The organism is Burkholderia diffusa, from assembly GCF_902499115.1.
GTDB lineage: Bacteria > Pseudomonadota > Gammaproteobacteria > Burkholderiales > Burkholderiaceae > Burkholderia > Burkholderia diffusa.
In genome coordinates this window covers 1-46,769 of record NZ_CABVPN010000040.1, presented here as the reverse complement: position 1 = coordinate 46,769, position 46,769 = coordinate 1, and the positions used below count along the sequence as shown (strand labels likewise).

At 66.5% G+C, this 46,769-nt stretch carries 39 protein-coding genes and 3 tRNA genes; 23 read left to right on the top strand and 19 right to left on the bottom strand.

Going from position 1 to position 46,769, the window contains the following annotated elements; translation table 11 throughout:
• Positions 1-153 precede the first annotated feature (153 nt).
• The 7 genes from BTE28158_RS30245 to tig all read right to left on the bottom strand — a co-directional run bounded on the left by BTE28158_RS30245 (position 154) and on the right by tig (position 8,809).
• The gene (locus BTE28158_RS30245) at positions 154-2,088 is read right to left on the bottom strand and encodes a SurA N-terminal domain-containing protein (RefSeq protein ID WP_151051789.1); all 1,935 of its coding nucleotides are present in this window, start codon (positions 2,086-2,088) and stop codon (positions 154-156) included.
• 137 nt (positions 2,089-2,225) lie between these two features.
• Positions 2,226-2,302, bottom strand: a tRNA-Asp gene (locus BTE28158_RS30240).
• A 23-nt stretch (positions 2,303-2,325) separates the two neighbouring features.
• Positions 2,326-2,401: transfer RNA gene (locus tag BTE28158_RS30235), tRNA-Val, on the bottom strand.
• A gap of 210 nt (positions 2,402-2,611) precedes the next feature.
• Positions 2,612-5,035, bottom strand: coding sequence for an endopeptidase La (gene lon / locus BTE28158_RS30230; protein ID WP_059604136.1), 2,424 nt, complete (start codon positions 5,033-5,035; stop codon positions 2,612-2,614).
• A gap of 197 nt (positions 5,036-5,232) precedes the next feature.
• Entirely contained in the window at positions 5,233-6,504 is a 1,272-nt protein-coding gene (gene clpX / locus BTE28158_RS30225; protein WP_006754177.1) for an ATP-dependent Clp protease ATP-binding subunit ClpX, read from the bottom strand.
• A gap of 164 nt (positions 6,505-6,668) precedes the next feature.
• Positions 6,669-7,322, bottom strand: coding sequence for an ATP-dependent Clp endopeptidase proteolytic subunit ClpP (clpP, locus tag BTE28158_RS30220; RefSeq protein ID WP_006496351.1), 654 nt, complete (start codon positions 7,320-7,322; stop codon positions 6,669-6,671).
• Positions 7,323-7,462: 140 nt separating this feature from the next.
• Positions 7,463-8,809, bottom strand: coding sequence for a trigger factor (gene tig, locus BTE28158_RS30215; protein ID WP_124622543.1), 1,347 nt, complete (start codon positions 8,807-8,809; stop codon positions 7,463-7,465).
• A gap of 387 nt (positions 8,810-9,196) precedes the next feature.
• Between tig and BTE28158_RS30210 the strand changes: the two genes are divergently transcribed.
• Both BTE28158_RS30210 and BTE28158_RS30205 read left to right on the top strand, forming a co-directional pair.
• Positions 9,197-10,342, top strand: a complete 1,146-nt coding sequence (locus tag BTE28158_RS30210) for a glycerate kinase (RefSeq protein WP_174920253.1) — start codon at positions 9,197-9,199, stop codon at positions 10,340-10,342.
• A gap of 62 nt (positions 10,343-10,404) precedes the next feature.
• Positions 10,405-10,854 carry a MarR family winged helix-turn-helix transcriptional regulator gene (locus BTE28158_RS30205; protein WP_124622539.1) on the top strand — a complete coding sequence of 150 codons (450 nt, stop codon included), beginning with the start codon at positions 10,405-10,407 and terminating at the stop codon, positions 10,852-10,854.
• A gap of 256 nt (positions 10,855-11,110) precedes the next feature.
• Here BTE28158_RS30205 and BTE28158_RS30200 read toward each other — a convergent pair whose 3' ends face one another.
• Together BTE28158_RS30200 and BTE28158_RS30195 are read right to left on the bottom strand one after the other, a co-directional pair.
• Positions 11,111-12,109 carry a 2-dehydropantoate 2-reductase gene (locus tag BTE28158_RS30200; protein ID WP_151048946.1) on the bottom strand — a complete coding sequence of 333 codons (999 nt, stop codon included), beginning with the start codon at positions 12,107-12,109 and terminating at the stop codon, positions 11,111-11,113.
• 101 nt (positions 12,110-12,210) lie between these two features.
• A complete protein-coding gene (locus tag BTE28158_RS30195) occupies positions 12,211-13,356 on the bottom strand; it encodes a helix-turn-helix transcriptional regulator (protein ID WP_151048945.1) in 1,146 nt (381 codons plus the stop codon).
• 305 nt (positions 13,357-13,661) lie between these two features.
• Here BTE28158_RS30195 and BTE28158_RS30190 point away from each other — a divergent pair, with 305 nt between their 5' ends.
• The 4 genes from BTE28158_RS30190 (at position 13,662) to BTE28158_RS30175 (ending at position 17,396) form a co-directional block, all read left to right on the top strand.
• Entirely contained in the window at positions 13,662-14,702 is a 1,041-nt protein-coding gene (locus BTE28158_RS30190; protein ID WP_239007455.1) for a porin, read from the top strand.
• Positions 14,703-14,724: 22 nt separating this feature from the next.
• Complete coding sequence (locus tag BTE28158_RS30185; RefSeq protein WP_151048943.1) at positions 14,725-15,942, top strand: MFS transporter; 1,218 nt, start codon at positions 14,725-14,727, stop codon at positions 15,940-15,942.
• Positions 15,943-15,958: 16 nt separating this feature from the next.
• Entirely contained in the window at positions 15,959-17,068 is a 1,110-nt protein-coding gene (locus tag BTE28158_RS30180; protein WP_151048942.1) for a class II histone deacetylase, read from the top strand.
• A 97-nt stretch (positions 17,069-17,165) separates the two neighbouring features.
• The gene (locus BTE28158_RS30175) at positions 17,166-17,396 is read left to right on the top strand and encodes a hypothetical protein (protein WP_124622527.1); all 231 of its coding nucleotides are present in this window, start codon (positions 17,166-17,168) and stop codon (positions 17,394-17,396) included.
• Between the two features lie 114 nt (positions 17,397-17,510).
• Here BTE28158_RS30175 and BTE28158_RS30170 read toward each other — a convergent pair whose 3' ends face one another.
• Both BTE28158_RS30170 and BTE28158_RS30165 read right to left on the bottom strand, forming a co-directional pair.
• Complete coding sequence (locus tag BTE28158_RS30170) at positions 17,511-17,897, bottom strand: hypothetical protein (protein ID WP_239007452.1); 387 nt, start codon at positions 17,895-17,897, stop codon at positions 17,511-17,513.
• Positions 17,898-17,986: 89 nt separating this feature from the next.
• Positions 17,987-18,073, bottom strand: a tRNA-Leu gene (locus tag BTE28158_RS30165).
• A gap of 245 nt (positions 18,074-18,318) precedes the next feature.
• Between BTE28158_RS30165 and hpnD the strand changes: the two genes are divergently transcribed.
• Positions 18,319-19,152, top strand: coding sequence for a presqualene diphosphate synthase HpnD (gene hpnD / locus BTE28158_RS30160; protein WP_151048941.1), 834 nt, complete (start codon positions 18,319-18,321; stop codon positions 19,150-19,152).
• A gap of 24 nt (positions 19,153-19,176) precedes the next feature.
• Here the strand turns inward: hpnD and BTE28158_RS30155 are convergent, their stop codons facing one another.
• From BTE28158_RS30155 to BTE28158_RS30145, 3 genes are all read right to left on the bottom strand, one after another.
• Positions 19,177-20,400: a DUF1501 domain-containing protein gene (locus tag BTE28158_RS30155; protein ID WP_124622521.1), complete on the bottom strand. Its 1,224-nt coding sequence runs from the start codon at positions 20,398-20,400 to the stop codon at positions 19,177-19,179.
• Positions 20,401-20,467: 67 nt separating this feature from the next.
• Positions 20,468-21,952: a DUF1800 domain-containing protein gene (locus BTE28158_RS30150; protein WP_151048940.1), complete on the bottom strand. Its 1,485-nt coding sequence runs from the start codon at positions 21,950-21,952 to the stop codon at positions 20,468-20,470.
• Between the two features lie 120 nt (positions 21,953-22,072).
• A complete protein-coding gene (locus tag BTE28158_RS30145) occupies positions 22,073-22,351 on the bottom strand; it encodes a hypothetical protein (RefSeq protein ID WP_059599972.1) in 279 nt (92 codons plus the stop codon).
• A 258-nt stretch (positions 22,352-22,609) separates the two neighbouring features.
• On the opposite strand from BTE28158_RS30145, the gene ompR reads away from it, so the two are divergent.
• The 4 genes from ompR to BTE28158_RS30125 all read left to right on the top strand — a co-directional run bounded on the left by ompR (position 22,610) and on the right by BTE28158_RS30125 (position 26,088).
• Positions 22,610-23,344, top strand: a complete 735-nt coding sequence (gene ompR / locus BTE28158_RS30140) for an osmolarity response regulator transcription factor OmpR (protein WP_004192636.1) — start codon at positions 22,610-22,612, stop codon at positions 23,342-23,344.
• Positions 23,345-23,384: 40 nt separating this feature from the next.
• Positions 23,385-24,746, top strand: coding sequence for an ATP-binding protein (locus BTE28158_RS30135; protein ID WP_124622512.1), 1,362 nt, complete (start codon positions 23,385-23,387; stop codon positions 24,744-24,746).
• Between the two features lie 189 nt (positions 24,747-24,935).
• Positions 24,936-25,484: a peroxiredoxin gene (locus tag BTE28158_RS30130; protein WP_059599970.1), complete on the top strand. Its 549-nt coding sequence runs from the start codon at positions 24,936-24,938 to the stop codon at positions 25,482-25,484.
• Between the two features lie 76 nt (positions 25,485-25,560).
• Positions 25,561-26,088: a carboxymuconolactone decarboxylase family protein gene (locus BTE28158_RS30125; protein WP_044843722.1), complete on the top strand. Its 528-nt coding sequence runs from the start codon at positions 25,561-25,563 to the stop codon at positions 26,086-26,088.
• 143 nt (positions 26,089-26,231) lie between these two features.
• Here BTE28158_RS30125 and ispF read toward each other — a convergent pair whose 3' ends face one another.
• Together ispF and ispD are read right to left on the bottom strand one after the other, a co-directional pair.
• Entirely contained in the window at positions 26,232-26,717 is a 486-nt protein-coding gene (ispF, locus tag BTE28158_RS30120) for a 2-C-methyl-D-erythritol 2,4-cyclodiphosphate synthase (protein ID WP_057925367.1), read from the bottom strand.
• A gap of 28 nt (positions 26,718-26,745) precedes the next feature.
• Positions 26,746-27,456 carry a 2-C-methyl-D-erythritol 4-phosphate cytidylyltransferase gene (gene ispD, locus BTE28158_RS30115; RefSeq protein ID WP_059599969.1) on the bottom strand — a complete coding sequence of 237 codons (711 nt, stop codon included), beginning with the start codon at positions 27,454-27,456 and terminating at the stop codon, positions 26,746-26,748.
• 108 nt (positions 27,457-27,564) lie between these two features.
• Here ispD and mfd point away from each other — a divergent pair, with 108 nt between their 5' ends.
• From mfd to BTE28158_RS30095, 4 genes are all read left to right on the top strand, one after another.
• The gene (mfd, locus tag BTE28158_RS30110) at positions 27,565-31,035 is read left to right on the top strand and encodes a transcription-repair coupling factor (RefSeq protein WP_124902354.1); all 3,471 of its coding nucleotides are present in this window, start codon (positions 27,565-27,567) and stop codon (positions 31,033-31,035) included.
• A gap of 96 nt (positions 31,036-31,131) precedes the next feature.
• Positions 31,132-32,352: an acetylornithine deacetylase gene (gene argE, locus BTE28158_RS30105; RefSeq protein ID WP_151048939.1), complete on the top strand. Its 1,221-nt coding sequence runs from the start codon at positions 31,132-31,134 to the stop codon at positions 32,350-32,352.
• Between the two features lie 59 nt (positions 32,353-32,411).
• Positions 32,412-33,431 (top strand): threonine/serine dehydratase family protein, encoded by a 1,020-nt coding sequence (locus BTE28158_RS30100; RefSeq protein WP_151048938.1) that lies wholly within the window; start codon positions 32,412-32,414, stop codon positions 33,429-33,431.
• Between the two features lie 133 nt (positions 33,432-33,564).
• On the top strand, positions 33,565-34,035 hold the full coding sequence (locus tag BTE28158_RS30095; protein ID WP_059599965.1) for a DUF3574 domain-containing protein: 471 nt from the start codon (positions 33,565-33,567) through the stop codon (positions 34,033-34,035).
• An 87-nt stretch (positions 34,036-34,122) separates the two neighbouring features.
• Here BTE28158_RS30095 and BTE28158_RS30090 read toward each other — a convergent pair whose 3' ends face one another.
• Complete coding sequence (locus BTE28158_RS30090; RefSeq protein ID WP_151048937.1) at positions 34,123-36,642, bottom strand: penicillin-binding protein 1A; 2,520 nt, start codon at positions 36,640-36,642, stop codon at positions 34,123-34,125.
• Positions 36,643-37,079: 437 nt separating this feature from the next.
• Between BTE28158_RS30090 and BTE28158_RS30085 the strand changes: the two genes are divergently transcribed.
• The 4 genes from BTE28158_RS30085 (at position 37,080) to BTE28158_RS30070 (ending at position 40,473) form a co-directional block, all read left to right on the top strand.
• Positions 37,080-37,760, top strand: a complete 681-nt coding sequence (locus BTE28158_RS30085) for a PspA/IM30 family protein (RefSeq protein ID WP_044843730.1) — start codon at positions 37,080-37,082, stop codon at positions 37,758-37,760.
• A 78-nt stretch (positions 37,761-37,838) separates the two neighbouring features.
• The gene (locus BTE28158_RS30080; RefSeq protein WP_151048936.1) at positions 37,839-39,014 is read left to right on the top strand and encodes a tetratricopeptide repeat protein; all 1,176 of its coding nucleotides are present in this window, start codon (positions 37,839-37,841) and stop codon (positions 39,012-39,014) included.
• Between the two features lie 249 nt (positions 39,015-39,263).
• Positions 39,264-39,695 carry a large conductance mechanosensitive channel protein MscL gene (gene mscL / locus BTE28158_RS30075; protein ID WP_034207569.1) on the top strand — a complete coding sequence of 144 codons (432 nt, stop codon included), beginning with the start codon at positions 39,264-39,266 and terminating at the stop codon, positions 39,693-39,695.
• A gap of 331 nt (positions 39,696-40,026) precedes the next feature.
• Entirely contained in the window at positions 40,027-40,473 is a 447-nt protein-coding gene (locus tag BTE28158_RS30070) for a hypothetical protein (protein ID WP_027784713.1), read from the top strand.
• 77 nt (positions 40,474-40,550) lie between these two features.
• Here the strand turns inward: BTE28158_RS30070 and BTE28158_RS30065 are convergent, their stop codons facing one another.
• The gene (locus BTE28158_RS30065) at positions 40,551-41,444 is read right to left on the bottom strand and encodes an NAD(P)-dependent oxidoreductase (protein ID WP_151048935.1); all 894 of its coding nucleotides are present in this window, start codon (positions 41,442-41,444) and stop codon (positions 40,551-40,553) included.
• 134 nt (positions 41,445-41,578) lie between these two features.
• Here BTE28158_RS30065 and BTE28158_RS30060 point away from each other — a divergent pair, with 134 nt between their 5' ends.
• A complete protein-coding gene (locus tag BTE28158_RS30060) occupies positions 41,579-41,788 on the top strand; it encodes a dodecin (protein ID WP_006755984.1) in 210 nt (69 codons plus the stop codon).
• Between the two features lie 221 nt (positions 41,789-42,009).
• Positions 42,010-42,939, top strand: a complete 930-nt coding sequence (locus tag BTE28158_RS30055; protein WP_059599960.1) for a LysR substrate-binding domain-containing protein — start codon at positions 42,010-42,012, stop codon at positions 42,937-42,939.
• A gap of 118 nt (positions 42,940-43,057) precedes the next feature.
• Here the strand turns inward: BTE28158_RS30055 and BTE28158_RS30050 are convergent, their stop codons facing one another.
• Complete coding sequence (locus BTE28158_RS30050; protein ID WP_151048934.1) at positions 43,058-44,470, bottom strand: 8-oxoguanine deaminase; 1,413 nt, start codon at positions 44,468-44,470, stop codon at positions 43,058-43,060.
• Positions 44,471-44,981: 511 nt separating this feature from the next.
• Here BTE28158_RS30050 and uraH point away from each other — a divergent pair.
• Positions 44,982-45,335 (top strand): hydroxyisourate hydrolase, encoded by a 354-nt coding sequence (gene uraH, locus BTE28158_RS30045; RefSeq protein ID WP_011657188.1) that lies wholly within the window; start codon positions 44,982-44,984, stop codon positions 45,333-45,335.
• Positions 45,336-45,402: 67 nt separating this feature from the next.
• Complete coding sequence (locus tag BTE28158_RS30040) at positions 45,403-46,596, top strand: urate hydroxylase PuuD (protein WP_059599958.1); 1,194 nt, start codon at positions 45,403-45,405, stop codon at positions 46,594-46,596.
• The last annotated feature ends 173 nt before the right edge of the window (positions 46,597-46,769 follow it).

The following is a 46,769-nucleotide window of genomic DNA, read 5'->3' as shown; positions in this document are numbered from 1 at the left end:
CGATCGGGCCGTCAAGTCCCGTCCTACTCGTTACGCTGTCCGGTTCCTCAGAAAGAACCTTAACTGAACGGCATTACCGTTTCGAACGGGGCTTTTTGTTGCTGCACGCGACACCGTGAACGGCGCTTCGCTTGGTTGTCGCTTGATCGCGGCTTAGTTGCCGCCGTCCTGCGCCTGACTCTGCGTGGTGCCGTACAGCTTCACCTTCGACCGGTCGCGCAGTGCGGCGAGATACGCCTCGCCTTCGCTTTGCGCTTCGACCTGCGCCATCTGCTGCTGCGCGGCCGCGAGTTGCTGCGGATCGACGGCCGTGCCCGGGATCACCGCATTCACGCGATAGATCGCGTAGCCGTCCGCGCCAAGATCGACACCGACGTATGCCGGCAGCGTCTTCGCATCGATCTTGTAGACTGCGCTCAGCGCCGCCGGCGTCAGGCCCTGCGACTGCGAGCGCGACACCTTCTGCGCGGCCGTGAAGCCATCGGCCGACTTCGACTTCTGCAGTTCGGCCAGCTTCGCCGCGCCGTCCTTCTTCGCAAGTTCCGCGGCCTGCTCGGCGATGACCTTCTGACGCACCGCATCCTTGATCGCGTCGAGCGCCGGCACGGCAGCCGGCTTGTAGTCGGTCACGCGCGCCGAGATCAGCGTGTTGTTGCCCACATCGATCGCCTGCGTGTTGTTCTGGTTCTTCACCGAGTCGTTCGCGAACACGGCGGCGAGGAACTTCGGGTTGTTCAGCGGGCTCGTCGCCGGCAGTTGCGGATTCGGCGTCGGCGTGACGGTGGCCGTCTGGATCGTCAGCTTGTACTTGTCGGCGGCCGGCTGCAGCGTCTTTGCCTTTTCATAGACGGTCGACGTGAAGCCTTCCGCGTTGTCCGAAAACGCCTTCGCCGCGTATTGCTGCTTCAGGTCGACCGCGATCTGGTCCTTCACGTCCGCGAACGGCTTGACCACCGACGGCTTCACTTCCGTCGCCTTCAGGATGTGAAAACCGAGGTCCGATTGCACGACACCGCTCACGTCGCCCTGCTTGAGCGCGAACGCGGCATCGTCGAACGCCTTGCCGCCCGCCGTCGAGCCACGCGTGATGAAGCCCAGATCGCCACCCTTCGCCGCCGACGGCGCGTCCTGCGAGCTCTTCTGCGCGATCTGCGCGAACTGGTCCGGATGCGCCTTCACGTCGGCCAGCAGCTGCTCGGCCTTCGCCTTCGCGGCCGCCTTGTCGGCCGCGCTTGCGTCGCTCGCCGCGGCGATGAAGATGTGGCTCACGCGCACCTGCGCTTCCGAGCGGAAGTGCGTCGGGTTGTCGTCATAGAACTTCTTGATGTCGGCATCGGTCGGCTGCGCGCTCGCGGCGGCCGCTGCCGGCGAATAGACGAGATACTGGATCGTCGCGGTTTCCGGCGTCGCGAAGCCTTGCTTGTGCGCGTCGTAGTACGCCGTGAGCTGCGCGTCGGTCGGCTGCACCTTCGCCGCGTAGTCGCTCGTCTTCAGCACGAGCGCCTGCACTTCGCGCTGCTGCGCCGCCAGTTCCGACAGCCGTTGCGCCGGCCCCTTCGGCGTGAATGCGCTCGCCACGATGCTCGCCGGAATCTGCTGCAGCGCAAGGCTGTAACGCACGCGTTCCTGATACTGCTCGGGCGTCATCCCCTGGAACGACAACAGTTGCGCGTAGCGCTGGACGTCGATCGTACCGTCGGGTTTCTTCAGCGACGCGATCATCGGGTCGCTCATCAATGCGTCGCGCACGGCGTTGTCGGATGCGGTCAGGTGCAGGCGCTGAGTCTCGTCGGCCAGCACGCGTTGCTGGATCAGGCCATCGAGCACTTGCTTGCGATGTTCGGGCGTGTCGAACGCCTTGATGTCGAACTGCCCGCCGAGCGCCTGGCGCGCCTGGTCGATCTGCTGGCGGAACGCGCCGTCGAATTCGACCCGCGTGATCTTGTGCCCGTTGACCGCCGCGACGTTCGCGCTGTCGTCGAAGAAGCCGCGGAAACCTTGGATCCCGACGAAACCCAGCCCCGGCAACACGATCAGGAGCAGGAGCGCCATCATCAGGCGCTGGTGATTACGGAAGAAATCGAGCATGCGTGACGGGAAAATTGGACAAAACGTCCGATATTACAACATACGGGGTGGCACGGGAAAAAAGCAGGTGCGCAACGAACGGGCGCAACCGACACGCAAAATGAAAAAGCCCGCACGAGGCGGGCTTTTTCATTTTCTGGCGGAGCGGACGGGACTCGAACCCGCGACCCCCGGCGTGACAGGCCGGTATTCTAACCGACTGAACTACCGCTCCTTGGTCTGGCTGAATCAGGAAACTGGTGGGTGCTGAGGGGTTCGAACCCCCGACCTACGCCTTGTAAGGGCGCCGCTCTACCAGCTGAGCTAAGCACCCGTTTCCGATTCGTTCTGGCTGCGATCTGCGTTTCGGCATCAACAACCAGCGAGCCCGCAAGTTTAATTCATCCCCGATCATTTTGCCAAGCCCGTGCGCAAAAAATTTTAACGCCCCCCTGCTCAACACACACGATGCCGACGCACATAAAAAAACCCGCGGACACGCCGCGGGTTTCGTGAACAACCGTCAGGGACGGCGCTCAGGTTTTCAGTGCTTGACGACTTCCGTCGAGCCGGCATCCGTCGCCGCCTCGCCGACCGGTGCCGCAGCCTTCGCCTCTTCTTCCGGCGGCAGCGGGGTCGGCGTACGCTCGAGCGCGAGTTCGAGCACCTTGTCGATCCAGCGGACCGGCACGATCTCGATCGCGTTCTTCACGTTGTCCGGAATGTCCGCGAGATCCTTCACGTTCTCTTCCGGGATCAGCACGAGCTTGATGCCGCCGCGATGCGCAGCCAGCAGCTTTTCCTTCAGCCCGCCGATCGGCAGCACTTCGCCACGCAGCGTGATCTCGCCCGTCATCGCGACATCGGCACGCACGGGGATCCCCGTCAGCACCGACACCAGCGCGGTCGTCATCGCACCGCCGGCGGACGGACCGTCCTTCGGCGTCGCACCTTCCGGCACGTGGATGTGGATGTCCTGCTTCTCGAACGCTTCGTCCTTGATGCCCAGACGGCGCGAACGCGAGCGCACGACCGAACGTGCAGCCTCGACCGACTCCTTCATCACGTCGCCGAGCGAACCCGTGCGGATCACGTTGCCCTTGCCCGGCATCACCGCGGCTTCGATCGTCAGCAGGTCGCCGCCAACTTCCGTCCACGCGAGGCCCGTCACCTGACCGACCTGGTTTTCCTTCGCCGCGAGGCCGAAGTCGTACTTGCGCACGCCGAGGAACGTATCGAGGTTCTCGCCATCGACCTTGATCGCGCCCGATGCCTTCTTCAGCAACAGCATCTTCACGACCTTGCGGCAGATCTTCGACACTTCCCGCTCGAGCGAACGCACACCGGCTTCGCGCGTGTAGTAGCGGATGATGTCGCGGATCGCCTGCTCGGCGACTTCGATCTCGCCTTCCTTCAGGCCGTTGTTCTTCTTCTGCTTCGGCAGCAGGTAACGCTGCGCGATGCTGACCTTCTCGTCTTCCGTGTAACCCGACAGACGAATCACTTCCATCCGGTCGAGCAGCGGCGGCGGGATGTTCAGCGAGTTCGACGTCGCGACGAACATCACGTCCGAAAGATCGAAGTCGACTTCGATGTAGTGATCGGCGAACGTGTGGTTCTGTTCCGGATCGAGCACTTCGAGCAGCGCCGACGACGGATCACCGCGGAAATCCATGCCCATCTTGTCGACTTCGTCGAGCAGGAAGAGCGGATTGCGCACGCCGACTTTCGCCAGGCTCTGCAGGATCTTGCCCGGCATCGAGCCGATGTACGTGCGGCGGTGGCCGCGAATCTCGGCCTCGTCACGCACGCCGCCGAGCGCCATCCGGACGAACTTGCGGTTCGTCGCGCGAGCGATCGACTGGCCGAGCGAGGTCTTGCCGACGCCCGGAGGCCCGACGAGGCACAGGATCGGCGCCTTCACCTTGTCGACGCGCTGCTGCACCGCGAGATACTCGAGGATGCGTTCCTTCACCTTCTCGAGGCCGAAGTGATCCTCGTCGAGCACCTGCTCGGCGTTCGACAGGTCGTTGTTGACCTTGCTCTTCTTGCGCCACGGCAGGCCGATCAGCGTGTCGATGTAGTTGCGCACGACGGTCGCTTCCGCCGACATCGGCGACATCAGCTTCAGCTTCTTGAGCTCCGCATCGGCCTTCTTCTTCGCTTCCTTCGGCATGCGCGCGGCGTTGATGCGCTTCTCGAGTTCCTCGAGGTCCGCACCCTCTTCGCCTTCGCCCAGTTCCTTCTGGATCGCCTTGACCTGTTCGTTCAGGTAGTACTCGCGCTGGCTCTTTTCCATCTGGCGCTTCACGCGCCCGCGGATGCGCTTTTCGACCTGCAGGATGTCGATCTCGGCTTCGAGCTGCGCGAGCAGGTGCTCGAGGCGCTCGATGACCGGGAACATCTCGAGGATGTGCTGCTTCTGGTCGAGCTTCAGCGGCAGACGCTCGGCGATCATGTCCGCGAGGCGACCTGCTTCATCGATGCCCGACAGCGACGTGAGAATTTCCGGCGGGATCTTCTTGTTCAGCTTCACGTACTGGTCGAACTGCGACACGATCGCGCGGCGCAGCGCTTCCGTTTCCGCGCTGTCGGCGTGATCGGGCTCGAGCGGCATGACTTCACAGGAGAACTGCGTCTCCTGCTCTTCGATCGACAACGCCTTCGCACGCTGCAGGCCCTCGACGAGCACCTTCACGGTGCCGTCCGGCAGCTTCAGCATCTGCAGGATGTTGGCGATACAACCGACCTCGTACATGTCCTTTTCGGTCGGTTCGTCCTTGGCCGCGGTCTTCTGGGCGACGAGCATGATGTGCTTGCCGCCTTCCATCGCTGCTTCGAGGGCCTTGATCGATTTCGGCCGGCCCACGAAGAGCGGAATCACCATGTGCGGGAAAACGACGACATCCCGCAGCGGCAGCAGCGGGAGCGTAATGCGTTCCGGCGGGAGAAGTTGGGTGCCTGACATTTCATTTCCCCATGAGTGGAATCAATTGTTCGGTAATTGAGGCCGCCACAACAAATTGCAAGCCTTCAAGTGCGGGAAATATTCGGTAAGAAAGTAACCACCGCGTGTCGAGTCAGAGTTACCCACAAGATAAACGAAAAAAAGCCGCCCACGGTCTCATGAACGGCCTTTTTCGCAGAACATCGTCGGCAAGCCGGTCAGTTCGAACCCGCCACCTTCGGCGTGTCCTCATAGATCAGCAGGGGCTTGCCGTCGCCATCGATGACGTTCTCGTCGATGATGACCTTGCTGACCCCTTTCATCGCCGGCAGTTCATACATCACGTCGAGCAATGCCTGTTCGATGATCGAACGCAAACCGCGCGCGCCCGTCTTGCGGCGGATCGCCTTGCGTGCGACTGCCTGCAGCGCGCCCGGCCGGATTTCCAGCTCGACGCGCTCCATCGCGAACAGCTTGTGATACTGCTTGACGAGCGCATTCTTCGGCTCGACGAGGATCTTCATCAGCGCGGCTTCGTCGAGCTTACCGAGCGTCGCGACCACCGGCAGACGGCCGATCAGTTCGGGGATCAGACCGAATTTGATCAGGTCTTCCGGTTCCGTTTCGCGCAGCACTTCGCCCGCGTCGCGTTCCTGCTTGCTCTTGACCGTCGCGCCGAAGCCGATGCCCGTCTTTTCGGTGCGATCGGTGATCACCTTCTCGAGCCCGTCGAACGCGCCGCCGCAGATGAACAAGATGTTGGTCGTGTCGACCTGGATGAAATCCTGGTTCGGGTGCTTGCGGCCGCCCTGCGGCGGCACCGACGCCATCGTGCCCTCGACGAGCTTCAGCAGTGCCTGTTGGACGCCCTCGCCCGACACGTCGCGCGTGATCGACGGGTTGTCCGACTTGCGGCTGATCTTGTCGATTTCGTCGATGTAGACGATCCCGCGCTGGGCCTTGTCGACCTCGTAGTTGCAGTTCTGCAACAGCTTCTGGATGATGTTCTCGACGTCCTCGCCGACGTAGCCGGCTTCGGTCAGCGTCGTCGCATCGGCGATCACGAACGGCACGTTCAGCAACCGCGCGAGCGTCTGCGCGAGCAGCGTCTTGCCGGAGCCCGTCGGGCCGATCAGCAGGATGTTGCTCTTCGACAGCTCGACATCGTCCTTCTTGTCGAGGTGCTTCAGGCGCTTGTAGTGGTTGTAGACGGCCACCGCGAGGATCTTCTTCGCGCGCTCCTGGCCGATCACGTACTGATCGAGGATGTCGCGAATTTCCTGCGGGCTCGGCAGATCCGACCGGGACAGGCTGGCCTCGACGCCGGCGGCAGCCGCCTCGTCGCGAATGATCTCGTTGCAGAGGTCGATGCATTCATCGCAGATGAATACCGACGGGCCCGCGATGAGTTTCTTCACCTCATGCTGGCTCTTGCCGCAAAACGAACAATACAACAGCTTCTCGCTGTTCGAACCTTTTTTGTCCGCCATGAATGTAGAGCCTCCGGACAGGTAAATGACATGATACGCCGAATGCTCCGGACGCCGCGCCTAGGGCGCGACCGGAGCCGGCTGGATGCGCTTGCCGCAGATGCTCAGGGCACTCGGGACATTGCGGGGGCACCGACCGAATCGGGGCGGCACCCTACTTAAGCTCACGGGCGCTTCAGCAGCACCTGATCGATCAGCCCGTACGCCTTGGCATCTTCGCTCGACATGAAGTTATCACGGTCGGTGTCGCGGGCGATGCGCTCGACGTCCTGGCCCGTATGCTGCGCGAGCAGGTTATTCAGCCGCTCCTTCAGGTAGAGGATTTCGCGTGCCTGGATCTCGATGTCGGACGCCTGGCCGCGCGCGCCGCCGAGCGGCTGGTGAATCATCACGCGCGAGTTCGGCAGCGCGAAACGCTTGCCCTTCGCGCCCGACGCGAGCAGGAACGCGCCCATGCTGGCCGCGAGGCCCATGCAGAGGGTCGACACGTCCGGCTTGATGAACTGCATCGTGTCGTAGATCGCCATGCCGGCCGATACCGAGCCGCCCGGGCTGTTGATGTAGAGGCTGATGTCCTTGTCGGGATTCTCGCTCTCGAGGAACAGCAATTGCGCGACCACGAGGTTGGCGGTCTGGTCGTTCACTTCGCCGACCATGAACACCAGGCGCTCCTTCAGGAGACGCGAATAGATATCGTACGAACGCTCGCCGCGGCCGCTCGTTTCGACGACGATCGGCACCAGCCCCAGCGCTTGCGCCTCGAAACCCTGCGGCGCGTTCGACGCAAGCATGTCCAGCAATTCAGCGCGAGTGATCATTCAATAAGCCTTGTTCGAATGGAAAATTGAACGGAGGGAAGCCGCCCGCTCAATCGCCATATTAATGGCAACCGTGCGCTTGACGTAGAAACGGCGTGCGGGCCGTCGCTCCGACAGCCGGCACGCCGCTAGAGCGACACTTACGCTTGCGCCGATGCGCTCGCGAGTGCCTCGAAGCTCACTTCCTTGTCCGTCACCTTTGCCTTGCCCAGCACGAAGTCGACGACGTTGCTTTCAACGACGAACGCTTCCATCTCGGCGAGGCGCTGCTGGTTCGAATAATACCAGCGGACCACTTCCTTCGGGTCTTCGTAGCTCTTCGCGAACTCGTCGACTTCCGCGCGGATCTGCTCCGGCTTCGCTTCGAGGCCGTTCGACTTCACGAGCTCGGCCAGCACGAGGCCCAGCTTCACGCGACGCTCTGCCTGCTCGGCGAACATCTCGGCCGGGATCGGTGCGTCCTTCGCGTTCGGCACGCCGCGCTGCGCCAGATCCTGGCGAGCCATTTCGACGAGGCGTTGCTGGTCCTGCTCGATCAGCGCCTTCGGCACGTCGAGTTCGGAAATCTTCAGCAGCGCGTCCATCACCTGGTTCTTGACGATGGCTTGCGTGCGACGCTTCGCTTCGCGCTCGAGGTTTTCCTTGATTTCGGCGCGCATCTTCGTCAGGTCGCCGTCTTCGATGCCGAGCGACTTCGCGAATTCGCCGTCGATTTCCGGCATGTGCGGCCACTCGATCTTCTTCATCGTGACCGTGAATTGCGCCGTCTTGCCCGCCACGTCCTTGCCGTGGTAGTCGTCCGGGAACTTCAGATCGAACGTACGCTGTTCGCCGACCTTCAGGCCCAGCGCCGCCGTTTCGAATTCCGGCAGCATGCGGCCTTCGCCGAGCACGAACGGGAAGTCTTCGGCCGTGCCGCCCTGGAACGCGACGTCGTCGATCTTGCCGACGAAGTCGACCGTCACGCGGTCGCCGTTCTTCGCTGCGGTGTCCGCACCGCCGTCACCGTGCTCGCCGGCTTCGCCGCGAGCGTGGAAGTGCACGCGCTGCTTGCGCAGGATATCCAGCGTGCGGTCGATTTCGGCGTCGCCGATCGACGTCGTCGAGCGTTCGACTTCAGCCGTCGCCAGATCGCCGATCTTCACTTCCGGGTAAACCTCGAACGTCGCGTCGAACGCGTATGCATCCTCAGCCTGCTCCTGCTTCGGCTCGAAGCTCGGCTGGCCGGCCACGCGCAGGTTTTCCGCACGGCTGATCGTGAAGAATTCCTGGCCGATCTTGTCGCTCAGCACTTCCGCCTCGACCTGGCCCGAGTACTGCTGTGCGACCATCTTGAGCGGCACCTTGCCCGGGCGGAAACCCGGCATGCGAACGTTCTTCGCGAGTTTCTGGATACGGGCGTCGATTTCCTTCTGCACGGTGTCCTTCGGCAGGGAAATCGTCACGCGGCGTTCAAGCTTGCCGAGGTTCTCAACAACGTTAGCCATGGCTTCAATCGTCCTAAAATTATTCGAGCGAATCGGGTTTTCCTTGCCGTGCCTGCCTGCGGCGTGAGGTGCATCGCATGCACACGCCGCGCCGGAGCGCCACGCCATCCCTGCACGCGCCGGATGGCTAGCGCAAGCGGCTCGGAGCACGGCTTTGGCCGGAAGAATCGACTATTCTAGCAAACAATTTTCCTCGTACCGCCAGAACGGCACGACAACGATGCAGACCGGTCGCGCCGTCCGCTTCCGTCGACGGCAATGCGCGCGGATCGCCGCTATGCCGAACGGCGTATCCACCGCCGGGCCGCCATCCTGTAAGCTCCGATTGAGCATGCGCCGCGGTCGCGGCCGCCATTCTTCACATCAAACATGCCTTCCGGAGACACCATGCCGCAACACCCGTCCGCGCCTGTCGTCGTCATCGCGCCCGATTCGTTCAAAGGCTCGCTTTCCGCCGAGCAGGTCGCGGACGCGATCGCCACCGGCATCCGCCGTGCCCGTCCCGACGCGATCGTGCGCTGCTGCCCGATGGCCGACGGCGGCGAAGGCACGCTCGACGCGATGCTGGCGGGCGGCGGCACGCGGCGCGCGCTGCGGGTGGACGGCGCGTCGCTCGCGGCACGCGACGCGGCCGTCGGCGTGATCGACGCGCACACCGCGATCGTCGAGACGGCCGAGGTCGTCGGGATCACCGACGCGGTCGGCATGAGCGTGCCCGTTGACGCGCGCAGCACGCGCGGCATGGGCGAAGCGATCCGCATGCTGCTCGACGAGGGCGTGCGCCGCTTCTTCGTCGCGCTCGGCGGCAGCAGCACCAACGACGCGGGCGCGGGATTGCTCGCGGGCCTCGGCCTGCAATGCTTCGATGCGGCGGGCCAGCCGGTCGAACCGGTCCCGGCGCGGCTCGCCGATATCGCGCGGATCGACGCGTCGGGGCTCGACCCACGCCTGAAGGAAGCAGAGTTCATCGGCATGTCCGACGTCGACAACCCGCTGACGGGCGCGCACGGCGCGACCGCGGTGTTCGGTCCGCAAAAGGGCGTGACGTCCGAGCAGGTTGCGACCCTCGACACCGCGCTCGGCCATTTCGCCGACCTGCTCGAGACCGCGCTCGACCGGCGCGCCCGCGACCTGCCAGGCGCCGGCGCGGCGGGCGGCCTCGGATTCGCGCTGCACATGCTGGGCGCACGGTTCGAAGCCGGCGCGGAAGTGGTCGCACGGCAAATTGGGCTCGATGCCGCGCTCGCCGGCGCCGACTGGCTGATTACCGGCGAAGGCCGCTCCGACGTGCAGACGCTGCACGGCAAGGCACCGTTCATCGCCTGCCGTCATGCGCGGGCCGCGGGCGTGCCCGCGTCGCTCCTGTCGGGCGCGGTCGACCCGGCCGCGCTGCCGCGCCTGTCCGAGCACTTTTCCGGCTGCTTCTCGCCCGCGCCCGGCCCGATCACGCTCGACGTCGCGATCCGCGACGCGGCGAACCTGCTCGCGAACGAAGCCGAACAGTTGACACGGCTGAAGTACGGCGCACACTGACCGTTGACCCGAGCGCGCGATACAGGAACAATCGGGCCCGCCCTTTTTCTTCAGGATTCGACATGAAAGGCCGCCAAGCCGGGCTCGATCAGTTTCTGACCTATCGCCTCCATGCGCTCACGAAGCGATCCGACCGCGGGATCGCCGAGGTCTACCGGCACAAGCTGGACATCTCGCTTCCCGAGGCGCGGGTGATCGCCGCCGTCGGCGCCTTTGGTCCGTTTTCGATCATGGATCTCGCCCGCCATACCAATCTCGACAAAAGCCAGGCGAGCCGCGCGGCGGAAGCGCTGCTGCGCCAGGGGCTGCTCCAGCGCAGCGCGAGCAAGGAAGACGGCCGGATCGTGCTGATCGCGCTGACCGCCGACGGCCGTGCGCTGCATCGCAAGATCATGCCGATCGTGCGCAAGTGGAATGACGGCTTGCTCGCGTGCCTGTCCGATAGCGAGCGCCAGACGTTCGAGCGACTGCTCGACAAGGTCGTCGCGAACGCGGTCGAACGCGACGACTGAGTCGCAATACGGGGGCAATCGGTACCGCACTCGCGTGGCGAAGGTGCGACATGCACCGGGATCGCCTAAGCGGCCCCGCACGCGCCTCAAGCGGACCCCAGCGCCCGCCGCGTTATTTCAGATGAATCCTGCGGGCCTTCCAGTCGCGCAGGCGCACGGGCGGCGTGCCCGGCTTCCCCTGCCGCGGCTACCGGACGCCTACCCGGCGCCTCGCAGCCTTCTCCGCGTACCGGGCAGGCGCCGCGATCCCCCTCCGCTATAGCCCACTGTTCGCCGCACGCTGACGCAGCAATCCCAGCACCGCGTCGCAATACGGCGTTGGCACGTCGAGCTTGCGTCCCAGTTCCGGAAACACGCCGAGGATCGGTCCGATCTCCAGTGCTCGCCCGGCCTCGAAATCCTGCAGCATCGACGTCTTGAACGCGCCGAGCTTGCGCGTGACGGCAATCCGCTCCGGCCCGCTCATTCTCGTATCGAGACCAAGCTTCGCGCCGATCGCGGCCGCCTCCTCCATCATCCGCAACGCGAGTTCCTGCGTGAACGGATCGTCGAGCAGTTGCGAGGCGGTCGAACCCGTCAGCGCGCTCAACGGGTTCATGTTCATGTTGCCCCACAGTTTTGCCCAGATCTCGGTGCGGATCGCCGGGGTCGACTCGACGTCGAAACCGCCCGCGGCGAGCGCCGCCGCGAATCGCGCGGTCGCCGCATCGAGCCGCGGATCGGGCGAGCCGACGATCAGACGGTTGCCACGGCCGCGGCGCACGATACCCGGCGCGTCGGTGCTGGACGACAGATGCACGACGCAGCCGATCGCCTGCGAGGGCGGCAGCGCTGCCGAGACCGCCCCGGCCGGGTCGACCGCATCGAGCGGCACGCCGTCGAGCGGGCCCGCTAACCCGTGCGTGAACCACCACGGCAACCCGTTCATCGCGGCGACAATCACCGTGCCGGGCCCGACCAGCGGCGCAACGCGCGCGGCCAGCGCCGGCAACGCCTGCGCTTTCAGCGCGATCACCACGTAGTCCTGCACGCCGAGCGCGGACGCGTCGTCGCTCGCGCACACCGGGACCGACGACTCGGTCCCCGCCTCGTCGATCACGCGCACGCCGTGCGTGTTCAGTGCATCGAGCGTCGCGCCGCGCGCGAATGCGCTCACCGTCATGCCGGCCCGCGACAGTGCTGCCGCGAGCAACCCGCCGATCGCGCCGACCCCGACCACCGCAGCGCGCACCGACCCTGAATTCGTGTCGTTCATGATGAAAATCCGTCTACCCGGAGCGGACGAGCATAGCGCCCAATGGTTGCGGATACAACTATTTACGCAAGCATCCGCGCGGCCCTGTTCGCATGAGCGGTTCAGCGCGGTGCGATGACCGCCTCCACAGGCTCATCGTCGGTCGTGCCGCCCGTCGCGCCGAGCACGCCGGCGATCTGGCTCTTGTCGTGCATGCCGAGCTTGCGGTACGCGCAGCGCAGATAGTGACGCACCGTCGTCGGCGAAATCGCCATCTGCTGCGCGACCTCCTTGTGCGAACGGCCGGCGCCGTAATAGCGAATCGCCGCGAGCTCGCGCGGGCTCAGCCTGTCGAGCAGCGAGCGCGGCCGCGCCTCGATCTGGAACAGTCCCGCGATGGGCACGCACTGGATGCGCAGCGCGTCGCCGATGTACGGCTGGCCCGATTGGCGGCGCACATGCGCGACCAGCGGCTCCGGCACGCGCGGGCCCGTCCACGCCGGCCATTCAGTCCGCAGCACGTCGTCGAAGCCGTGATCAGCGTGATGCAGCACGCCGAAGTTGTCGCACAGCGCGCGCGCCGCCGGCGCCACCGCATCGGCACGCTCGCGCGTGAGCTGCGCCGCGCGATTGATCGTCAGCGCGGCCGCCAGATGCGGAATCACTTCCTCGAAGCGACTCGCTTCGTCGTCGCTGAACGGACGATTCAGGCCCTGGCGATAGATCGACATGAACGTCGTCAGCCCGAAGCGGCGATCGAGCGTACACACGCACATCAGTTGCGCCAGCCCGTACTTCACGCACCAGTCGCGAAACCGCGCGTCGAACCCGGGCTCGACGACCGACAGACGCACCGCGCGACCGTGCGCGCCGAGCAGCGTGCGTTGCGCGAGCGGATCGCAATCGCGCACGCGTTTCCAGTCGCTGAAGAACGCGTGCGGAAGACGGTACAGGAAACTGTTGTGCATCACGGGGCCGGTCGGCGTGTGCGTCGCGACGCCGGTCCACGCGGCGTCGAACGGGATGAGCCCCTGCAGCAGCGAAAAGAAGCGGCACTCGAATTCGCCGATGCTCGACTGCGCGGCGACCGCATACAGGTCGAGCAGCATCAGGCCGAGTTCGCGTCGCGCCGCGTCGCCGCGCGTCACGCCGTCGAAATCGGCGCGGCGGGACGGCAGCGGCGGCCATGCGGATTCGTCGAGCACGATCGCGGCCGGCACGTCGCGCAGCGCATCGCGATCCTGTCCGATATCCGTGGTGATCCTCACCTTCCGCTCCCCTGCCCGATCGGGCCGCTGATGCACGCAACGCAGACCGGCCGATTATAGCGACCGGCATTTTTGACGGGCTCCGTCGCCGGAACATGCCGCAACCCCATCCATTTGAACGGTGCGCCGCCCGTTGCTGCTGCGCAGCACGCCGCGTCGCGGTGTCGCGGCACGTCCACCCCGTGCACCGCGGGTTTTCCACACCGTTCATCTGCACGACTGTTCAGCGGTTTTCCCGCTGCCGACACTGCGTCGCGACAACGCCAACAACAAACGATGCAGGAAGGTATGGAGAACCCCACGTGATGACATCCCGCTTCATCCGCACGGCGACCGCCGCGGCGCTCGCCGCGTGCAGCCTTGCCGCGCACGCGCAATCGACCCTCACGCTGTATGGCGCGCTCGACGCCGGCGTGCAGTACCTGACGCATGCCGACGGACGGCACGCGGCCGTGCAGTTGCAGAACTACGGCATCCTGCCGTCGCAGGTCGGGCTGAAGGGCACCGAGGATCTCGGCGGCGGCTGGCGCGCCCTGTTCAAGTTCGAACAGGGCCTCAACATCAACGACGGCACCTCGACCGTGCCGGGCTACGCGTTCTTCCGCGGCGCGTACGTCGGCATCGCGGGGCCCGTCGGCACCGTGACGCTCGGCCGGCAGTTCAGCGTGCTGTTCGACAAGACGCTGTTCTACGACCCGCTGTGGTACGCGTCGTACAGCGGCCAGGGCGTGCTCGTGCCGATGACCGCGAACTTCATCGACCGCTCGATGAAGTACCAGTCTCCGACGTTCGCCGGCTTCGATGTCGAAGCCCTCGTCGCCACCGCCGGCGTCGCGGGCAATACGCGCGCAGGACGCGTGCTCGAGCTCGGCGGTCAGTACGCCAGCAACGGGCTGTCGATCAGCGCGGTGCTGCATCAGGCGCACGGCGACGCGTCGGCCGCGGACGACGCCTCCGCGCGCCGCCGCGAACTCGGCACGCTCGCCGCGCGTTACGCGTTCGCGACGCTGCCGCTCACGCTCTACGCGGGCATCGAACGCCTGACTGGCGACCTCGATGCGGCGCGCACGATCGTCTGGGGCGGCGCCCGTTATCTGACGTCGGGTGGAATCGGGCTGAACGCGGGCGTCTATCACACCGATTCGCACACGCCGGCGATCGGCCACCCGACGCTGTTCATCGCGAGCACCACCTACGCGCTGTCGAAACGCACCGTCGCCTACGTGAACCTCGGTTATGCGCGCAACAGCGGCCAGAGTTCGCAGACCGTCTACGAATACGACCCGACACCGCTCGCCGGCGCATCGCAGTTCGGCGCGATGGTCGGCATGTATCACCTGTTCTGATTCCGTCCAGCGAGATCCCGCCATGAAAACCCTTTGCTCCGATGCCGCGCTGCCGTCCGACGGCCGCGCGTCCCCTTTCGCGCGCTCGACGCTCGTCGCACTCGTCGTGTTCGCGGCCATCACGCCGCTGCTGCTGCTCGTCGCGCCGGCCGTCGCCGGTCAGCTCGCGACGCAGCTCGGGCTGTCCGCGTCGCAGATCGGCACCTACTTCTTCGTCGAACTCGGCACGTTCAGCCTCGCGACCCTGCCGTCGTACCTGTGGCTCGGCCGCGTCGATGCGCGCCGCGTCGCTGCGTGCGCGATCGCGCTGTTCGGCGCGGGCAATCTCCTGACCGCGTTGTGGATGCCCGGCTTCGTCGCGCTGCTCGCGCTGCGAGCCGTCACCGCGCTCGGCGGCGGCTCGCTGATGGTGCTCTGCATGACCAGCGCGGCCACGAGCGAGAACAGCGATCGCGTGTACGGGCTGTGGGTCGTCGGCCAGTTGATCGCCGGCGCGATCGGCCTGTTCGTGCTGCCGCACGTGTTCGCCGCGTTCGGGCTGCGCGCGCTGTACGTCGCGCTGGCCGCGCTCGCGCTGCTTGCCGCACCGCTGTCGCGCGGCTTTCCGGCGACGCTCGGTGCGCGGACCGCGTCGGGCCGGGCCGCGCGCGGCGCGTCGACGGATGCGTCACGGCGCTTCGTCGTGCTCGCGATCGGTGCGGTACTGAGCTTCTATCTCGCGATCGGCAGCGTGTGGACGTTCGCGAGCCGCGCGGCGGCGGAGGCCGGACTCGACCCGCGGTCGATCGGCAACGTGCTCGCGATCGCGAGCGTGATGGGGATTGCCGGCGCGGCGCTCGCATCGTGCGCGGGCGGCCGGCTTGCGCGGCGCACGATGCTCGCCGCCGGTTACGCGCTGCTCGCGGCGTCGCTCATCGCACTCGCCGCGCTGCCGCACGCGGGCGGCTACAGCGCCGCGATCTTCGCGTTCAAGTTTGCGTGGACATTCGTACTGCCGTTCATTCTCGCGACTGTCGCGCAGATCGATACGTCCGGGCGGCTCGTCGCGACGCTCAATTTCGTGATCGGCGCGGGCCTCGCGGCCGGCCCGCTCCTCGCCGGCCTGTTGCTCGACGCGGGCGGCACGATGCACGTGCTGTTCGCGGCCGCGACGGCCGTCGCGATCGCGTCGTTTGCCGCGCTGCGCCATATCGATCGGCGCGCGCGGATTTCCGTGACTTCCGTTTCCTCCCAACCGTGACAGGTCAAAACCATCCATGAATCGCACTGCCTTCTTCACCGACGAACGCACCTTCTGGCACACCGGCGGCACGCACGCGCTGTTCTTCCCGGTCGGCGGCTGGGTCCAGCCGCCGTCGAGCGCCGGCTACGCGGAATCGCCCGATTCGAAGCGCCGCCTCCTGTCGCTCGTGCAGGCTTCGGGCCTGGCCGACCACCTCGACATGCGCGGTGCCGCGCCGGCCACCACCGGCGATCTGTTGCGCATCCATCCGGCAAGCTATCTCGACGCGTTCCGCGCGCTCAGCGATGCGAACGGCGGCGACCTCGGCGATCTCGCGCCGTTCGGCAAGGGTAGCTACGAGATCGCCGCACTGTCGGCGGGTCTCGCGATCGCGGCGGTCGACACCGTCGTCGCCGAGCGTGCGGCCAACGCGTTCTCGCTGTCGCGGCCGCCCGGCCATCACTGCCTGCGCGACCGCCCGATGGGCTTCTGCCTGCTCGCGAACATCCCGATCGCGATCGAGGCCGCACGCGCGAAGCATGGCATCGACCGCGTCGCGGTGATCGACTGGGACGTGCATCACGGCAACGGCACGCAGTCGATCTACTACGACGATCCGGACACGCTGACGATCTCGCTGCATCAGGACCGCTGCTTTCCGCCCGGCTACAGCGGCGGCGACGAGCGCGGCGCAGGCGCGGGCTTCGGCGCGAACCTGAACGTGCCGTTGCTCGCGGGTAGCGGCGACGACGCGTATCGCCATGCGTTCGAGCGGATCGTGCTGCCAGCGCTGGAGCGGTTCCGGCCGGATCTGATCGTCGTCGCGAGCGGCCTCGACGCGAACGCGGTCGATCCGCTCGCGCGCATGCAACTGCATACAGAAAGTTACCGGTACATGACGCGCTCGGTGAAGGAGGCGGCGCAGCGCCACTGCGGCGGACGGCTCGTGATCGTCCACGAGGGCGGCTATTCGGAGGCGTACGTGCCGTTCTGCGGACTCGCGATCATCGAGGAGCTGGCCGGCATCCGCACCGATGTCGCCGATCCGATGCTCGATCTCGCGATCGCGCAGCAGCCGGGCGAGCGGTTCGTCATGTTCCAGCGCGAACTGCTCGACGAACTTGCCGTGTCGTTCGGCTTGTAACGCGCGCTCACCAACGATGCGGGGCCGGCCCTTGCGCGATCGGTACGGATAGGGTTTCCTGTGTCTTTACACCTGCCAGGTCCGGCCCCATCTTCAGATGAATTCGTCTTCGCGCGATCCCGACACCAACGACAAACCGCGCCGCCAGCCGTCGAAGCTCGCACTGAATATCGCCGCCGTGCTGGTCGGCCTCATCACGTTCGCGATCGGCGCGGCGTGGTTGATCTATAGCTGGATCGTCGATCGCGAAGCGCAGTATTTCGCGATTCCGCTGGTGTTCTCGGTGCCGGTGATCGTGGCGGTCGCGGTGCGGAGTTTCTGGGACTAGGCACGCTCGAAACGACAAAGCGCCGCGGTCGGTGGACGCGCGGCGCTTTCTTTCATCAGGTGCAGGCGGGTATCTGCGACGGGCAGCAAGCCTCTCCGTTCGGCCTGGAACCGTTCACAGGCCCGCGTGCGCGCACGGATTCGCGATCGGCCCCTGATAGCCGTGGATGGCGCTCAGCGCGGAACCCACCAGCACCGTGCCGACCGATTTCAGGACGGCTTCCGTCGTCGTCGGCTCACCGCTCGAGATGGGCCGCCCCGAGTAGGCCATGCACTCCGGGGACGGCGCGATCGCCTGCACGGGCCGTGCGCTCCATGCGACGTTGTCGGCAGGCGTGGCAGCAAACGCCGGTATTGCCAGCGTCAGGGGAAGAACGGAAATCAGCATGCGTGCTGCGTTGAGCATCGACGGTCCCCGGTTGGACAACCCACGTGAATGAATGGCGTTGCGCATAATATGCGCAGCCGGTTTTCCGTGCCTGCGAAAGCGTGTGCGCTCCATGCGGCGCCGCACCAACAAAAAAGCGCTGCCGGTCAGCCGACCGGCAGCGCTTTCTCGGAACGGCCCTTAGCGGGGCACGTTCGACTTCGTGGTGCGTGAGGCCGGACTCGAACCGGCACACCCTTGCGGGCGTCAGGACCTAAACCTGGTGCGTCTACCAATTTCGCCACTCACGCGAATATCCGCCGCCTCAGCGCATGGCACGCAAGATGCGTTCTCCACGCGCCCGGGACTTGCCGGGGCTTCGTGTCGGCACGAAAACCGGCACGCCCGATCAGGCGAGCGCGAGATTCTACCCGATCTGTGCAGCATTGTCTCGCCCTACCGGCGCCCGTCGAAGAGCGGTGCTAGAATGCCGCGCTCGAGTGCCGGCCATGCGCCGGCGCGCGTCCCCGAATCCGCCTCCGCCACGATCCCACCCGTGAACTTCGACGACTACTGTCAGCAAAAGGCCGCCCCCGCGGGCTCCAGCGTCTACTACGCGCTGCGCCAGGCGCCGCTCGCCGCCGAACCGCGCCTGACGGCCCTGTTCGCGCTGCGCCGCGAACTCGAGGAAACCGTCAAGGAAACCAGCGATCCGACCGTCGGACACACGAAGCTCGCATGGTGGCACAAGGAACTCGCGGCGCTCGCCGCCGGCGAACCGTCGCATCCGGTCACGAAGGCGCTCGCGCAACACCACCCGGCGATCGGGGCCGAATCCGATGCGCTGCGCACGCTCGTCAACGGTTACGGGATGGATCTCGAACAGGCGCGCTATCTGGATTTCGCGAACCTGGAGCGCTACATCGCGCAGGTCGGCGGCACCTTCGCGTCGCTGGTCGCCCGCGCAAGCGCCGCGAATCCGGCCGCCCCGCAACCGTGGGCCGCGGATGCCGGCCGCGCGCTGATGCTCGCGCAATTCGTGCAGGAACTCGGCAACGATGCGCGCCACGGCCGCATCTATCTGCCAATCGACGAACTGCAGCGCTACAACGTGACCGCTGCCGACCTGCTGAACCGCCGCTACAGTCCGGCCTTCACCGAGCTGCTGCAGTTTCAGACGGGCCGCGCGCGCGAAGCGCTGGCCGCCGCCGACGCAGCGCTCCCCGCATCCGAACGCCGCGCGCAACGCACGCTGCGCGCGCAGATTGCACTGGCCGGTGCACTGCTCGACGAAATCGAGCGCGACGGCTACCAGGTGCTGCACCAGCGCATCGCGCTGACACCGATCCGCAAGCTGTGGATCGCGTGGCGCGCCGCGCGCCGCCGCTGATCCGCGCCGTCACCCTCCCAAGCGTCACACCTTCAGCAGCGGCAGCGTATCGAAGCGTTGCTGCAGTACGTGCGTTGCATCGAGCCCCCACCACGGCCCGAGCACGGTCGCATACAACTGGCGGAAATCGACCGCGACCGGCAGGTTGCCGTTGCCGTCGAGATGCCCGAGTGCCGGCGCCGCGCCGTACAGCCCGCCGGCCACGCGGCCGCCCATCACGAAATGCGGCGCGGCGGTACCGTGATCGGTACCGTTGCTCTGGTTCTCGCGCACGCGCCGTCCGAATTCCGCATACGTCATCACGAGCGTCTGGTTCCAGCGCCCGAGTTCGATCAACGCGCCGCGCATCGCACTCATCCCTTCCGCGAACTGCTTGAGCAGCGCTGCCTGCTGCCCCGGCTGGTTCTGGTGCGTATCGAAACCGTTGAGCGTGAGCCGCAGCACCGCGACGCCATCCTGCGCGCCGGGCCCCGACGCCTCGCATGCGGCGAGCACCTGCATCGCGGTCTTCACCGACGTACCGAACGTGCCGGCCGGAAAAGCCGTCTTGAACTCGCGCATCCCGCCGCGCGGGCGCAGCCGGTCGGCCGCCTTCACGATATCGTTCTCGACGTCGATGATGTGCGCGAGCGCCGGGTTCCGCTCGCGCAGCGACGACGGTTCGGCCAACCTCGCCGCGCGGACGAACTGCGCAGGATTGACGAGCGCGATCGCGCGCGCGCCGTTCGCGAGCGGCCCCATCTCCGCGCTGCCGAGCACGACGCCGTCGGCAGCGAAGCCGGGCGGCACCGGCGCCTGCGCGAACGTGCGCGTGAGCCAGCCTTCGTGCAGGTACTGGTCCGAGCGCGACGCGGTATCCCAGATCTCGATCGAGCGGAAATGCGACAGGTTCGGCTGCGGGTAGCCGACGCCCTGCACGACAGCGACCTGCCCGTCGCGCCACAGCGGCATCAACGGCGCGAGCGACGGGTGCAGCCCCGTATGCGCATCGAGCTGCAGCACGTGGTCGCGCGCGATGCCGATGCTGCGGCGGAACTGGTAATAGAGCGGATCGGCATACGGCACCACCGTGTTGAGGCCGTCGTTGCCGCCCTTCAGCTCGACGAGGATCAGCACGTTCGCGTAGCCGGCCGCCGGCTGCCGCCCCGCCGCGGCCATCGATGTCGCCGCCTGCGCGGGCGACTGCCACAGTGACACGCCCGCCGCGGCCGCGGCGCCCGTCAGCGTCAGAAAATCACGTCGGTTCATCGTGCATCCTTCGGTTCGCCGCGCGGCGCGGCCATCGCGGCAGCGCGCCGGTTCATCGTCGTTTCGGTCATTTCAGTTGATAGGCCGGATCCATCAGCAGCGCCTCGAGATACGCGCTGCCGGTCGAGTCCGTATCGATTGCCGCGACCGGCGACAGCGGCAGCACCGCGTGCTGCAGTTGAAGCTCGGTCGACAATCCGGCAATCGCCTGCGGCCGCGCACGATACTGCGCAAGCCAGCGTTCGAGGTCGAATCGCAGGCCGCCGCGCGCAGGTTTCGCTGGCGCGTCGCGCATGTCGGCAACCGGTATCGTTTGCGCACGCGCATTCGGCGACGGTGCCGCCATCGCACGCGCGGGCGCCCGCATGCCGACGGTCTCGGTTGCGCGGAACAACTGCTCGACGAACTGCTTGCGCGCGAGCAGCGTCGTGCTGTTGATCCACATCGCACCACCCGGCCAGCCCTTCACGTTCGGCGGATAGAACAGGTTCTGCCCGAGCGTGCGCACGGTGTTCGCGAGCATTTGCGGATCGCCATACGCGACGTCGAACAACCGCATCGATCCGACGACGAACTCGGCCGGCGACTTCACGAGCACGCCGCGATTGCGCGGATCCCAGAATTCGTCGGTCGACCAGAGCGCTGCGAGCGCCGCGCGTATGTCGTAGCCGCTCGCGCGAAACCGTTCGGCGACGACATCGAGCGCGCCGGCATCGGGCGCATCGGACACGAACTCGCGCCACAGCTTGCCGGCGATGAAGCGAGCGGTGTCGGGCCGCTTCAACAGGATGTCGAGAAAGCCGTCGCCGTCGAACGCACCGGTCTCGCCGAGTATCGTCTTGTCGCCGGCGTCGTGCCATTCGGGCCGCACCACGAAGCGCAGCGTATCGGGGTCGACGCTCCAGCCGGTCATCGCGCGCGCGGCCTCGGTCACGTCGTGCTGCGTGTAATGCCCTTCGCCGAGCGTGAACAGCTCCATCACTTCGCGCGCGAAATTCTCGTTCGGACGGCCCTTGCGGTTACTCGCCCCGTCGAGATACTGAAGCATCGCCGGATCCTTCGCGACCGCATGCAGGAGCGTGCCGAAGTTGCCGAGCGCCTCGCGGCGAAACAGCGCATTTTGCGCGGCCATCGTCTGCGGATACGGGACCTTGTCCTGCCCGGATGTGAAATGCCCGTGCCAGAACAGCGTCATGCGCTCGGTGAGCGGCGTCGGCGTCACGACCATCTCGTTGACCCACGCCGCGCGCAACGCATCGTAGCGGCGATTGCGTTCGCGCTGCTCGTCGCGCCGCATGTCGGGGGTCAGCGCCTGTCGCTGTGCGCGGGTCGGCGGCAGCTCGGCGAGCCAGTCGGGCCAGGTCGTCACGGGGTCGCGGCGCACGTTGCCGAGCGTATCGGCCACGACTTGCGCGCGCGTCATCCCGACGATGCGGGCGACCTCGGCCGGTGCGGGAGAAAAGCCGGTGCGGCTCAGGAAGAACAGCGCATCGTCGGCGTCGAGCGGCGCCTGCATCGCGGGCGATGCCGGGGCGGCAGCGTTCGCTTTCATCGTCGTGGACTCCCGGAACGCACCGGCGGTGCGGATGCCGGTACAACGGCAGCAGGCATCTGAAAGTTGACGGGAAAATTGCTACGGAATCTTTCCGTGCCGTGCAGGATCGCGTGCGTGTCAGCGCTTGTACAGCTCGCGAACGGCGTCCTCGATGTGCTGGCGCAACAGGTGGCGCTCCTCGGGCGTCATGTGCCCGTCGCGGCGGCGCTGTTCGAGATCGGGAGGCACGGCGGAGCGGACCGCCGTGTCGGCGGCACGGTCGGGCTGCGGCGCTTTGCCGCGCTGCAGCTTGCGCGACGAGGCGCCCTGCTCGGGGCGCTGCGCATACGCGAAGTTCGACGCATATGGACCGGCAAGTGCGATCGTCAGCATCAGTGCAATCCGGGCAGATCGCATGACCGTCCTCGCTTCTCTGGTCGATTTGTTCCCTTCGTCACGCGGCAACCGGTTACCTCTGGTACTTGAAAAACCCTGCGGAATTCGGGCGTACAAAGATGAAAGATGGAGTGCAGGGGAGTATCTACCGAATTTCGGCTTCGAGTAAAGGAATCTCTATAGCCTGCCTTTACTCCGCGCGACACTACGGGTAAATTTTGTAACGGACTGTAACGCGCGAAAATACGCAACCGTGCGTGATTTCCCATTCGCGATAAGATGCCGCTCATGGAAACGAAAAACCCCTCCAAGATTCTCGTCGTCGACGACGACCCGCGCCTGCGCGATCTGCTGCGCCGCTATCTCGGCGAGCAGGGTTTCAACGTGTACGTCGCGGAAAACGCGACCGCGATGAACAAGCTCTGGGTGCGCGAGCGCTTCGACCTGCTCGTGCTCGACCTGATGCTGCCGGGCGAGGACGGCCTGTCGATCTGCCGCCGCCTGCGCGGCAGCAACGACCGCACGCCGATCATCATGCTCACCGCGAAGGGCGAGGACGTCGACCGCATCGTCGGCCTCGAGATGGGCGCCGACGACTACCTGCCGAAGCCGTTCAATCCGCGCGAGCTCGTCGCGCGCATTCACGCGGTGCTGCGCCGCCAGGCGCCGGCCGAACTGCCGGGCGCGCCGTCGGAAACCACCGAGGTGTTCGAGTTCGGCGAGTTCTCGCTGAACCTAGCCACGCGCACGCTGACGAAGTCGGGCCAGGAAATTCCGCTGACGACCGGCGAATTCTCGGTGCTGAAAGTGTTCGCGCGCCATCCGCGCCAGCCGCTGTCGCGCGAAAAGCTGATGGAGCTTGCGCGCGGCCGTGAATACGAAGTGTTCGACCGAAGCCTCGACGTGCAGATCTCGCGCCTGCGCAAGCTGATCGAACCGGATCCGGGCAGCCCGCGCTTCATCCAGACCGTCTGGGGCCTCGGCTACGTGTTCATTCCGGACGGCGCCGCCTGATCTTTTTCCTTTCCGGTTTCGCCCGTCCACGGCCCGTCCCATGCGTATCGACCGGCGCCTCCTGCAGCTCGCGTTCGGCGGGCTGTTCTGGCGCACCTTCCTGCTGATCGCGCTGCTGATCTCGGTCAGTCTCGCCGCGTGGTTCCAGAGCTTTCGCGTCATCGAGCGGGAGCCGCGCGCGCAGCGCGTCGCGCTCCAGCTCGTCGCGATCGTGAAGCTCACGCGCACCGCCCTGCTCTATTCCGATCCCGATTTGCGGCGCGCGCTGCTGCAGGATCTCGAGAGCAACGAGGGCGTGCGCGTGTATCCGCGCGAAAAGACCGACAAGTTCAAGCTGCAGCCCGACGAATCGCTGAACCGCCTGATCGAACACGACATCCGCAGCCGTCTCGGCGACGATACCGTGATCGCGCAGTCGGTCAACGACATCCCGGGCGTGTGGATCAGTTTCAAGATCGACGACGACGACTACTGGGTCGCGCTCGACCGCGATCAGCTCGACAGCGTCACGGGCCTGCAGTGGGCCGGCTGGGGCCTGTTCGCGCTCGCGCTGTCGCTGTTCGGCTCCGCGTTCATCACGAGCCTCGTCAACCGGCCGTTCTCGCGGCTGGCGCTCGCCGCGCGCCAGGTCGGTTCCGGCCAGGCGCCCGATCCGCTGCCCGAGCGCGGGATGGGCGTCGCGGCCGAGACCAACCGCAGCTTCAACCAGATGGTGCGCGATCTCGAACAGCTCGAGGCCGACCGCGCGCTGATGCTCGCGGGCATCTCGCATGACCTGCGCACGCCGCTCGCGCGGCTGCGCCTCGAGACCGAGATGAGCCCGTCCGACCAGGCGACCAAGGACGCGATGGTCGACGACATCGAGCAGATGGACCGTATCATCGCGGCCTTCATCGATTACGCGCGCCCGTCGCAGCGCAAGCCCGAGCCCGTCGACCTGTCGTCGATCGTGCAGGAAGTCGCGGCGCGCGTGTCGGGCGAAGACGGCGTCGAGATCCGCACACGGCTCGCGGCGACCGCCGTGATCGAAGCCGACGAGACCGACATGCGCCGCGTCATCGGCAACCTCGTCGAGAACGCGCGCAAATACGGCCAGAGCCGCGACGACGGCGTGTCGCGCATCACGCTCGAGACGCGCGTGACGCACGCGCGCGTCGAATTGTCGGTGAGCGACGAGGGCCCCGGCATCCCCGAAGACCAGCTGCCGCTCGTGATGCGGCCGTTCTACCGCGTCGACACGGCGCGCACCAAGGCGGACGGCACGGGGCTCGGCATGGCGATCGTGCTGCGCCTCGTCGGCCGCTATCGCGGCGCGCTGCGCCTGCGCAACCGCAGCCCCGAAGCGGGCCTCGAAGTCACCCTCGAATTCCCCGGCGCCGGCAAGACGCGTGCGACGGCGTGACGCGTTCGCGCACGCTTCTTGCGCGTCACACTATCGGCGCGGTTGAAAAAAACTATGGGGATTGTTAGTCAAAATCTATTGAAGCGCTTTGTTAATAGTGTTATAGTCCTGCTCATGCTGTCACACCAACGTTGCAGCACCGAGGTAGCTTGACTCAGTCTTCTTCCCAACTCATACAGGAGTATCCGCATGAAAACCGTGGGCGATAAACTCGAAGCATTCACCGTCGTAGCCGCGAAGCCGGGCTTCAACAATCACGAGGAAAACGGCCAGTCGGCATTCGAGACCATCACCGAAGCGTCGTTCCCGGGCAAGTGGAAGATCATCTACTTCTATCCGAAGGATTTCACGTTCGTGTGCCCGACGGAAATCGTCGAGTTCGCGAAGCTGACGAAGCAGTTCGAAGAGCGCGACGCCGTCCTGCTCGGCGGCAGCTCGGACAACGAGTTCGTGAAGCTCGCATGGCGCCGTGAGCACAAGGACCTGAACAAGCTGAACCACTACTCGTTCGGCGACGTCAAGGGCGAGCTGATCGACCAGCTCGGCGTGCGCGACAAGGAAGCCGGCGTGGCCCTGCGCGCAACGTTCATCGTCGATCCGGACAACACGATCCAGCACGTTTCGGTGAACAACCTGAACGTCGGCCGTAGCCCGGAAGAAGTCCTGCGCATTCTGGACGGCCTGCAAACGGACGAACTGTGCCCGTGCAACCGTGCAGTCGGCGGCGCAACGCTGTAAGCGCATCGATGCACGAAGCCCGCGGAGCACGTCCTGCCTGCGGGCTTTTTTAACGGCCAACCCATAGGAGATATCAATGGAATTCATCGACTCGATTAAGGCGCGCATCCCCGACTACGCGAAGGACATTCGCCTGAACCTCGACGGCACGATCTCGCGCTCGTCGCTCGAAGGCACCGATGCAGTCGGCGTCGCGCTGGCGGCGGCGGTCGCGGCGAAGAGCACCGTGCTCGTGAAGACGATCCGCGAAGCCGGCGTGCTGTCGCCCGAAGAGACGAACGCCGTGCTGACGGCGGCCGCGCTGATGGGGATGAACAACACCTGGTATCCGTATGTCGAGATGGCCGACGACGCCGACCTGAAGACGCAGCGTGCCGAGCTGCGGATGGGCGCGTACGCGTCGCACGGCGGCGTCGACAAGCGCAGGTTCGAGATGTACGCGCTCGCCGCATCGATCGTCGGCAAGTGCCACTTCTGCGTGAAGTCGCACTATGCGCTGCTGAAGAACGAGCAAGGGATGACGACGACGCAGCTGCGCGACGTCGGCCGCATCGCGTCGGTGATCAACGCCGCCGCGCAGGTGATCGCCGCCGAAGGCGAATAAGCCGTCGCGCAAGCGGCAACGCGGTGCACTGCAGCGGTCATGCGCGCCGCACCGCGCCGCAAATGAAAAATGCCACGCAAGCGCGTGGCATTTTTCATTCCGGCGGCGCAACCGGCGCGCCGCTTCGGACCGGCTTCAGGCGCTCACGCGCCCTGCTTCACCAGGAGTGCAGCGGCCTGCGCCTCGATGCCCTCGCCACGGCCGAGATAGCCGAGCTTCTCGTTGGTCTTCGCCTTCACGTTCACGCGCTCGAGCGGCAGCCCGAGATCGGCCGCGATGTTCGCGCGCATCCCGTCGATGTGCGGCGCGAGCTTGGGCGCCTGCGCGATCACCGTGCTGTCGACATTCTGGATCGTGAAGCCGGCCGCCTTCACGCGGGCGACGCACTCGCGCAACAACACGCGGCTGTCCGCGCCCTTGAACGCCGCGTCGGTGTCCGAGAAATGGCGGCCGATGTCGCCCAGCGCCGCCGCACCGAACAGCGCGTCGGTGATCGCGTGCAGCAGCACGTCCGCGTCCGAATGACCGAGCAGGCCGCGCTCGTAAGGAATCGTCACGCCGCCGATGATGAGGGGGCGCCCAGGGACGAGCTGGTGCACGTCGTAGCCTTGTCCGATTCTGAAATCCATGCGTATTCCGGTTGAGATGAGGTGAAAGTCAGGAAGCGTTCGCGGGGCGCGCGAGGATCGCTTCCGCAAGCGCGAAATCTTCCGGGTACGTGACCTTGAAGTTGCGCAGGCTGCCCTGCACGACGCGTGGCGTATGGCCGGCCCATTCGATCGCGCTGGCCTCGTCGGTCAGGTCGTGCCCTTCGCGCTGCGCGCGCAGGATCGCGTCGCGCAGCATGCCGATGCGGAACATCTGCGGCGTCTGCGCCTGCCACAGCGCGTCGCGCGATTCGGTGCGCGCGATCGCGTCGCCGCCAGCCGGCACGCGCTTGAGCGTATCGGCCACCGGCAGCGCGACGATGCCGCCGACCGGGTCGTCCTTCAGCGTCGCGACGAGCGTGCGGATCAGCTCCGGCGTGATGCCCGGGCGCGCAGCGTCGTGCACCAGCACCCAGTCCTGGTCGCTCGCGCCGAATTCGGCCAACTCGAGCAGCCCGTTGAGCACCGACGCCTGCCGCGAGCCGCCGCCGCAGCGGCGCACCGCGAAACGCAGGCCCGCGAAGCGGCGCGCGTCGAAGTGCGTGTCGTCGGGCGCGAGGACGACGAGCGTCTGCGCGAATTCGCTGCACGCGTCGAACGCGGCAAGCGTGTAATGCAGGAGCGCGCGGCCGGCCAGCGTGCGGTATTGCTTCGGCACGGCCGAACCGGAACGGCTGCCCGTGCCGGCGCAAGGAATCAGGGCGAAAAGTCGGGGAGTCACGAAGGGGAAACGCCGGAAAGATGAAATCGAGAAGCGGATTTTATAATAGGTCTTTCGTCTCGACCGGCGCACCGCGATGCGCCCGTGCCCGCCACCCCTGCCGTCCCTATGCCAGACAACGCTTCCACCCCGTTCGCTTCGCCCGTCGCCCGCGTCAAACCGGGCCAGCGGTTCGCCTTCGACGGCGCGCACGGCTCCGCCGACGCACTCGCCATCGCCCGCTATCTCGCCGACAACCGCGACGCGGTCCCGCTCCTCGCGGTGATCTGCGCGAACGCGGTCGACGCGCAGCGGCTGTCGCAGGAAATCCGCTACTTCTCGCCCGATGCGCGCGTGCGCCTGCTGCCGGACTGGGAAACGCTGCCGTACGACACGTTCTCGCCGCACCAGGATCTCGTCTCCGAGCGCCTCGCGACGCTGCACGACCTCGGCGAGGGTCGCTGCGACATCCTGCTGGTGCCCGCGACCACGGCGCTGTACCGGATGCCGCCCGCGTCGTTCATGGCCGCGTACACGTTCGCGTTCGCGCAGGGCGAGCGGCTCGACGAGGCGAAGCTGAAGGCGCAACTCACGCTGGCCGGCTACGAGCACGTGAGCCAGGTCGTGCGACCCGGCGAATACTGCGTGCGCGGCTCGCTGATCGACCTGTACCCGATGGGCTCGCCGCTGCCGTACCGGATCGACCTGTTCGACGACCAGGTCGACTCGATCCGTGCGTTCGATCCCGATACGCAGCGCAGCCTCTACCCGGTGCGCGACGTGCGCCTCCTGCCCGGCCGCGAGTTTCCGTTCGACGAAGCCGCGCGCACGGCCTTCCGCAGCCGCTGGCGCGAAACCTTCGAAGGCGACCCGAGCCGCGCGCCGATCTACAAGGACATCGGCAACGGCGTGCCGTCGGCCGGCATCGAGTATTACCTGCCCCTCTTCTTCGACGAGACGGCCACGCTGTTCCACTACCTGCCGCCGGATGCGCACCTCGTGTTCACCGGCGACCTCGAAGCGTCGATCCGCCGCTTCACGGCCGATACGAAGCAGCGTCACGCGTTCCTCGCGCACGATCGCGAGCGGCCGATCCTCGAGCCGCAGCGCCTGTTCCTGTCCGACGAGGATTTCTTCGCGTTCGCGAAGCCGTTCGCGCGCGTCGTGCTGCCCGCGCAGCCGGCCGGCGGCTGGGCGACCGGCCTGCCCGAGCTCACCGTCGACCGCCATGCGGACGATCCGCTCGCCGCGCTGCGCACGTACGTCGAATCGTCGGGCAAGCGCGTGCTGCTGACGGTCGAATCGGCCGGCCGCCGCGAAACGATCCTGCAACTGCTCGCCGAGCATCACCTGCGCCCCGCGTCGAACGACCACTTCGCAGGCTGGCTCGAAAGCGACGCGCCCTTCGCGCTCGGCGTCGCGCCGCTCGCGAGCGGCTTCGCGGTGCCGGGCGAAGGCTACGCGATCGTCACCGAAACCGAGTTGTACGGTGCGCTCGGCCGCCGCGCCGGGCGCCGCCGCCAGGAACAGGCGAGCAACGTCGACGCGATGGTGCGCGACCTGTCGGAGCTGAAGGTCGGCGATCCGGTGGTGCATGCGCAGCACGGCATCGGCCGCTACATGGGCCTCGTGTCGATGGATCTCGGCGAAGGCGAGACCGAGTTCCTGCATCTCGAATACGCGGGCGACAGCAAGCTCTACGTGCCGGTCGCGCAACTGCACGTGATCTCGCGTTACAGCGGCGCCGATCCCGACAGCGCGCCACTGCACGCGCTCGGCTCGGGCCAGTGGGAGCGCGCGAAGCGCAAGGCCGCGCAGCAAATTCGCGACACGGCCGCCGAGCTGCTGAACCTGTATGCGCGCCGCGCGGCCCGCGAAGGCCACGCGTTCGCGCTCGACCCGCGCGACTACGTGAAGTTCGCGGAAAGCTTCGGCTTCGAGGAGACGCCCGACCAGGCCGCGGCGATCGCGGCCGTGATCGGCGACATGACGAGCGGCAAGCCGATGGACCGCCTCGTGTGCGGCGACGTCGGCTTCGGCAAGACCGAGGTCGCGCTGCGCGCCGCGTTCATCGCGGTGATGGGCGGCAAGCAGGTCGCGCTGCTGTCGCCGACCACGCTGCTCGCCGAGCAGCACACGCAGACCTTCGTGGACCGCTTCGCGGACTGGCCGGTGCGGATCGTCGAGCTGTCGCGCTTCAAGACCGCGAAGGAAGTGAACACGGCGATCGCGCAGATCAACGAAGGCAGCGTCGACATCGTCATCGGCACGCACAAGCTGCTGTCGTCGGACGTGCAGTTCAAGCGCCTCGGCCTCGTCATCATCGACGAGGAACACCGCTTCGGCGTGCGCCAGAAGGAAGCGCTGAAGGCGCTGCGCGCGGAAGTCGACGTGCTGACGCTCACCGCGACGCCGATCCCGCGCACGCTCGGGATGGCGCTCGAGGGACTGCGCGATTTCTCGGTGATCGCGACCGCGCCGCAGAAGCGGCTCGCGATCAAGACCTTCGTGCGGCGCGAGGAGGAAAGCGTGATCCGCGAGGCGATGCTGCGCGAGCTGAAGCGCGGCGGCCAGGTGTATTTCCTGCACAACGAGGTCGAGACGATCGAGAACCGCAAGGCGATGCTCGAGGAACTCGTGCCCGAGGCGCGCATCGTGATCGCGCACGGCCAGATGCACGAGCGCGAACTCGAACGCGTGATGCGCGATTTCGTCGCGCAGCGCGCGAACGTGCTGCTGTGCACGACCATCATCGAAACCGGCATCGACGTGCCGAGCGCGAACACGATCATCATGCATCGCTCGGACAAGTTCGGCCTCGCGCAGCTGCACCAGTTGCGCGGCCGCGTCGGCCGTTCGCACCACCAGGCGTATGCGTACCTGCTGGTCCACGACCCGCAGTCGCTGACCAAGCAGGCGCAGCGCCGGCTCGAGGCGATCCAGCAAATGGAGGAACTCGGTTCGGGCTTCTATCTCGCGATGCACGACCTCGAGATCCGCGGCACCGGCGAGGTGCTCGGCGACAAGCAGTCGGGCGAGATCCACGAGATCGGCTTCCAGCTTTACACCGACATGCTGAACGACGCGGTGAAGGCGCTGAAGAACGGCAAGGAGCCCGACCTCACCGCCCCGCTCGCCGCGACGACGGAAATCAACCTGCATGCGCCCGCGATCCTGCCGGCCGACTACTGCGCGGACGTGCAGGAGCGGCTATCGCTGTACAAGCGTCTCGCGAACTGCGAGCACGGCGACGCGATCGACGGTATCCAGGAAGAGCTGATCGACCGCTTCGGCAAGCTGCCGCCGCAGGCGCACGCGCTCGTCGAGACGCACCGGCTGCGGATCGCCGCGAAGCCGCTCGGCATCGTCAAGATCGATGCGAGCGAGGCCGCGATCGGGCTGCAGTTCGAGCCGAATCCGCCGATCGACCCGATGCGGATCATCGACATGGTGCAGAAACACCGGCACATCAAGCTCGCGGGCCAGGACAAGCTGCGCATCGAGACGCGCTCGCCCGATCTCGCGATCCGCGTATCGACGATCAAGGAAACGCTGCGCGCACTCGCGCCGCGCGCCGACACGGCGAGCGCGGCACGTTGACCACACGGCCGCGATGCTGCACCGCATCGCGGCCGACGAAGGCGGGCGAACGCGTTTTTGAGTATGATTTTCCCATTCATCAGACGGAGTTTTGCCATGTCCACTCTCGACACGACGGCGCCGTCCGCCGCCGACCAAGGCGACGCTTCGCTCGTCAGCCTGCCCTGGATCAAGCAGTTGGTGTCGATGGACACGACGAGCCGCGTGCCGAACCTCGGCCTGATCGAAACGGTGCGCGACGCGCTTGCCGCGAAGGGCATCGCGTCGACGCTCACGCACGATCCGCGCGAAGGCTGGGCCAACCTGTTCGCGACGGTGCCCGCGCACGACGGCTCGACCGACGGCGGCATCGTGCTGTCGGGGCACACCGACGTCGTGCCGGTCGACGGCCAGCAGTGGGACAGCAACCCGTTCGCGCCGGAGCTGCGCGACGGCCGCCTGTATGGCCGCGGCACGTGCGACATGAAGGGCTTCATCGGCACGGCGCTCGCGCTGCTGCCCGAGATGCAGGCGACGAAGCTCGCGAAGCCGATCCATTTCGCGCTGTCCTATGACGAGGAAATCGGCTGCGCGGGCGCACCGCTTCTGATCGCCGATCTGGTCAAGCGCGGCGTGAAGCCGTCCGGCTGCATCGTCGGCGAGCCGACCAGCATGCGGCCGATCATCGCGCACAAGGGCATCAACGCATATCGCTGCTGCGTACGCGGCCACGCGGCACACTCGTCGCTGACGCCGAAGGGCCTGAACGCGATCGAGTACGCGGCGCGCCTCATCTGCCACATCCGCGACATCGCAGAGCGCTTCCGCGCCGAAGGCCCGTTCGACGAGCTGTACGACGTACCGTTCACGACCGCGCAAACGAGCACGATCCAGGGCGGCAACGCGATCAACACGGTGCCGGCCGAATGCCGGTTCGACTTCGAGTTCCGCAACCTGCCGACGCTCGATCCCGAGCAGATCTTCACGCGCATCGAAGCGTATGCGCAGGAAACGCTGCTGCCGCAGATGCGTCGCGAGCATCCGAATGCGGCGATCGAGTTCTCGAAGATCGCCGCCGCACCCGGGCTCGATGCGACCGAACAGGCCGCGATCACGCAGCTCGTGCGCGCGCTGACGGCCGACCAGGACAAGCGCAAGGTCGCATATGGCACCGAGGCCGGCCTGTTCGAACGCGCGGGCATCCCGAGCATCGTCTGCGGGCCCGGCAACATCGAACAGGCGCACAAGCCGAACGAATATGTCGAACTCGCGCAGCTCGCCGCCTGCGAGCAGTTCCTGCGCAAGTTCATCCGCAGCATGTCGGTCGACGCACACTGACTGCCCCCGCCACGCCGGCCTGCGTGTGCGGGCCGGCCCACCCCGCCACCCGCCACGTCATGTCGACTGAACAACAGGGCACTGCCCATACGACGATCGACGGCGAGCCGATTCCGACGCTCGACGAAATCGCCGCGCAGCATTTCGCGTTGTCGCCGTGGGTCGCGCGCACACCCGTGTTCGAGCGCGCCGACCTGCCTTCCCTCGAGGGCACGCACGTCAACTTCAAGTTCGAGCTGCTGCAGGTGAGTGGCAGCTTCAAGGCGCGTGGCGCGTTCACGCACCTGCTGGCCCTCGACGATGCGCGCAAGAGCGCCGGCGTCACGTGTGTGTCGGCCGGCAATCATGCGGCAGCCGTCGCGTACGCGGCGATGCGGCTCGGCAGCAGCGCGAAGGTCGTGATGTTCCATACCGCGAGCCCGGCGCGCATCGCGCAGTGCAAGCAGTACCGCGCGGAAGTCGTGCTCGCCGGCAGCGCGTCGCAGGCATTCGACCTCGTGCGGCGGATCGAGGCGGAGGAAGGCCGCTTCTTCATCCATCCGTTCAACGGCTATCACACGATTCTCGGCACCGCGACGCTCGGCTACGAATGGGCAACGCAGACGCCCGATCTCGACGCGGTGATCGTGCCGATCGGCGGCGGCGGGCTCGCTGCCGGCATGGCGACCGCGCTGCGGCTCGCGAATCCGCGCGTGCACGTGTATGGCGTCGAACCGGAAGGCGCCGACGCGATGAGCCGCAGCTTCGCGGCGAATCACACGATCACGATGAGCGCGATGCAGACCATCGCCGACTCGTTGATGGCACCGCACACCGAGGAATACAGCTACCAGCTGTGCAGGCGCCACGTCGACCGGATCGTCACGGTGTCCGACGACGCGCTGCGCGCGGCGATGCTGTTCCTGTTCTCGCACCTGAAGCTGGCCGTCGAACCGGCGTGCGCGGCAGCGCTCGCGGCGCTGCTCGGCCCGCTGCGCGAAACGCTGCAGGGAAAGCGGGTCGGCGTACTGCTGTCGGGCACGAACACCGACCCCGCGACGCTCGGCATGCATCTCGCGCACGCGAAACTGCAGCACTGAAGCCGTGCACGGCACCGAGGGTTATCCCCAGTTTATGTTGACAGCCCTGTTGATAACCCGCCGGACATGCACGCAAGTGGTTGAGCGCGCAGCGTTTTACGCGCGCGAAGCACGCCGGACGCGAAATAGGCAGATGCCGTCTTCGAACGCACGTCCCGCGACGTGGCGGCGTCGCGCGCACCACGCGATCGGCGCCGCCGCCATCGCGCTGCTCGCTGGTTGCGCGGCACCACCCTCGCCCGTCATCGACACGCCCGCGGCCTGCGTGCAGCCGGACGCGCACCAGATGCTTCAGGCCGACCTGCTGTTCGGGCGCGCAATCGCCGGACGCGGCCCCGTCACCGATGCGGAACGCGCGGCTTTCCTCGCCGACGTCGTCACGCCGCGCTTTCCGGACGGCTTCACGTACTGGGACACCCACGGCCAATGGCGCGACCGCGCCACCGGCCAAATCATCCGCGAAGCGAGTTTCGTGGTCCGCATCGTCGCCGACGATACGGCCGCCACGCACGCGCGGCTTGCCGAGATCCGGCAAGCGTACCGCGAGCGCTTCCGGCAGGAGTCGGTCGGCATCACGCGCGTGCCGGCCTGCGCGTCGTTCTGACTCGTCCGCATCGACCGACGCGCGGCGATGCGCAAAAAAAACGGGCGCCCGAAGGCGCCCGTCGCATGCGAGACATCCGCGTTTCGCTTACTTGCTCTCGAACATGTCCATGATCTGCTGCTTCTCCTGCTGCGTGACGGGCGGCGGTGCGAGCCCCTCCGAGCCGGCCGAGCCGAGCGCGTCGTTCGCGCTGATCGCGTTCGCGGCCGGGTTGATGTCCACGCTCGCGACGAAGCCGTTGCCAGGCGTGCGATCAGCGTAGTAAAGCTCGCCGTCGATCGACGTCAGCCCGTCCGGCATCGGCATCTGCTGCTCGGGCACGCCGTTCAGCGCGGTGCGCATGTAGTTCACCCAGATCGGCAGTGCGAGCTGCGCGCCGAATTCGCGACTGCCGAGGCTCTTCGGCTGGTCGAAGCCCATCCATGCAACGGCGACGAGCGACTGCTGGTAGCCGGCGAACCAGCCGTCCTTCGCGTCGTTCGTCGTACCCGTCTTGCCCTGCAGGTCGCTTCGGCCGAGCGCGTTGGTGCCCGCGCCCGTGCCGGCCGTCGCGACCGTGTGCAGCAGGCTGTTCATCACGTATGCGTTGCGGCCCTCGATCGTGCGCGGCGCGGTGCCGCCGGCGATCACCGGCTGCGACTTCTGCAGCGGCTGGCCGCGCGCGTCGTCGACTTCGGCGATCAGGTACGGATCGACCTTGTAGCCGCCGTTCGCGAACACCGCATAGCCGGTCGCGAGCTGCAGCGGCGTGACGAGGCCGGCACCCAGCGCCATCGGCAGGTACGGCGGCGTCTTCGCCGGATCGAAGCCGAAGCGCTGCGTCACGTACTCCTGCGCGTACTGCGTGCCGATCGACGCGAGGATCCGGATCGACACGAGGTTCTTCGAACGCTGCAGGGCCGTACGCATCGACATCGGCCCGTCGGGCTGGTCGTCGTCCTTCGGCTCCCACGCGGTGCCGCCCGGCACGCTCGGCGGGAAGTACAACGGTGCGTCGTTGATGATCGTCGCCGGTCCGAGGCCCTTGTCGAGCGACGCCGAATAGATGAACGGCTTGAACGACGAACCCGGCTGGCGCCACGCCTGCGTCACGTGGTTGAACTTGCTCTTGTTGAAGTCGAAGCCGCCGACAAGCGAGCGGATCGCACCGTCCTGCGGCGCGATCGCGACGAGCGCGCCTTCGACCTGCGGCAGTTGCACGACCTGCCAGCCCGCGTTGCCGTCCTTCAGCACGCGCACGATCGAGCCCGGCTTGATCCGTAGCGTCGCGTTCGCGCGCGGGCTCAGCGCGGCCGACACGAAGCGCAGCCCGGCCGGGCCGATCGTCGTCGTCGCGCCGCCGACGAACTGCACCTCGACCGCGTTCGGCGCCGCAGCCAGCACCACCGCCGACTGCAGGTCGCCGTTGTCCGGGTGATCGGCGAGCGCATCGTCGATCGCCTCGTCGCGATCGTCGCCGGCCGCCGGCAGGTTGATCGAGCCTTCCGGCCCGCGATAGCCGTGGCGGCGCTCGTAATCGAGAATGCCGCGACGCACGGCCTGGTACGCCGCTTCCTGATCGGCCGAGTTGATCGTCGTCGTGACGGTCAGCCCGCGCGTATAGGTTTCATCCTTGTACTGCTGATACATCATCTGCCGCACCATCTCGGCGACGTATTCGCCGTGCACCGCGTACTGGTTGCCCGGCGTGCGCACGTGGATCTCTTCCTTCACCGCCTGGTCGTACTGCGGCTGCGTGATGTAGCCGATCTCGAGCATGCGCTTCAGGATGTACTCCTGACGCACCTTCGCGCGCTTCGGATTGACGACCGGGTTGTACGCGGACGGCGCCTTCGGCAGCCCCGCGAGCATTGCCGCTTCCGCGAGCGTGATGTCCTTCAGGTCCTTGCCGAAATACACGCGCGCGGCGGCCGCGAAACCGTACGAGCGCTGGCCCAGGTAGATCTGGTTCATGTACAGCTCAAGGATCTGGTCCTTCGTCAGGGCCTTTTCGATCTTGTACGCGAGCAGCATCTCGTAGATCTTGCGCGTGTACGTCTTCTCGCTCGACAGGAAGAAGTTGCGCGCGACCTGCATCGTGATCGTGCTCGCGCCCTGGCGCGCGCCGCCGTGCATCAGGTCGGCGACGCCCGCGCGCAGGATGCCGAGGAAGTCCACGCCGCCGTGCTCGTAGAAGCGGTAGTCCTCGATCGCGAGCACCGCCTTCTTCATCACGTCGGGAATGTCCTGGAAGCGCACGAGGCTGCGGCGCTCCTCGCCGAACTCGCCGATCAGCACGTGATCGGCCGTGAACACGCGCAGCGGCACCTTCGGCTGGTAGTTGGTCAGCGCATCGAGCGACGGCAGTTGCGGCGCCATCACGACGAGTGCGTAGCCGACGATCAGCGCACCGACGATCGCGAGCGTCGCGAACAGGCCGACGAACCACAGCGCGACGCGCGAGCCGAACGAGCGGCGATCGGCGCCCCCGCCTCCGCTGCGCTGCGCGCGACGGTCGTCGCCGCGGTCGTCGTCATCGGGGTAATAGGCCCCCGACGGCGAACGGCGCAACGTGTAGTGAGGCTCGTTTCGGTCGGAATGAGAAGACGGTCGTTTGATAATTGGCATGTCGGAATGGCGGGCGGCGTGGCGCCCTCGGACGCATGCGGAAAATGCAAGCGGATGAATCAGAGTGGGTGCATCGTGGCAACTGTCACGTCGACAGACCCCGCCGCGCGGCGATCCGTTCCCGCGACGTGACAGCGCATTTTAATGAAATCGACCGATCGGCTTCGCGATTTTTTGTAAAAATTCCCGCACAAGCGTGAATTGCGGAACGTATTGGCGCGATGCTCCGCCTATCATGGACTCGCAACCCGGTGCGTGCCGCGGCGTTTCTTTCAGATGCGAAAGGTTGAAGCCCGCACGCGCATGGCGCTTGAACTCCGGCACTTAAGCCGTATTTAAGGGGCCGGCGGTGTAATATCCGCCAGCTCACGCGGGTCGGAACCGATTCGCGACGGGCATTGCCGCTGACGCGGCACCTTTCAACCACGGAGGATTTCATGTCGCTTTTCGACTCTGTTTCGCGCACGATCAAAGGCCTGCTGAACGATGCGGCCGACTCGGTACAGGATCCGTCGCGCGACGCACGGCAGATCGTGCGGGAGCTCGACGACAGCATCGGCCGTGCCGAGAATTCGCTGATCGAGATCGAGGCACAAGTCGCGACCCAGCGCAGCAAGCGCGATGCGGCCGACGACAAGGTGAAGAAGTACGAGGACGGCGCGAAGCGCGCGCTGCAGGCCGGCGACGAAGCACTCGCACGCGAGGCGCTCGCCGCGCAATCGAACGCGGAAGCCGAGCGCGATGCGCTCGCGGCCGAACTCACGACGCTCGAGCCGTCGGTCGACAAGCTGAAGGGGCAGATCGCGGACATGCGTCAGCGCCGCAACGACCTGAACGCACGCTCGAACATCCTGCAGGCCAAGCAGGAAATCGCGCAGGCGAAGGACGTCGCGGCCAGCGCGCTGGGCGGCATCGGCGGCAAGAACCTGTCCGAGGATTTCCAGAAGCTCGAGGACAAGGTCGCGCTGCAGAACGCACGCTCGGACGCCCGCCTGAATTCGGCCGACACGTCGAGCGGCAAGGCGCTCGACGACAAGCTCGCCGCGCTGAACAAGGGCCCGTCGGTCGAGGACCGCCTCGCCGCGCTGAAGAAGCAGCTCGACACGCCCGCGCAGTAACGGCAACCGCGCCGCGGCCCGCCGGGCCTGCGGCGCGCACCGATCGTCAGGAGACGGGCGCTTGCGCCCGGTTCGACCATGAAGAAATCTCTCGCCGCTCTCGGCCTCTCGCTGATGCTGCTGTCGTCCGCCGCGTTTGCAGTCCCGTCGCTGCAGCAGGTCGAGCAATCGATCGCGCAGCGCAACTGGCAGCAGGCCGACACGCAGCTGTCGCAAGTCATCGACGCGCATCCGAACAACGCGCATGCGCGCTACCTGTACGCACAGGTGCTGGACCGCGAAGGCCGCGCGTCCGACGCGCTCGCGCAACTGCAGCGAGCGAAGTCGCTCGATCCGCAACTGCGCTTCACCGATGCGGCGCGTTTCGCGCAGACCGAATCGCGCATTCGCGCGGACGCCGCGCGCACAAGCGGCAATGCACCGTCGGCCACCCAGGCCGGTTCGTTGCAGTCTTCGCTCGCCCCCGCCGCGCCGGTCGCGAAACACGGCCCGTCGACCGGCATGTGGATCGGCCTCGGGCTGATCGTCGCGATCATCGCGCTGGTGCTGCGCTGGACGTTGCGGCGCGCACGCTCCGCCGATAGCAGCCGCGCCGACGACGAACGCCGCACGCAGTTGAAACGCGCGACCGACGTGCTGAACGACATCCGTCCGCTGAAACTCGACGCGAAGCTGTCGACGGCGCCGGGCGCCGCCGCACTCACCGGCGAACTCGAAGGCATCGAGACCGATGCACGCACGCTCGTCGAGGCGCTGTCGAACGGCAAGAACCCGGTGCCGCCGTATCGCATCGACGAACTCGAACAGCGACATGCGAGCGTGAAGGCACGCGTCGAAGGCCGCCCCGATCCGAGCGCGCAACCCGCGGCGCCCGCAAACGGCAGCGGCTCCGTGTATGCGCAGGAAGCCGATCGCGTGACCGGCATGCAAGGCCAGCCCTATCAGCAGCAACCGTACCCGCAGCAGCCGTACCCGCAACAGCAGCCGCCCGTCGTGGTCCAGCAAGGCGGTGGCTTCGGCGGTGGAATGGGCGGGCTGCTGACGGGCGTGCTGCTCGGCGAGGCGATGTCCGGCGGCCGCGAACGCGTGGTCGAACGCGACGTGATCGTCGACGACCAGCGCCGGCGCCAGGAGAACAACGATCCGGGCTTCGACCTCGGCCGCGGCGACAACTCGAACTGGAGCGACGGCAACGGCGGAGGCAGCGTCGATCTCGGCAGCAACGACGACGGCTGGACCGACGACAACACCTGAGCAGTCCACACGCGGGCGTTGACGCATCGCGCCGCGCCCGCCCCCCTTACACCGCGCTTCCTTTCATTTCCGCTCGCACCGGCGCCCTCCGTGATTTGTTAATCATTTCAAGATGGGCTACCGGCAATGGGGCACGTTCGCTATCATGCGGCCATCGGCGTGCCTCCGATCCCCTCCGACCCGCCAGACGCTTCGCAGCCCTGCGCGTCGCGGCACGCCTCCCCTCGCCCAACCAGGAGAAAGCCGCTCATGAGCATAATCAAGGAATTCAAGGAGTTCGCCGTCAAAGGCAACGTGATGGATCTCGCCGTCGGCGTGATCATCGGCGGCGCATTCTCGAAGATCGTCGACTCGGTCGTGAAAGACCTCATCATGCCGGTGATCGGCGTGCTGACGGGCGGTCTGGATTTCTCGAACAAGTTCGTTCTGCTCGGCACCATCCCTCCGTCGTTCAAGGGTAATCCCGATTCGTTCAAGGACCTGCAGGCTGCGGGCGTCGCCGCATTCGGCTACGGCTCGTTCATCACCGTGGCGATCAATTTCGTGATCCTCGCATTCATCATTTTCCTGATGGTGAAATTCATCAACAAGCTGCGCAAGCCGGAAGAAGCCGCGCCGGCCGCGACGCCGGAAGACACCGTGCTGCTGCGCGAGATCCGCGATTCGCTCAAGCAACGCTGAGCACCGCGCCACGTAGCATCCGCCGGGCCCGCCAAGTGCGGGCCTTTTTCATGGGCACGCGTCGCGCGTGGCCCATCTCACTTTTTTGTGACGCGCGAATGCACGCGCGGGAAAAGCAGGTCTATGATGGAGACTAAACGACAGTACGGGCGCCAAGACGCTGGCTGTGTCGATCATCGTGGCAAGCGGGTCGACGGGAGACATTGATCGTCGTACCGCACGAGTGCAGCATTTTCGTGTGCTATAAAGGATCGACATGCGGCGTACATAGCCGGGAGTGGGTCGCATGAAAGTGCCGCATTTCTTGCAATTGTTTTTGAGGCGAGTGTTTATGTCCTTCCCGAAAAAACGTCGACGTGCGCAACAGGACGGCCAGGAGTCGTTCCTCGCGGTATTGCGCCACTCGAAACCGTTCGCGCAGCTCGACACCAAGATTGCCCGCGCCCGTGCGCAGGACGAACCCGTCCTGTATGCGCATGTGCTGCCCGGCCTCGACGTGCTCCTGTGCAGCGTGCGCGGCGCTCAGCCGCCCTATCCAGCCATCGCCGAACTGCGCAAGCGCTGCATCGAATCGATCGCCAACGCACTCGAACAACCGCTCGACGGCCTCGAGAACGGCGGGTACTGGTACGAGGCGAACGGCTTCGGCTTCCTCGTGTTCGCGAGCCGCGCCCGCGCGCGCATCCTGCCCGAATTTGGTGCAGGCACGAAGGCGAGCCTGCGCGGCGGCCTCGGACGCCAGAACGCCGGCGACACGACACCGCGCTCCCTCGGCTGAACCGACACCGACACGATGGGCCGCCTCCGGGCGGCCCATCGGCCATTCAGGCTTCCCGCTTCACTGTCGCGGCGCGATCATTGCGCCGTCGCGCGCCCGTTGCCGGGCCGGACGATGTCGATGAACGCGGCGAAATCGGCACCGGCAAGCCCCTGCGCGGCGCCCAGCCGCAGCACCTGCTGCACCGTGGCCGATACGGGCATCACCGCGCCGGTGTCGCGCGCCGCATCGGCGATCGCGTCGACGTCCTTCTGGAACGTGCTCAGCGCGCCGATCGGCGGATGACCGCCTGACGTCATGCGCGGCACGAAGGTCTGCAGCAGCACCGAATCGGCCCACCCGCCCGCCAGTGCGTCGGCCAGACGCGCGGCGTCGATGCCGCTCGCCTGTGCGAAGCCGACCGCTTCCGCGATCGCGGTCACCGTCGCGGTGACGATCGCCTGGTTGCAGAGTTTCGCGGTCTGGCCCGCGCCCGCGTCGCCCATGTGCGTGATGCGCGACGCGTAGGTGTCGATCAGCGGCCGCACCGCGTCGAGGTCGATCGCGCCACCGCCCGCCATCACCGCGAGCGTGCCGGCCTGCGCGCCGGGCACGCCACCCGATACGGGCGCGTCGATCCAGCCGACGCCGAGCGCGGCCGCGCGCGCCGCGTAGTCGCGCGTCGCGGCAGGCGGAATGCTCGAATGATCGACGATGCGCTTCAGGCGGCGCGCATTCGCATCGCCGGCGAGGAGCCCGTGCTCGCCGAACGCGACGTCGCCGACCGCACGGCCGTCGAGCACGCACACGAACACCGTGTCGACGCGCTCCGCCAGTTCGCGTGGCGTGTCGACCACCTGTGCACCGTCCTTTTCGAGCGCCTCGGCCTTGGCGCGCGTCCGGTTCCATACGCTGACCCGATGGCCCGCCGCCAGCAAATGCCGAATCATCGGCGCGCCCATCAATCCCGGTCCGCAAAATCCGACTTCCACGATGTTCCTCGTCTCCAATTGGGGTTGCACTTGCCGCCCATCATACCTATCACTCAAGAAGCCGGACACGCGCGGTGCCGCCTCGGGCCCGCCGCTTGCGCGGCCGCACACACCGACATCCCAGGGAGCGCATCATGAGCGACCACGTCTACAAGCTGATTGAACTGACCGGTTCGTCGCGGCAATCGTGCGACGACGCCATCCGCAACGCGATCTCGAAAGCCGGCAAGACGCTGCACAACCTGCACTGGTTCCAGGTCACCGAAACGCGCGGCCACATCGAAGGCGACCAGGTCATCCACTGGCAAGTCACGCTGAAAGTCGGCATGCGTATCGACGACTGACGCACGCGCGTCACGCGCGGTGCACTGGCCGCCGGATGCGTGCAATGCGCATCCGCGCGGCGCCGCGCCCACCCGCATCACGCCCCGTTCGGGTCCCTTCGCGAGGCCCGGCCGGCGTGCGTGTGCGGGTATCCATCTCTTGACGCTGGTTTTCGTTCATATTAAAAACCATATACCCACATCACCCCTCGATCAGCCCAGACATATAAACCGGAGAAATCATGAGTCAGCAACGCGAGGCGATCGACACGTACCTCTTGCGCGTCTTGCACACCTTGTTGATGGAGCGCAGCGTCACGCGCGCGGCCGTCAAACTGAACCAGTCGCAACCGGCGATCAGCGCCGCACTGCGGCGCCTGCGCGACATCACAGGCGACCCGCTGCTCGTGCGCGGCAAGTCCGGCATGGTCCCAACCGAGTACGGATTGCGCCTGCTCGAGCCGGTGCAGAACGCACTGCGCGAAATCGAGCGCATCAAGTTCCAGCAGCACAATTTCGACCCGGCCACGTCGATCCGCTGCTACCGGATCGGCTGCCCCGACTACCTGAACGTGCTGTTCGTGCCGACCGTCGTCGAACGCTTCCGCCAGGCGGCGCCGAACGCGACGCTCGAGTTCCACTCGCTCGGCCCCGCATTCGACTACGAGCTCGCGCTGGAAGACGGCAAGCTCGACATCGTCGTCGGCAACTGGCCCGAGCCACCCGAGCAGTTGCACCTGTCGAACCTGTTCGTCGATGAAATCGTCTGCCTGATGAGCAACACGCATCCGTTCGCGAAGCGCGGCGGGCTCACGCTCGACCAGTACCTGAACGCGCCGCATCTCGCGCCGACGCCGTACTCGGTCGGCCAGCGCGGCGCGATCGACGTGCATCTCGCGCGCGAACGGCTCAAGCGTCACGTGGTCGTCACGCTGCCGTACTTCAACCTCGCGCCGTACGTGCTGGTGAAGTCCGACCTGATCTTCACGACGACGCGCCTGTTCGCCGATCACTACGCGAAGTTCCTGCCGCTGTCGGTCGTGCCGGCGCCGCTCGACTTCCCGCCGATGCAGTACTACCAGCTGTGGCACGAACGCTGCCACTACTCCGACGAAGTGCGCTGGCTGCGCAGCCTCGTCGCCGAAGCAACCCGCACGCTGATCGAGACGTAATCGCGCACGACGCGCGCGGCGGCCATGCCGTCGCGGTGCGGCCCCGTGCAATCGTGGCGTGTGGCGGCCATGGCCTCGGCCACGCGCCCGATCGCAGCGCGACCTTCACATCGATGCGTCAGCGCGACGCCTCCACGAGTGCTTGCGCCAGCGCGTTGTGACGCTCGATGACCGGCGGCAGGTCGAGCGTCGCGAGCCGCCCTTCCCGCACCACCACCTTCCCGTTCACCACCGTGTACGCCGTCTGCGACGGCGCGCAGAACACGAGCGCCGCAACCGGATCGTGCAGCGCGCCCGCGAACAGCGGCTGACGCAGGTCGAACGCGGCGAAGTCCGCGGCCATGCCTGGCTTCAGCGCGCCGATGTCGTCACGGTTCAGCACCTTCGCGCCGCCCAGCGTCGCGATCTCGAGCGCCTCGCGCGCGGTCATCGCGTCGGGCCCGAAACCGACCCGCTGCAGCAGCAGCGCCTGCCGCACTTCCGCAACCATCTGCGCGCCGTCGTTCGACGCGGAACCGTCGACGCCGAGCCCGACCGGCACACCCGCGAGACGCATCTTCTTCACGGGCGCGATGCCCGACGCGAGCCGCATGTTCGAACATGGGCAATGCGCGACGCCGGTGCCGGTGCGCGCGAACAGGCCGATGCCCGCATCGTCGAGCTGCACGCAGTGCGCGTGCCACACGTCGTGGCCGACCCAGCCGAGATCTTCCGCGTATTCGGCAGGCGTCATCCCGAACTTCTCGCGGCTGTACGCGATGTCGTTGACGTTCTCGGCCAGGTGCGTGTGCAGCGACACGCCGTAGTCGCGCGCGAGCACGGCCGCGTCGCGCATCAGGCCGCGGCTCACCGAGAACGGCGAGCACGGCGCGACCACCACCCGCAGCATCGCGTAGCGGCCTTCGTCGTGATAGGTCTCGATCAGGCGCTGCGCATCGCGCAGGATGTCGGGCTCGCGCTCGACGACCGAATCGGGCGGCAGTCCGCCATCGCGCTGGCCGACGCTCATCGCACCGCGGCTCGCATGAAAGCGCATGCCGATTCGCTGCGCGGCGCCGATGCTGTCGTCGAGCCGGCTTCCGTTCGGATAGATGTACAGATGGTCGCTCGACGTCGTGCAGCCCGACTGCAGCAGTTCGGCCATCGCGGTCAGCGTCGACACCTCGATCATCTCGGGTGTCAGGTGCGCCCAGATCCGGTACAGGTTCGTCAGCCAGCCGAACAGTTCGGCGTTCTGCGCGGCCGGCACCGCGCGTGTGAGGCTCTGGTACATGTGGTGATGCGTGTTCACGAGCCCCGGGATCACGAGGTGGCCGCGCAGGTCGAGCACTTCGTCCGCGGTATCGGGCAACTCGGCGCTCGGGCCGACCGCGACGATCCGGTTGTCTTCGATATAGAGCCCCGCGTCGCGCAGCTCGCGGCGTGTGTCGTCCATGGTCACGAGCACGTCGGCGTGCTTGACCAGCAGGGTTCTCGGGCGGGATGAGGAAGAGTTCGGCGCGCGTGCGCCAGCGTGCTGCTCGAGGTTCATGCGTTCTCCGCGTCGGTCTGCCCCCAGGGGCGGTTCCTGGGGACGGTCACACAGCCGTTCGAACGCTGAATCGCGGCACGCTCCGGTGCCTGCGTCCGTTCGAACGCCCTGGCCCGGTTACCCGGCGTGCTCGCCGTCTTCGGGGTGCGCGCGAGCCACGGGCCGACGCGCACGGCGGGAGGATCGCCCAAGCGCGCGCCGCACACAATGCGCGATCCGGAATACTGCGCTTCACGGATTCGATATGGTACGCCGCGCAACGCCCGGCCGAGCGCCCGAAACGGCCGCCGGAAGCCGTATCCGGCGTGCCGTCGACAGCCGCTCATGCGCGGCGCATTATCTTTGATATCGCGCCCGTATTTGCGCGGGGAACCTTTTTACAATGCCTGCACGGCGCTCGCTTCAATCTCGCCGACGGGTATGTAGCCACGTGACGTGGAGCCTCGATCCGCCGCACAGTCAATGGATCGAGTCGCCGCCGAACCTCGCATTCACACAAGGACAATTGCGAATGGGAAAGCTCACTACCCACGTACTCGATACGGCACACGGTCGCCCCGGCGCTGCCATCAAGGTGGACCTCTACGCGCTGGACGGCGAATCGCGCCGCGCAATCAAGACCGTTCTGACCAATAGCGACGGCCGCTGCGACGAACCCCTGCTCGAAGGCGCCGCGCTCGCCGCCGGCGAATACGAACTCGTGTTCCATGCCGGCGACTACTTCGCGTCGCTCGGCGTGAAGGTGCCCGAACCCCGCTTCGTCGACCGCGTCGTCCTGCGCTTCGGCATCGCCGACACCGCATCGCACTACCACGTGCCGCTGCTCGTGTCGCCGTGGTCGTACAGCACCTATCGCGGCAGCTGACAGCGCATCGGCGCCCGACGCATCGGCGCCCGCATCAAAGACAACGATCTGAGTCTGGAGGAGTTTCATGGAAGGCTTCATCACCGACTGGCTGAACCTCGCGCTGCGATGGCTGCACGTCATCGTCGCCATTGCGTGGATCGGCGAGTCCTTCTATTTCGTCGCGCTCGACAACAGCCTGAAACCGCCGACCGACGCGAACCAGCGCAAGCGCGGCGTGTTCGGCGAACTGTGGCACGTCCACGGTGGTGGTTTCTACAACATGCAGAAGTACACGGTCGCCCCGCCGGAAATGCCGGATGACCTGCACTGGTCGAAGTGGCCGTCGTACACGACCTGGCTGTCGGGCTTCTCGCTGTTCTTCGTGCTGTACCTGCTCGCACCGAACACGTACCTGATCGACAAGAGCGTGCTCGACATGGGCCCGGTGGTCGCCGTCGCCTCCGCCCTCGGCTTCCTCGCGGCCGGCTGGATCGTCTACGACTCGCTGTGCCGAATCCTCGGCACCAACGATCGCGTGCTGGGCATCTGCGTCGGCGTCTACGTCGTCGTCGCCGCGTACCTCGCGTGCCACATCTTCTCGGGCCGTGCGGCGTACCTGATCGTCGGCGCGATGCTCGCGACGATCATGTCGGCGAACGTGTTCTTCGTCATCATCCCCGGCCAGCGCAAGATGGTCGACAAGATGCTCAAGGGCGAAGAACCGAACCCGATCTACGGCAAGCGCGGCAAGCAGCGTTCGGTGCACAACACGTATTTCACGCTGCCGGTCGTGTTCGCGATGCTGTCGAACCACTATGCGATGACGTACACGAACAAGTTCAACTGGGTCGTGCTCGTGCTGATCATGCTGGCCGGCGCGCTGATCCGTCAGTTCTTCGTGATGCGTCACCGCGGCAAGCAGCTGTGGTACCTGCCGATCGGCGGTGTCGCGCTGCTGTCGGGCGCACTGGTGTGGACGATGCCGAAGCCGGTCGCGCCGGAAGCGCAGGCGGCCAACGCACCGAAGATCGTGATCAACGACATCATGCCGATCCTGCAGCAGCGCTGCGTCGAGTGCCACTCGGCGAAGCCGACACTGATGGGCAGCGCGCCCGCCGGCGTGATGTTCGATACGCCGGACGAAGTATCGAAGAACGCGCAACGCATCTACGAACAGGCCGTGCGCCTGAAGGCGATGCCGATCGGCAACGTCACGCACATGACCGACGACGAGCGCGTGAAGCTCGCCGCATGGTTCGAGGGTGGCGCGGTCAAGTAAGCCGCCGTGCGCCGGCCGTCGGTTGCCGGCGCAATCCTCTCCGTTCGCGGGCCCGGAAACGGGCCCGTTTTTTTTGCCCGTCCGGAACGTGTGCCCCGCTAGTGTCCTGTTCCGCTGATTCGCGAGCAAAGTCGATGCAGCTTTTCGAGGATGGAATCGGCTGAGGCGGTCCA

Excerpts from the sequence above, each read along its gene's own strand:
- BTE28158_RS30130 (WP_059599970.1), top strand. The coding sequence starts at position 24,936 with ATGAAAACCGTGGGCGATAAACTCGAAGCATTCACCGTCGTAGCCGCG.
- mfd (WP_124902354.1), top strand. The coding sequence starts at position 27,565 with ATGCCAGACAACGCTTCCACCCCGTTCGCTTCGCCCGTCGCCCGCGTC.
- tig (WP_124622543.1), bottom strand. The coding sequence starts at position 8,809 with ATGGCTAACGTTGTTGAGAACCTCGGCAAGCTTGAACGCCGCGTGACG.
- BTE28158_RS30155 (WP_124622521.1), bottom strand. The coding sequence starts at position 20,400 with ATGAACCGACGTGATTTTCTGACGCTGACGGGCGCCGCGGCCGCGGCG.
- BTE28158_RS30200 (WP_151048946.1), bottom strand. The coding sequence starts at position 12,109 with ATGAACGACACGAATTCAGGGTCGGTGCGCGCTGCGGTGGTCGGGGTC.
- clpP (WP_006496351.1), bottom strand. The coding sequence starts at position 7,322 with ATGATCACTCGCGCTGAATTGCTGGACATGCTTGCGTCGAACGCGCCG.
- BTE28158_RS30170 (WP_239007452.1), bottom strand. The coding sequence starts at position 17,897 with ATGGAGCGCACACGCTTTCGCAGGCACGGAAAACCGGCTGCGCATATT.
- BTE28158_RS30190 (WP_239007455.1), top strand. The coding sequence starts at position 13,662 with ATGACATCCCGCTTCATCCGCACGGCGACCGCCGCGGCGCTCGCCGCG.
- BTE28158_RS30185 (WP_151048943.1), top strand. The coding sequence starts at position 14,725 with ATGAAAACCCTTTGCTCCGATGCCGCGCTGCCGTCCGACGGCCGCGCG.
- BTE28158_RS30135 (WP_124622512.1), top strand. The coding sequence starts at position 23,385 with ATGCGTATCGACCGGCGCCTCCTGCAGCTCGCGTTCGGCGGGCTGTTC.
- uraH (WP_011657188.1), top strand. The coding sequence starts at position 44,982 with ATGGGAAAGCTCACTACCCACGTACTCGATACGGCACACGGTCGCCCC.
- ispF (WP_057925367.1), bottom strand. The coding sequence starts at position 26,717 with ATGGATTTCAGAATCGGACAAGGCTACGACGTGCACCAGCTCGTCCCT.
- clpX (WP_006754177.1), bottom strand. The coding sequence starts at position 6,504 with ATGGCGGACAAAAAAGGTTCGAACAGCGAGAAGCTGTTGTATTGTTCG.
- BTE28158_RS30100 (WP_151048938.1), top strand. The coding sequence starts at position 32,412 with ATGTCGACTGAACAACAGGGCACTGCCCATACGACGATCGACGGCGAG.
- BTE28158_RS30095 (WP_059599965.1), top strand. The coding sequence starts at position 33,565 with ATGCCGTCTTCGAACGCACGTCCCGCGACGTGGCGGCGTCGCGCGCAC.
- argE (WP_151048939.1), top strand. The coding sequence starts at position 31,132 with ATGTCCACTCTCGACACGACGGCGCCGTCCGCCGCCGACCAAGGCGAC.
- ompR (WP_004192636.1), top strand. The coding sequence starts at position 22,610 with ATGCCGCTCATGGAAACGAAAAACCCCTCCAAGATTCTCGTCGTCGAC.
- lon (WP_059604136.1), bottom strand. The coding sequence starts at position 5,035 with ATGTCAGGCACCCAACTTCTCCCGCCGGAACGCATTACGCTCCCGCTG.
- BTE28158_RS30040 (WP_059599958.1), top strand. The coding sequence starts at position 45,403 with ATGGAAGGCTTCATCACCGACTGGCTGAACCTCGCGCTGCGATGGCTG.
- BTE28158_RS30125 (WP_044843722.1), top strand. The coding sequence starts at position 25,561 with ATGGAATTCATCGACTCGATTAAGGCGCGCATCCCCGACTACGCGAAG.
- BTE28158_RS30175 (WP_124622527.1), top strand. The coding sequence starts at position 17,166 with ATGAATTCGTCTTCGCGCGATCCCGACACCAACGACAAACCGCGCCGC.
- BTE28158_RS30245 (WP_151051789.1), bottom strand. The coding sequence starts at position 2,088 with ATGCTCGATTTCTTCCGTAATCACCAGCGCCTGATGATGGCGCTCCTG.
- mscL (WP_034207569.1), top strand. The coding sequence starts at position 39,264 with ATGAGCATAATCAAGGAATTCAAGGAGTTCGCCGTCAAAGGCAACGTG.
- BTE28158_RS30145 (WP_059599972.1), bottom strand. The coding sequence starts at position 22,351 with ATGCGATCTGCCCGGATTGCACTGATGCTGACGATCGCACTTGCCGGT.
- BTE28158_RS30210 (WP_174920253.1), top strand. The coding sequence starts at position 9,197 with ATGCCGCAACACCCGTCCGCGCCTGTCGTCGTCATCGCGCCCGATTCG.
- BTE28158_RS30085 (WP_044843730.1), top strand. The coding sequence starts at position 37,080 with ATGTCGCTTTTCGACTCTGTTTCGCGCACGATCAAAGGCCTGCTGAAC.
- BTE28158_RS30060 (WP_006755984.1), top strand. The coding sequence starts at position 41,579 with ATGAGCGACCACGTCTACAAGCTGATTGAACTGACCGGTTCGTCGCGG.
- BTE28158_RS30070 (WP_027784713.1), top strand. The coding sequence starts at position 40,027 with ATGTCCTTCCCGAAAAAACGTCGACGTGCGCAACAGGACGGCCAGGAG.
- BTE28158_RS30080 (WP_151048936.1), top strand. The coding sequence starts at position 37,839 with ATGAAGAAATCTCTCGCCGCTCTCGGCCTCTCGCTGATGCTGCTGTCG.
- BTE28158_RS30050 (WP_151048934.1), bottom strand. The coding sequence starts at position 44,470 with ATGAACCTCGAGCAGCACGCTGGCGCACGCGCGCCGAACTCTTCCTCA.
- BTE28158_RS30150 (WP_151048940.1), bottom strand. The coding sequence starts at position 21,952 with ATGAAAGCGAACGCTGCCGCCCCGGCATCGCCCGCGATGCAGGCGCCG.
- BTE28158_RS30180 (WP_151048942.1), top strand. The coding sequence starts at position 15,959 with ATGAATCGCACTGCCTTCTTCACCGACGAACGCACCTTCTGGCACACC.
- BTE28158_RS30090 (WP_151048937.1), bottom strand. The coding sequence starts at position 36,642 with ATGCCAATTATCAAACGACCGTCTTCTCATTCCGACCGAAACGAGCCT.
- BTE28158_RS30205 (WP_124622539.1), top strand. The coding sequence starts at position 10,405 with ATGAAAGGCCGCCAAGCCGGGCTCGATCAGTTTCTGACCTATCGCCTC.
- BTE28158_RS30055 (WP_059599960.1), top strand. The coding sequence starts at position 42,010 with ATGAGTCAGCAACGCGAGGCGATCGACACGTACCTCTTGCGCGTCTTG.